Origin of the sequence: Nocardia sp. NPDC049526, assembly GCF_044465765.1 — a bacterium.
GTDB lineage: Bacteria > Actinomycetota > Actinomycetes > Mycobacteriales > Mycobacteriaceae > Nocardia.
In genome coordinates, this window is the sequence record NZ_JBITMA010000005.1 from 401,797 (window position 1) to 458,968 (window position 57,172).

55 protein-coding genes (1 of these 55 cut by a window edge) are annotated in these 57,172 nt (G+C 66.0%); 28 read left to right on the plus strand and 27 right to left on the minus strand.

Annotated features, from left to right (window positions below):
- Positions 1–6 precede the first annotated feature (6 nt).
- From ACIBW7_RS18360 to ACIBW7_RS18370, 3 genes are all read right to left on the minus strand, one after another.
- Positions 7–399 carry a hypothetical protein gene (locus tag ACIBW7_RS18360; RefSeq protein WP_397047607.1) on the minus strand — a complete coding sequence of 131 codons (393 nt, stop codon included), beginning with the start codon at positions 397–399 and terminating at the stop codon, positions 7–9.
- Positions 400–558: 159 nt separating this feature from the next.
- The gene (gene mdlC, locus ACIBW7_RS18365) at positions 559–2,169 is read right to left on the minus strand and encodes a benzoylformate decarboxylase (RefSeq protein WP_397047609.1); all 1,611 of its coding nucleotides are present in this window, start codon (positions 2,167–2,169) and stop codon (positions 559–561) included.
- A 250-nt stretch (positions 2,170–2,419) separates the two neighbouring features.
- A complete protein-coding gene (locus ACIBW7_RS18370) occupies positions 2,420–3,907 on the minus strand; it encodes an FAD-dependent oxidoreductase (protein ID WP_397048176.1) in 1,488 nt (495 codons plus the stop codon).
- A 169-nt stretch (positions 3,908–4,076) separates the two neighbouring features.
- Here ACIBW7_RS18370 and ACIBW7_RS18375 point away from each other — a divergent pair, with 169 nt between their 5' ends.
- Together ACIBW7_RS18375 and ACIBW7_RS18380 are read left to right on the plus strand one after the other, a co-directional pair.
- Positions 4,077–6,494 carry a PEP-utilizing enzyme gene (locus tag ACIBW7_RS18375; protein WP_397047610.1) on the plus strand — a complete coding sequence of 806 codons (2,418 nt, stop codon included), beginning with the start codon at positions 4,077–4,079 and terminating at the stop codon, positions 6,492–6,494.
- 48 nt (positions 6,495–6,542) lie between these two features.
- A complete protein-coding gene (locus ACIBW7_RS18380) occupies positions 6,543–7,481 on the plus strand; it encodes a tyrosine-protein phosphatase (protein ID WP_397047612.1) in 939 nt (312 codons plus the stop codon).
- Between the two features lie 13 nt (positions 7,482–7,494).
- Here the strand turns inward: ACIBW7_RS18380 and ACIBW7_RS18385 are convergent, their stop codons facing one another.
- Positions 7,495–8,136, minus strand: coding sequence for a maleylpyruvate isomerase family mycothiol-dependent enzyme (locus ACIBW7_RS18385; protein WP_397047614.1), 642 nt, complete (start codon positions 8,134–8,136; stop codon positions 7,495–7,497).
- A gap of 280 nt (positions 8,137–8,416) precedes the next feature.
- On the opposite strand from ACIBW7_RS18385, the gene ACIBW7_RS18390 reads away from it, so the two are divergent.
- From ACIBW7_RS18390 to ACIBW7_RS18405, 4 genes are all read left to right on the plus strand, one after another.
- On the plus strand, positions 8,417–9,121 hold the full coding sequence (locus ACIBW7_RS18390) for a response regulator transcription factor (protein ID WP_397047616.1): 705 nt from the start codon (positions 8,417–8,419) through the stop codon (positions 9,119–9,121).
- 123 nt (positions 9,122–9,244) lie between these two features.
- On the plus strand, positions 9,245–10,411 hold the full coding sequence (gene hsaA, locus ACIBW7_RS18395) for a 3-hydroxy-9,10-secoandrosta-1,3,5(10)-triene-9,17-dione monooxygenase oxygenase subunit (protein ID WP_397047618.1): 1,167 nt from the start codon (positions 9,245–9,247) through the stop codon (positions 10,409–10,411).
- Positions 10,411–11,259, plus strand: a complete 849-nt coding sequence (locus ACIBW7_RS18400) for an alpha/beta fold hydrolase (RefSeq protein ID WP_397047620.1) — start codon at positions 10,411–10,413, stop codon at positions 11,257–11,259. The genes hsaA and ACIBW7_RS18400 overlap by 1 nt, the downstream gene beginning before the upstream one ends.
- Positions 11,260–11,352: 93 nt before the next feature.
- A complete protein-coding gene (locus ACIBW7_RS18405) occupies positions 11,353–11,868 on the plus strand; it encodes a DinB family protein (protein ID WP_397047622.1) in 516 nt (171 codons plus the stop codon).
- 4 nt (positions 11,869–11,872) lie between these two features.
- Here ACIBW7_RS18405 and ACIBW7_RS18410 read toward each other — a convergent pair whose 3' ends face one another.
- Entirely contained in the window at positions 11,873–14,146 is a 2,274-nt protein-coding gene (locus tag ACIBW7_RS18410; protein WP_397047624.1) for a LuxR C-terminal-related transcriptional regulator, read from the minus strand.
- 79 nt (positions 14,147–14,225) lie between these two features.
- The gene (locus tag ACIBW7_RS18415; RefSeq protein WP_397047626.1) at positions 14,226–15,965 is read right to left on the minus strand and encodes a 2-isopropylmalate synthase; all 1,740 of its coding nucleotides are present in this window, start codon (positions 15,963–15,965) and stop codon (positions 14,226–14,228) included.
- Positions 15,966–16,134: 169 nt separating this feature from the next.
- Between ACIBW7_RS18415 and ACIBW7_RS18420 the strand changes: the two genes are divergently transcribed.
- From ACIBW7_RS18420 to ACIBW7_RS18435, 4 genes are all read left to right on the plus strand, one after another.
- A complete protein-coding gene (locus ACIBW7_RS18420) occupies positions 16,135–16,806 on the plus strand; it encodes a FadR/GntR family transcriptional regulator (protein ID WP_397047628.1) in 672 nt (223 codons plus the stop codon).
- Positions 16,807–16,832: 26 nt separating this feature from the next.
- Complete coding sequence (locus ACIBW7_RS18425) at positions 16,833–17,636, plus strand: ABC transporter ATP-binding protein (RefSeq protein WP_397047630.1); 804 nt, start codon at positions 16,833–16,835, stop codon at positions 17,634–17,636.
- A 109-nt stretch (positions 17,637–17,745) separates the two neighbouring features.
- The gene (locus ACIBW7_RS18430; RefSeq protein WP_387292548.1) at positions 17,746–18,093 is read left to right on the plus strand and encodes a YciI family protein; all 348 of its coding nucleotides are present in this window, start codon (positions 17,746–17,748) and stop codon (positions 18,091–18,093) included.
- Between the two features lie 8 nt (positions 18,094–18,101).
- Positions 18,102–19,358 carry an RNA polymerase sigma factor gene (locus tag ACIBW7_RS18435; protein WP_397047633.1) on the plus strand — a complete coding sequence of 419 codons (1,257 nt, stop codon included), beginning with the start codon at positions 18,102–18,104 and terminating at the stop codon, positions 19,356–19,358.
- A 213-nt stretch (positions 19,359–19,571) separates the two neighbouring features.
- Here ACIBW7_RS18435 and ACIBW7_RS18440 read toward each other — a convergent pair whose 3' ends face one another.
- Positions 19,572–20,075 (minus strand): hypothetical protein, encoded by a 504-nt coding sequence (locus ACIBW7_RS18440; RefSeq protein WP_397047635.1) that lies wholly within the window; start codon positions 20,073–20,075, stop codon positions 19,572–19,574.
- Positions 20,072–20,440 (minus strand): hypothetical protein, encoded by a 369-nt coding sequence (locus ACIBW7_RS18445; RefSeq protein ID WP_397047637.1) that lies wholly within the window; start codon positions 20,438–20,440, stop codon positions 20,072–20,074. Before ACIBW7_RS18445 ends, ACIBW7_RS18440 begins: the two co-directional genes overlap by 4 nt.
- 21 nt (positions 20,441–20,461) lie before the next feature.
- Here ACIBW7_RS18445 and ACIBW7_RS18450 point away from each other — a divergent pair, with 21 nt between their 5' ends.
- Positions 20,462–21,055: a TetR/AcrR family transcriptional regulator gene (locus ACIBW7_RS18450; RefSeq protein WP_397047639.1), complete on the plus strand. Its 594-nt coding sequence runs from the start codon at positions 20,462–20,464 to the stop codon at positions 21,053–21,055.
- Between the two features lie 62 nt (positions 21,056–21,117).
- Here ACIBW7_RS18450 and ACIBW7_RS18455 read toward each other — a convergent pair whose 3' ends face one another.
- Positions 21,118–21,771 carry an HAD family hydrolase gene (locus ACIBW7_RS18455; protein ID WP_397047641.1) on the minus strand — a complete coding sequence of 218 codons (654 nt, stop codon included), beginning with the start codon at positions 21,769–21,771 and terminating at the stop codon, positions 21,118–21,120.
- A gap of 238 nt (positions 21,772–22,009) precedes the next feature.
- Here ACIBW7_RS18455 and ACIBW7_RS18460 point away from each other — a divergent pair, with 238 nt between their 5' ends.
- Positions 22,010–22,333 carry an alpha/beta hydrolase fold domain-containing protein gene (locus ACIBW7_RS18460; protein WP_397048178.1) on the plus strand — a complete coding sequence of 108 codons (324 nt, stop codon included), beginning with the start codon at positions 22,010–22,012 and terminating at the stop codon, positions 22,331–22,333.
- 289 nt (positions 22,334–22,622) lie between these two features.
- The gene (locus tag ACIBW7_RS18465) at positions 22,623–23,294 is read left to right on the plus strand and encodes a PaaI family thioesterase (protein ID WP_397047643.1); all 672 of its coding nucleotides are present in this window, start codon (positions 22,623–22,625) and stop codon (positions 23,292–23,294) included.
- Positions 23,295–23,381: 87 nt separating this feature from the next.
- Here ACIBW7_RS18465 and ACIBW7_RS18470 read toward each other — a convergent pair whose 3' ends face one another.
- From ACIBW7_RS18470 to ACIBW7_RS18480, 3 genes are read right to left on the minus strand one after another with little or no spacing between them, the layout of a single operon-like run.
- Complete coding sequence (locus tag ACIBW7_RS18470) at positions 23,382–24,545, minus strand: sulfotransferase family protein (protein WP_397047645.1); 1,164 nt, start codon at positions 24,543–24,545, stop codon at positions 23,382–23,384.
- Between the two features lie 9 nt (positions 24,546–24,554).
- Positions 24,555–25,331, minus strand: coding sequence for an SDR family oxidoreductase (locus tag ACIBW7_RS18475; protein WP_397047647.1), 777 nt, complete (start codon positions 25,329–25,331; stop codon positions 24,555–24,557).
- On the minus strand, positions 25,331–26,494 hold the full coding sequence (locus tag ACIBW7_RS18480; RefSeq protein ID WP_397047649.1) for a hypothetical protein: 1,164 nt from the start codon (positions 26,492–26,494) through the stop codon (positions 25,331–25,333). The genes ACIBW7_RS18475 and ACIBW7_RS18480 overlap by 1 nt, the downstream gene beginning before the upstream one ends.
- Positions 26,495–26,583: 89 nt before the next feature.
- Between ACIBW7_RS18480 and ACIBW7_RS18485 the strand changes: the two genes are divergently transcribed.
- From ACIBW7_RS18485 to cysC, 3 genes are read left to right on the plus strand one after another with little or no spacing between them, the layout of a single operon-like run.
- Positions 26,584–27,471, plus strand: coding sequence for a helix-turn-helix domain-containing protein (locus tag ACIBW7_RS18485; RefSeq protein WP_397047651.1), 888 nt, complete (start codon positions 26,584–26,586; stop codon positions 27,469–27,471).
- Between the two features lie 32 nt (positions 27,472–27,503).
- Complete coding sequence (gene cysD, locus ACIBW7_RS18490) at positions 27,504–28,436, plus strand: sulfate adenylyltransferase subunit CysD (RefSeq protein WP_397047653.1); 933 nt, start codon at positions 27,504–27,506, stop codon at positions 28,434–28,436.
- Positions 28,436–30,274: an adenylyl-sulfate kinase gene (cysC, locus tag ACIBW7_RS18495; protein WP_397047655.1), complete on the plus strand. Its 1,839-nt coding sequence runs from the start codon at positions 28,436–28,438 to the stop codon at positions 30,272–30,274. The genes cysD and cysC overlap by 1 nt, the downstream gene beginning before the upstream one ends.
- 4 nt (positions 30,275–30,278) lie before the next feature.
- Here the strand turns inward: cysC and ACIBW7_RS18500 are convergent, their stop codons facing one another.
- Positions 30,279–31,211, minus strand: a complete 933-nt coding sequence (locus ACIBW7_RS18500; RefSeq protein WP_397047657.1) for a MerR family transcriptional regulator — start codon at positions 31,209–31,211, stop codon at positions 30,279–30,281.
- 68 nt (positions 31,212–31,279) lie between these two features.
- The gene (locus tag ACIBW7_RS18505) at positions 31,280–32,437 is read right to left on the minus strand and encodes an epoxide hydrolase family protein (protein WP_397047659.1); all 1,158 of its coding nucleotides are present in this window, start codon (positions 32,435–32,437) and stop codon (positions 31,280–31,282) included.
- 112 nt (positions 32,438–32,549) lie between these two features.
- Between ACIBW7_RS18505 and ACIBW7_RS18510 the strand changes: the two genes are divergently transcribed.
- On the plus strand, positions 32,550–35,357 hold the full coding sequence (locus ACIBW7_RS18510) for an ATP-binding protein (protein ID WP_397047661.1): 2,808 nt from the start codon (positions 32,550–32,552) through the stop codon (positions 35,355–35,357).
- Positions 35,358–35,451: 94 nt separating this feature from the next.
- On the opposite strand, the gene ACIBW7_RS18515 is transcribed toward ACIBW7_RS18510, so the two are convergent.
- The 4 genes from ACIBW7_RS18515 to ACIBW7_RS18530 form a co-directional block, all read right to left on the minus strand.
- Positions 35,452–35,646, minus strand: coding sequence for a hypothetical protein (locus tag ACIBW7_RS18515; protein WP_327098226.1), 195 nt, complete (start codon positions 35,644–35,646; stop codon positions 35,452–35,454).
- 13 nt (positions 35,647–35,659) lie between these two features.
- Positions 35,660–36,118, minus strand: a complete 459-nt coding sequence (locus ACIBW7_RS18520) for a hypothetical protein (RefSeq protein ID WP_397047664.1) — start codon at positions 36,116–36,118, stop codon at positions 35,660–35,662.
- A gap of 172 nt (positions 36,119–36,290) precedes the next feature.
- Entirely contained in the window at positions 36,291–36,560 is a 270-nt protein-coding gene (locus ACIBW7_RS18525) for a hypothetical protein (RefSeq protein WP_397047666.1), read from the minus strand.
- A gap of 50 nt (positions 36,561–36,610) precedes the next feature.
- Positions 36,611–36,934, minus strand: coding sequence for a hypothetical protein (locus ACIBW7_RS18530; RefSeq protein ID WP_397047668.1), 324 nt, complete (start codon positions 36,932–36,934; stop codon positions 36,611–36,613).
- A gap of 454 nt (positions 36,935–37,388) precedes the next feature.
- Between ACIBW7_RS18530 and ACIBW7_RS18535 the strand changes: the two genes are divergently transcribed.
- Positions 37,389–38,750, plus strand: coding sequence for a hypothetical protein (locus ACIBW7_RS18535; RefSeq protein ID WP_397047670.1), 1,362 nt, complete (start codon positions 37,389–37,391; stop codon positions 38,748–38,750).
- On the opposite strand, the gene ACIBW7_RS18540 is transcribed toward ACIBW7_RS18535, so the two are convergent.
- On the minus strand, positions 38,734–39,270 hold the full coding sequence (locus ACIBW7_RS18540) for an NUDIX hydrolase (protein WP_357482175.1): 537 nt from the start codon (positions 39,268–39,270) through the stop codon (positions 38,734–38,736). The genes ACIBW7_RS18535 and ACIBW7_RS18540 overlap by 17 nt on opposite strands.
- A gap of 431 nt (positions 39,271–39,701) precedes the next feature.
- Here ACIBW7_RS18540 and ACIBW7_RS18545 point away from each other — a divergent pair, with 431 nt between their 5' ends.
- The gene (locus ACIBW7_RS18545) at positions 39,702–40,694 is read left to right on the plus strand and encodes a 1-aminocyclopropane-1-carboxylate deaminase/D-cysteine desulfhydrase (RefSeq protein ID WP_397047672.1); all 993 of its coding nucleotides are present in this window, start codon (positions 39,702–39,704) and stop codon (positions 40,692–40,694) included.
- Here ACIBW7_RS18545 and ACIBW7_RS18550 read toward each other — a convergent pair.
- The gene (locus ACIBW7_RS18550) at positions 40,679–41,287 is read right to left on the minus strand and encodes a QsdR family transcriptional regulator (protein ID WP_397047674.1); all 609 of its coding nucleotides are present in this window, start codon (positions 41,285–41,287) and stop codon (positions 40,679–40,681) included. The two genes, ACIBW7_RS18545 and ACIBW7_RS18550, sit on opposite strands and share 16 nt — an antisense overlap.
- 110 nt (positions 41,288–41,397) lie before the next feature.
- Here ACIBW7_RS18550 and ACIBW7_RS18555 point away from each other — a divergent pair, with 110 nt between their 5' ends.
- Entirely contained in the window at positions 41,398–43,194 is a 1,797-nt protein-coding gene (locus ACIBW7_RS18555; RefSeq protein ID WP_397047676.1) for an acyl-CoA dehydrogenase, read from the plus strand.
- Positions 43,195–43,198: 4 nt separating this feature from the next.
- On the opposite strand, the gene ACIBW7_RS18560 is transcribed toward ACIBW7_RS18555, so the two are convergent.
- From ACIBW7_RS18560 to ACIBW7_RS18575, 4 genes are read right to left on the minus strand one after another with little or no spacing between them, the layout of a single operon-like run.
- Entirely contained in the window at positions 43,199–43,744 is a 546-nt protein-coding gene (locus tag ACIBW7_RS18560) for a hypothetical protein (RefSeq protein WP_397047678.1), read from the minus strand.
- Positions 43,744–44,862, minus strand: coding sequence for a hypothetical protein (locus tag ACIBW7_RS18565; RefSeq protein WP_397047680.1), 1,119 nt, complete (start codon positions 44,860–44,862; stop codon positions 43,744–43,746). The genes ACIBW7_RS18560 and ACIBW7_RS18565 overlap by 1 nt, the downstream gene beginning before the upstream one ends.
- A 31-nt stretch (positions 44,863–44,893) precedes the next feature.
- Positions 44,894–45,313: a FixH family protein gene (locus ACIBW7_RS18570; RefSeq protein ID WP_397047682.1), complete on the minus strand. Its 420-nt coding sequence runs from the start codon at positions 45,311–45,313 to the stop codon at positions 44,894–44,896.
- Positions 45,310–46,905: a hypothetical protein gene (locus tag ACIBW7_RS18575; protein WP_397047684.1), complete on the minus strand. Its 1,596-nt coding sequence runs from the start codon at positions 46,903–46,905 to the stop codon at positions 45,310–45,312. Before ACIBW7_RS18575 ends, ACIBW7_RS18570 begins: the two co-directional genes overlap by 4 nt.
- A 326-nt stretch (positions 46,906–47,231) precedes the next feature.
- On the opposite strand from ACIBW7_RS18575, the gene ACIBW7_RS18580 reads away from it, so the two are divergent.
- Genes ACIBW7_RS18580 through ACIBW7_RS18605 form a run of 6 tightly spaced genes read left to right on the plus strand, consistent with a single transcriptional unit; the run spans position 47,232 to position 54,002 of the window.
- Positions 47,232–48,017, plus strand: a complete 786-nt coding sequence (locus ACIBW7_RS18580) for a GntR family transcriptional regulator (RefSeq protein ID WP_062985440.1) — start codon at positions 47,232–47,234, stop codon at positions 48,015–48,017.
- Positions 48,017–48,244 (plus strand): ferredoxin family protein, encoded by a 228-nt coding sequence (locus tag ACIBW7_RS18585; protein ID WP_040689749.1) that lies wholly within the window; start codon positions 48,017–48,019, stop codon positions 48,242–48,244. The genes ACIBW7_RS18580 and ACIBW7_RS18585 overlap by 1 nt, the downstream gene beginning before the upstream one ends.
- Before the next feature lie 16 nt (positions 48,245–48,260).
- Positions 48,261–49,688, plus strand: coding sequence for an ABC transporter substrate-binding protein (locus ACIBW7_RS18590; protein WP_397047687.1), 1,428 nt, complete (start codon positions 48,261–48,263; stop codon positions 49,686–49,688).
- Positions 49,685–50,575, plus strand: coding sequence for an ABC transporter permease (locus ACIBW7_RS18595; protein WP_397047689.1), 891 nt, complete (start codon positions 49,685–49,687; stop codon positions 50,573–50,575). Before ACIBW7_RS18590 ends, ACIBW7_RS18595 begins: the two co-directional genes overlap by 4 nt.
- Positions 50,572–51,318, plus strand: coding sequence for an ABC transporter ATP-binding protein (locus tag ACIBW7_RS18600; RefSeq protein ID WP_397047691.1), 747 nt, complete (start codon positions 50,572–50,574; stop codon positions 51,316–51,318). The genes ACIBW7_RS18595 and ACIBW7_RS18600 overlap by 4 nt, the downstream gene beginning before the upstream one ends.
- Positions 51,315–54,002, plus strand: a complete 2,688-nt coding sequence (locus ACIBW7_RS18605; protein ID WP_397047693.1) for a fumarate reductase/succinate dehydrogenase flavoprotein subunit — start codon at positions 51,315–51,317, stop codon at positions 54,000–54,002. Before ACIBW7_RS18600 ends, ACIBW7_RS18605 begins: the two co-directional genes overlap by 4 nt.
- Before the next feature lie 158 nt (positions 54,003–54,160).
- On the opposite strand, the gene ACIBW7_RS18610 is transcribed toward ACIBW7_RS18605, so the two are convergent.
- Together ACIBW7_RS18610 and ACIBW7_RS18615 are read right to left on the minus strand one after the other, a co-directional pair.
- Positions 54,161–54,526 carry a hypothetical protein gene (locus ACIBW7_RS18610; protein ID WP_397047695.1) on the minus strand — a complete coding sequence of 122 codons (366 nt, stop codon included), beginning with the start codon at positions 54,524–54,526 and terminating at the stop codon, positions 54,161–54,163.
- A gap of 107 nt (positions 54,527–54,633) precedes the next feature.
- On the minus strand, positions 54,634–55,218 hold the full coding sequence (locus ACIBW7_RS18615) for an NAD(P)H-binding protein (protein ID WP_397047697.1): 585 nt from the start codon (positions 55,216–55,218) through the stop codon (positions 54,634–54,636).
- 97 nt (positions 55,219–55,315) lie between these two features.
- Between ACIBW7_RS18615 and ACIBW7_RS18620 the strand changes: the two genes are divergently transcribed.
- On the plus strand, positions 55,316–55,810 hold the full coding sequence (locus ACIBW7_RS18620; RefSeq protein WP_397047699.1) for a phosphoribosyltransferase: 495 nt from the start codon (positions 55,316–55,318) through the stop codon (positions 55,808–55,810).
- Between the two features lie 24 nt (positions 55,811–55,834).
- Here ACIBW7_RS18620 and ACIBW7_RS18625 read toward each other — a convergent pair whose 3' ends face one another.
- Positions 55,835–56,374, minus strand: a complete 540-nt coding sequence (locus ACIBW7_RS18625) for a MarR family winged helix-turn-helix transcriptional regulator (RefSeq protein WP_397047701.1) — start codon at positions 56,372–56,374, stop codon at positions 55,835–55,837.
- Between the two features lie 396 nt (positions 56,375–56,770).
- Between ACIBW7_RS18625 and ACIBW7_RS18630 the strand changes: the two genes are divergently transcribed.
- Positions 56,771–57,172, plus strand: the 5' portion of a protein-coding gene (locus ACIBW7_RS18630) for a CAP domain-containing protein (protein WP_397047703.1). The gene runs 288 nt beyond the window's last position; only the first 402 of its 690 coding nucleotides appear in the window; the start codon lies at positions 56,771–56,773; its stop codon lies off the right edge, out of view.

Genomic DNA, 57,172 nt, shown 5'->3' on the forward strand with positions numbered 1-57,172 from the left:
CGCGATCTACTCGGCGGCGGGAGTCTCGTGCACCGAACGCCAAAGATAACCATGGTCGGCAATGATCAGTATCGCGGTCACCAGACGACGGGTCCGTGCATCGCCCAGCTGGTTTTCCGCCGTGAACCGCACGCCGACAACCGTCCCGCCGCGAGCCAGCTCCTCGATATCAGAGACCTCGATCTCCAACCCCGGCTGAGTATTCCGAGCCGACCACACCCCGGCCAACAACGTATCGCGATCGACGACCTGCCCGACAGTGGTCACCGCCGCGAACTGCTCATCCAGCGCATTGGCGAACCGATCGAAAACCTTCGGCGGCGCATCCGCCCCCATCCACTCGGCCAGATCCCAGTGCAACGCCGCAACCACATCCGCCAAGTCTGGATCTACAGCCATCTCGATCTCCACAGGCCCGTACCCCACCCAAGATCATATCCACCCCTACCGCTGAATCGCCGCGACTCCGCTGTCGGACAAACGAGAGATCGACCAGTGCGGCCTTGGTTTCAGCTGTCAGCGTTTCTTGTGCAGTGATGCGGGGTGTAGCCGGGCATGTCAAAGCATGGCCTTCTCCGGTTGGGTGGTTACCACGATCACCGTGGTGATGCCGGATTCCAGTGCGAGCTTGAACTCCTTTTCGAGGTCTCCGGTGGAATTGACGTCAATGGCTTGGCAGCCCAACCCCCGTGCCACGGAGGCAATGTCCAGGCCGGGTAGGTCGAGCCCGGGCACACCCGGCGTCTGTTCCAGGTCGGCGAAGGATTTGAGGATGGAGTACTCGTGATTGCGCATCACGACATACACGATCGGCAGGTTGTGCTGTGCCGCGGTCCACAGGCCCTGGACCGAGTAATGGAACGACCCGTCCCCGATCAGACCGATCACCGGACGCTTGACACCACGGTCCCGGTCGCCGAGCGCGACACCGACGGCAGCCGGTACAGCCCAGCCGATACCACCACTGGCAGTGGCGAAGAAGGAGTCGGGCTCGACGGTGGGCAGCCACTCGGCATGCTGGGCCATGGTCGAGGTGGACTCGTTGACGAAGACGGCGTGCTCCGGACGGACCATACTGAGAGCCGCGTAGACCTCGGCCGGCGTCAGCGGACTGCTCGGGTTTTCCGGCAGCTCCCTTGGACGCGGCATGGGCTTCGGCTGCACGCGGCCGCTGCCGTCACCCACCAACTCGGTGAGGAGTTCGATCGACAGCCGGGCATCGCCGAGGAGGCTGTCACCGGCACGGGCAGCTGCGGCAATCGCCGGGTCGTCGGTGATCTGCAGCAGTTTCGTCCCAGCGGGGAGGATGTCGCCGGGCACGTAGGGGTAGTAGCGGAAGACCTCGGCCCCGATGACCACGACGAGATCGTGTCCGGCGAGCCGCTCGCCGACCGCCTTGACCGACATGCCGACCGAACCCTGGTACTGGGGGTGGTCCTCGGGGAACGAGGCGCGGTCCGGAAGTGGCGGGCTGTAGACCGCGGCCTTCAATTTCTCGGCCAGCGCGATGCCCGCCTGCCATGCACGGGCGCGATCGACGTCGGGTCCGAGGATCAGCGCAGGCCGGTGACTCGCGGTGATGCGAGCGGCGAATCGCCGAATGCGCTCGGGATCGGGCGCATAGGCCCGGCTGACATCGCGCAGCACAGCGGGCCCTTCCAGATGGTGATCCCAGTCGTCGAGCGGAATGGACAGAAACACCGGTCCCGCAGGCGGCTGCACGGCCATCGCGTACGCACGCATGAACGCTTCGGGCACTGACTCGGCGCGCGCGGGCTCGTAGGACCATTTCACCCATGGCCTTGGCATATTCGCCGCGTCGCGGTTGCCGAGGTATGGCTCGCCGATCAACAGCTCGCGGTGTTGCTGGCCGGCCGTGACGATAAGAGGCGTGTGCCCGTGGTAGGCCGCGACCAGGTTGCCGATGCTGTTGCCGAGCCCCGCGGAAGAGTGCAGGTTCACCAGTGCCGGGCGCCGGGTGGTCTGGGCGAAGGCATCCGCCATGGCGATGACGGATGCTTCTTGCAGACCCAGCACATAGGTGAAGTCATCCGGGAAGTTCTTGAGAAAGGTCTCCTCGGTGGATCCCGGATTACCGAAGACGGTCTTCATACCCAGCGACCTCAACAAATCGTAGGTAACGCTGTGCACGGTCGATTTCTCGGTCATGGTACTCAGCAGGTCCCTTCGCCAGGAGGCGCCAGCAAACCGGGCGAGCTGTCATCGTGTGCGCGTAGGAATCCGGCCGATGGCCGTTTCTCCAGCCGTATGCCACACAATCCACAACAGGCTGCTGGCGGCGGGTGTAAGCGCAATGACGAAAAGAGACGCTACGCACCGCCGCATAGTGATGTCAAACACACCAATAGCGCCCACCAGAAGCGACTCGGAGCCGTCTACCCGACACTCCCTGATCGGGTCAGCGCTTCGGCGGTAGGGCGGCGGTGGCGCCGGATTTACGGCCGAAGAAGGTGGCGTCGCCTAGGGAGGTACCGCTGATGTAGCCCTCGCCGTGGAGGCCGGACGTGGCGCGGCCGGCCGCGAAGAGGCCGGGGATGGGGAGCCCGTCGAGGTCGAGGACGTGGCCGTCCAGGGTGGTGTGGAGGCCGCCGAGGGTGAAGACGGAGGCGCCGGTGCCGCGGCGGTTGCCGGATTCCGAGGGCGGGCGGACGCCCGCTTTCACGTCGATGGCGGCCAGCGGAGGTGTCAGTGGGCGCAGCCAGCGCGGTGCTTTGTGGAAATCGGGATCGGTTCCGCACGAGGCGAATTCGTTGTAGCGGTTGATGGTAGCGGTGAGTGCGCCGGGCGGCAGGGCGAGTAGTTCGTCGAGTTCGCCGATGGATTCGGCGACGTGGGTCGGGCGCACACCCCAGCGTTCGCGTTCGGGCACCTCCTCGTAGCCCTGTTCGTCGAGCACCACCCAGACGTTCATATCGTGACCGAAGAGCGCGGCCTGGCCGATGCGGCCGGGATAAGTGTCCTCGTTGACGAAGCGCTGGCCGCGATGGTTGACGATCATCCCGCGCGCGGCGAACCCCGGAATCAGCGAGGCGCCGACCTGACCGGCCGACATATGCCGCACGGCGGCGCCGGCGGCCTGTGCGATGCGGATGCCGCTGCCGTCGTCGGTGCCCGCGCTCACCTTGGTATGGCCGAGCAGCCGCGGCGCGTGGGCGGTGAGCATATCGTCGTTGTCGACGAAACCTCCAGTAGTGAGCACACATCCGCGTCGTGCTCGAATATTGAGTTCCGTGCCGTAGTGCCGGGCCACCACGCCGACCACCGAGCCATTTTCGCCCAGGATCAGATTCGTCGCGTAGGTGTCGTATTGCGCTGTCACACCGGCGGATTCGGCCGCGGACACCAGACAGTCCAGCAGTAGCCGTCCGCCGAAGTCATTCGCGGTAGGCCGATGACCGCGCGGGGCGGGGATAGCGATTTCGGTGAACGGCCAACTGTTTTCGCCGAGCCACATGAGCCCGTCATCGGTTGGCGGTACCCAGGCGGGAGCATCCCAGAGACTGGGTTTGAACGGCACACCGCGATCGACGAGCCAGTGGAAATGCGCCACGCTGTGCTCGCTGTAATGCACGATCTTCGCCACATCCGCGCCCGGCCCGAGCGCCGCCACCAGGAATGCCGCCATCTGCTCGGGACTGTCGTCGAACCCGCACGCCCGCTGAATCGGCGTACCGCCGCCGAGGTAGATCTCGCCGCCCGACAACGCCGACGCACCACCCGGCCCACCGGCCCGATCCAGCACCAAAACCTCGGCACCGACCGTCGCGGCCTCGAATGCGGCGCAAGCGCCCGCACTGCCGTACCCGACGACCAGCACGTCGGTCTCGATGTCATAGGACTTCACCTCGGCGGCGGCACGCGGCGCGACCGATTTGCGGACCGTCATGGCATCGAGGCTGCGCGCGTCCACCGGATGACGGAATCGCTCATCTCGGTGGTCGAGCCGGGTACTCCCGTTCAGTGGGACTGGCACCGATCGCGGCGTTCCGCACTCGCGATGGTGTGTGAACGGCGTCACGTTCGCGTATCCCGGCGCCAGTGAGGAGAGGAAATCGATGCGGGTCCTGGTCACCGGAATCACCGAGCCGAGCGGTCGCGCGGTGGCGCGGATGTTGTTGGCCGCCGGGCACGAAGTGGTCGGGCTGGACCAGCGGTGGCATCGCTACATCGATCCACGGGTGCGGTTCACGACCGACCACACCGACGCTGTCGACGGCTGCGCGAGCGTCGTACATCTGGCAGCAAGCGGGCTCGCCGAAATCGCAGCCGCCGCACGCAAAGTCGGCGCGCGGGTGGTGGTTCCAGTCAGTCCTGGCTCGACGCGGCCTTCGGATGCCGAGGCGATGGCGGTGCTGCGCGCGTCGGGCGCGGATAGCGTGCTGGTGCGCACCGCGCCGATCGCCGGTCGCCGGATCGGACACGAAACCCGCCGTGCGCTCGAGCCGATTCTCGGCTCGAAGTCCGATGACGGATGCCAGCTGCTGCACAGCGACGACCTGGACCGCTTCCTGGTCCTGGCCGCCACCGCGCTGCCGTCCGGTCACAGCGAAGATGGGCTCGAGATCGTCGAACTCGCGGCTTCCGGCGTGGTGACCACCGACGAGGTACGCCGCATGATGCGCGAAGCGGGTGTACGGTACCCGGCCAGGGTGCCCGGCTGGTCCGGCCGCCGTGCTCTCCTGGATCCCACTGTCGCACAGCAGAAGTGGGGCTTCCGCTGCGGCTGGACGGCACGCGAGGTCATCGCCGATCTGGTGCGCGGGATGATCGGCCGCAAGCCCGATGGCGGCGGCTTCCGCACGCGCAGGGGCGCAATCCCGTTGCCGTCACACGTGATTCCATCCCGCGCCGCCACGTCGGACAACCATCCACTCACCGATGTCGCCCCGGAAGGTCTCGAAGGCGAATTCGACGATCGGGTCGACGAGCGCTACCCGGTACACACCGCGACCAATACTTCCGAGGCGCTCCCCGGCCCGATGACACCGCTGACCATCGACCTGCAGGCCGGTGCCATCCGCCTCAGCAACGAGGCGATGGGTGCGATGATCGCACTCGACGGAATCGCCGTGGAACACTGGACGAGTCGGGTCACCACCGTGCTCGGCCACCACATCTACATCAATGCCTCGATCGGCGTGCTCGCGGCCGAGAATATGCCGGGCTGGGATGAGGAGAGCATCCGCCGCGACGCCTATGGCAATATCCCGGCCGAAATCGCCCTGCAGCCGCACGGCAAGCCGCCGATGCCGACCGGGCTCGCCAGCACGCTGGCGACGGGGCGAGCGACCTCCCGCGTCATCGCCACAGCCCGCCGTTTCGGCAAGACGGCCGAGCTGATCAATGCCGCATCTCATGCGGAAGCATTGACCGCGAACGAGATTCGCGAACTGTCCGATGAGCAACTGCACGTCCGTGCCCTGCTCTGGCGCGATCGTCTGCACCAGGCGTGGCAGGGCGCGGCGATCGGTGTGATGATGACCGGGGCCGCCACCGCCATCCACGCACGCGGCAAGGATGCGGGCGAGGTTCCGATCGACTTGACTCGGTTGGAATCGGCGAAACCGATGCTCGCGGTGGAACGCCTGGCCGAATTCTGCCGCGCGGACGCCGAGCTCGCCGAGCTTGCGCACGCCGGTGATATCGATGCGGCCCGGGCAAAATCCCCCGCCTTCGCCGCCGCACTCGACGAGGAGCTGGCGAAGGTCGGGCACCGAGGTCCTGGTGAATGCGAGCTGATCAACCCGACATTCGGTGACCGGCCCGCCCTGTTGGTGAGCGCTGCCGCCCGCGCCGCGCAAATGCCGGCACCCAAGCGCGACACCGTGGATTCGTCGCCGAGTCGCACGGCCCGGATGGCGGCCGGAGCCACCGTGGCCCGGGAGCGCGCACGCGACGGCGTCGTCCGGATCACCCACTGCCTGCGACTTGCCGTGCGCGAGCGGGCCGATCGACTCGTTCGCGCCGGTCGGCTGCGCGAGGTCGACGAAGCCTGCTATCTCACGCTGGACGAAATCTTCTGTCTCCCAGCGGATGCGGCCGAAAAGGTGGCCCGCAGGCGCGCGGAACGCACTCGATTGCAAACCATCAGGATGCCCGATGTCATTGCCGGACAATGGGAACCGGTCCCCGATGCGGCGGCGCTTACTGCCGGCGAGAGCCTGACCGGTATCGGTGTCTGCGCCGGTGTGGTGGAGGGCCGGGTGAAGCTGGTGCTGTCGCTGGATGACGATATCGAGCCCGGCGACATCCTGGTCGCCGCGGTGACCGACACCGGCCACACCGCGATGTTCGCCTACGCCGCCGCCGTGATCACCGATATCGGTGGGTCCGCTTCCCATGCCGCGATCGTCGCCCGTGAATTCGGCATTCCCTGTGTCGTCGACACGAAGACCGCGACCACCAGCCTGGCCGACGGCCAGCGCGTGCGCGTGGACGGCGCGGCCGGGACAGTCACGCTGCTCGCCGACTGAGCGCGGCCCGAACTCGGGTCGCAGACTTTGATGAAAGGAACACCCCTCGTGAAGAATTCGCGCGCTTTCCGCGGCACGATCGCGGCCGCGGCCGCAGTGCTGGTCGGCGTCCTCCCGGCGCTGGCCGGACCAGCGTCGGCGGGTCCGGCGCTCTCGGGGCCGGCCGTGCCGGTGCTGCGGTCACCCGGCCAGGCCGATCGGCCGCTGGGTCTGGCGCATGCGCCGAATGCCCGCGATATCGGCGGGTATCCGGCCAAGGGCGCCAGCTTCCTCGCGACCGGCGTCGTGTACCGCTCCGACGCGCTGGCCAAACTCGACCCGAGCGAACAGCAGAAGCTGGTGTCGCTCAACATTACTCAGGTCATCGACTTCCGCAGCCCCACCGAAACCGGCCGCGATCCCGATAAGCTCCCGGCATCGATCCGCCGCACCGAACAGCCGGTCTACGATCCGGCCAACGACTTCTACCTCATGGTGGCGCGACTGATCCAGGCCGGACCGGCCGCCCAGCAGGAGGCGCTCGGCGACGGCAAGGCCGCCAAGATCATGCGTGACTACTACGCGTGGTTCGTTTCGAACCCCACCGCGCGCGCCCAGTTCGCCCAGGCATTCAAGGACATCGCTACCGCGCAGGGTGCGGTGCTGTACCACTGCACGGCGGGTAAGGACCGCACCGGCTGGATGACCGCGATCTTGATGAGCGCGCTGGATGTGCCGAAGGGGCAGATCTACAACGACTTCTCGGACTCCAACGACAACTTGGCGGCCGGGAACAAGGCGCTGCTGGACGGGCTCGTCGCCCAGGGCTTGGTGACCGATCGTGCGCTCTGGGAGCCGATCCTCGGTGTGCAGCGCGAATTCCTGGACGCGGCGTTCGACCAGGTCCAGGCATCTTACGGCTCGTTCGACAGCTTCCTCGGCGATGGTCTCGGGATCGATGGCACGACGCTGGCGGCGCTGAAGGCGAAGATGCTGACCAAACACTGAGCTTGTGCCGGTGTCACTGTGCAGGTGGCACCGGCCCCGTGAATCTCTCGGCCGCATCGCCGCGCACACTTCCCGCGGGCAGCGTCCGGCCGCACAACACCAGCAGCAGATCCTGGGCCGAACCCGCGAGCATCGAACCCGAGCCGTAAGTGAAATCGAGATCATCGGCCCGCAGCTCGATCCCGTCCAGGTCGACGCCGAAGAAGTTGACACTTTTCGGCGAGAGCGCGCCGAGCACCATTCGCATGCGATCGGCCGGGACGACGCGGTCCAGCCCGAGCGCGACGGTGATATCCAAACCGTGGATGACATCGTGACTCAGTGCACCCGCGTACCCGCCACCCGGCGGCTTCCACGGGTGATTCACATTGTCCCGCACCGCGGCGACCAACCCCTCGGCTGTCAGCACTGCCGCATCCGACCGCGCACTCCTATCCGCCATCTTGTTGAAATTCCCACGCGCCTTGAGCATTTCGAGTGCGAACCGCGGCGTGGACATCCGGAACGGCATGGTGATATGCGCGACTACCTCCCGCACCCGCCATCCGGCACACAACGTCGGCGCATCCCACCGCTCGGCCGCCAGCCCGGCCAGCATTTCCGCCAACTCACCCCGCTCCGCCTCGATCGCCGCCCGCACCTCGGTCTCCGTCATCGCATCTCCTCGATCCCATAGCCACCCCCCTCCATCACCTGAGACGGACCGCCACCCTCGAACTCATCGGTCGCCACGGAATCGCTCGAGATCAGGTGGCAATGGTGGTGGGGACTTCTCGCGTTTTGCCGCCATGGTTTCCCCGTGATCACTTGTCCAGCCAGGGGCGCGGACCGGCGTTTCCCAAGGGTGGCAAGGGAATCACTTTGCGTGTGGGGGCGTCGGCGGCGACCATGCAGGTTCGCTGCTCTTCGGCGGATCGTGCGGGAAGGTGAGACGGATGCGGCTGATCATGATCGATGGTGAAGCCGCTGGCGGCGATGCCCTGGCGCAAGGGCTCGAACTGCACGGTCATCAGGTGGAGCGCAAGCATCGCGGGGCCGATCTGCTCTTGGCGCATCAGGGCTATCACGCCGTTATCCTCGACATGGGCCTGCCGGATATGGACGGGTTGCAGGTGTTGCGCAAGTTGCGCGAGGTCAGCTCGGTGCCGGTGGTCATTCTCGGCGAGCACGCCGATGAGCGTTCGATTGTGCTCGGGCTGCACAGCGGCGCCGACGACTATCTGGTCAAACCCGCGCGCATCGGCGAGTTGGCCGCACGGCTGGAGGCGGTCACGCGCCGGGTCGGCGTTGCCAGCGTTGCCCGAGGTAAAACGGTGACCAGCGAAGACGTTCGCGTAGATCTCGCGGCGCGGCGGGTGGAGGTGGCCGGGGAACTGGTTCCGCTCACCCGGCTCGAGTTCGAGTTGCTGCGGGTCCTGGCCGAGCGGCCCGGAATAGCGGTCAGCCGTGAGCAATTGATGGACTGCGTCTGGGGCGACTCGATGCTTGCGGTATCGCGGAAACTGTATGTGCATATGGCCTCGTTGCGCGCGAAGTTGGACCGCCCAGGGCTGATCACGAATATCCGCGGCTACGGCTATCGGTGGGGTCCGGACCCGTACGAGACGACCGCCGAATCGAGTTTGCTGCACGCGGTGTAGGCACCACCTCCGAGCGTTCCGATCACCGGGACTTCCTCCCGACGTGCCGCCACGACCGCCATAGCGTCACAACTATGGCGTCGTCCGGCACACCGGTCGCGAGAACAGAGGAGGACTCCCGTCATGGCCAATAAGGTGCTCGATCGGGTTCGGGATCTGCTCCCGGCAATCCGGGAGCGAGCCGCGGAGACCGATCTGCAGCGGCGGGTTCCGGTGGCGAGCATCCGGGAACTGACCGAGGCGGGGGTGTTCCGCATGCTGCAGCCGTCGCGTTTCGGCGGCGACGAAACCTCCCCGGTGGCGTTCTACGAGGTCATTCGGACCATCGCTTCGGCCTGCCCGTCCACCGGCTGGGTGTCGTCGGTGCTCGGCGTGCACCCTTGGCAGCTGGCGCTGTTCCCATTACAAGCGCAGGAAGAGGTGTGGGGCGAGGATTCCGACACGCTCATCTCCTCCTCGTACGCCCCGACCGGTCGGCTCACGCCGGTCGAAGGCGGTTACGAGGTCAGCGGACGGTGGAGTTTCTCCTCCGGCTGCGACCATGCCCAGTGGGCATTCCTGGGCGCACTGGCCCCGGACGAACACGGCAATCCCAAGGACTATCTGACAATCCTGGTGCCGCGCAACGACTATCGCATCGATGATGTCTGGCACGTGGTCGGCCTGTCCGGCACCGGCAGCAACGATATCGTCATCGAGAAGGCCTTCGTACCGCATCACCGCGCCTACAGCGCCACCGAGCAATCACAGCTGCGCGGTCCGGGCCAGGAAGCCAATCCCGCTGCCCTGTACAAGATTCCGTTCGCCGGCGTCTTCTCCAACACCATCACCGCGCCCATCATCGGTGCCGCACAGGGCGCGTACGAGGCGCATATCGAGCGGATGCGCGAGCGGGTCCGGCTGTCCTACGGCGGACAGAAGGTGGCCGAGGACGCATTCGCCCATGTGCGGGTCGCGCGCGCGGGCTCCGAAATCGACGCGGCCATCCTGCAGATGGAACACAATATCTCCGAGCAACTGCGTTATGCCGAAGCGGGCGAAGAGATTCCGTACGAAACCCGGCTGCGCACCCGCCGCGATCAGGTGCGCGGCACCGAGCGCGCGATCCAGGCGATCGAGCTGCTGTTCGACAACTCCGGTGGCCACTCGATCCGCAAACCCAATCCGATCGAACGACATTGGCGCGACGCACACGCGGGCAGTGTGCACGTCATCAACGATGTCGAGCGCGCCCTCGCCATGTTCGGCCGCGGGGAATTCGGGCTGCCGGTCGAAGATCGGATGGTCTGATGGACGCGGCGGATACCAGTCGCCACATCACCGTCGACGGGCTGAAACTTCGCTACCACGAGGCGGGTTCGGGTCCGCCGCTGGTGCTGCTGCACGGATCCGGCCCTGGTGTGTCGGGCTGGGCCAATTTCGGCGCGAACCTGCCGGTACTCGCCGAACATTTCCGCTGCCTGATCTTGGATCAGCCGGGCTTCGGCGCGAGCGAGCGCCCCGAGGTGTACCAGCGCAACTATCTGCGCATCGCCGCCGACGCGGTGCTCGGTCTGCTGGATCGACTCGAACTTCCCACCGTGCACCTGCTCGGCAACTCCATGGGTGGTGCGGTGGCGACGCTGGTGGCGCTCGAACACGGCCGGCGTATCGATCGACTGGTGCTCATGGCGCCGGGCGGTGTCGGCGTCAATGTGCTGGGACCAGAACCGTCCGAAGGGATTCGGCGGCTGCTCGACTTCACCGGCGAGCCGACCCGGGAGCGCGTGCTCGCCTGGCTGCGGACCATGGTGTTCGACGAGGCGGTACTCACCGACGAACTCGTCGAGAACCGCTGGGCCGCGGCCGCGGATCCGGCCGCGATCGCGGCGATCCGCGACGCCTACGCGACCTTCGCGAATCCCGCCTTCGCGGAACCGATTCCGCTGTGGGCACGGCTGCGCGCGTTGCGCAACGAGGTGCTGCTGCTGTGGGGCCGGGATGATCGGGTCACTCCAGCCGAGGGTGCGCTGCTGCCGTCCCGTCAGCTGCCGAATGCCGATCTGCGGCTGTTCGGGCGCTGCGGGCACTGGGTGCAGATCGAGCGCAAGGACGCCTTCGAGCGGGCGGTCATCGACTTCCTGAACTCCGGCCTGTAGCGCCGATGCCGAGGCGACATAGGCATCACTATGTCCGGCCGATGTCGCATTAATTCGCGAGCTCCATTCGCGGTTCGGAGTTACAGTCGGCCGGTGACGTGGACCGCACCCGAGATCACCAGAACCAAGCCGCCGCTGGTCGCCGACGAGCGGACCATGCTGCAGACCTGGCTGGACCTGCACCGCCGCACGCTGCTGTGGAAGTGCGCCGGGCTCGAGGCCGAACAGCTGAAGCGGCGCTGTGTCGCACCCTCGACGCTGTCGCTGCTGGGCCTGGTCCGCCACCTCGCCGAATGCGAACGCGGCTGGTTCCGCATCGCTACCTGCGGCGAACCGCTGGATTACCTCTACTGCAGCCAAGACAACCCGAACGGCGATTTCGACGATATCGCCAATGCCGACGCCGCCGCGGATCTGGCGACGCTACACGCCGAGATCAAGTCGGCCGACGCCGCCGTCGCGGACCTATCCCTCGACCACGTCTTCACTCATCGCAGCACCGAATACAGCCTGCGCTGGGTCTATGTGCACATGATCGAGGAATACGCGCGGCACAACGGCCACGCGGACTTCCTGCGCGAACGCATCGACGGCGCGACCGGCGACTGACGCCTCAGATCTGATTCCGGCTGACCCACGCGGCGATCTGCGTCCGCGAGGTGAAGCCCAACTTGGTGAGAATGTGGTCGACATGGCTCTCGACGGTCCGGATCGAAATCACCAACTCACTCGCGATGCTCTTATTGCTGTAACCCGCCCCGATCAACCGGGCGACTTCACGTTCGCGCCGGGTGAGCACATCCGCCGCGACGGTTTTCACCGGCGCAGCACGCAACGGGGTGCCGAGCGCGAAAGCGACCGCCTCCTCCAACCCCAAGGCCGCACCCCCATCGAAGGCGGCCTGAAACTCCCTCTCGCCCATCGCATCGCGCACCTGTAGGCGCACCTTGTCACCGACGAATTCGGTCATCTCATGGGCGAGCCGCTGGGTACTGCCGCGCCGCACCGTAGACGCCGCCCCCATCAGCCGTGCCGCACGGTTCAGATCGCCATCGGCCGTCGCCACCCACGCGAGTCCGTCGAAACCGGACGCCGTCCACACGCACCGATCGAACAGACTGAACAGTTCAACCGCCTTGCGTAACTCCGCAATCGCCGCGTCCTGCTCGCCGTTACGCCAGCGGTCGGTGCCCACCGCCCAATGTCCCAGCCCGCCCAACAGGTGCGAGCCGTAGTCCTTGGTCTTGGCGAGGAAGCGATCCGCGACCGCGCCGGCCCGGTCGTCGTCCAACACCAGCGCACACACATACGCGAAGGCCAAACTCTCCATCTCGACGCCGTGGTGGGCGCAGGCACGCGCACGGTCCGAGGCCGCCTCGGCGATATCGAGTGCCCGCCTCGGTTCGTCGTTGGCGAATGCCAGTAGCGCGGCGAGCAGTGCATGTTCGACGAGCACGTCTTCGGCGTCGAGTTCCGTTGCGATGTGCAGACATTCGTCCGCGAAGCGCGTCGCGGTCTCCGGATCGGACAGCATGGCGGCGATCACCGAGGCGGCGGCCAGTGCCCGCGCTCGATCCTTCGTGTGGTCGAGATCCTTCTCCAGCGCCTCCAAGAGCCAGCGATAGCCCTCCAGCAGGAAGCGGTAGTGCTCCCAGAACGGCCGCAGTTCCGTCGCGATTTCCAGTGCGCGATGGGCGCTTTCCGGATCGGCGAGCGAGAACTGCAGCGCCGCACGCAGATTCGGATGTTCGCGGGTGACGTCACGGAACCAGGCGACATCCTCGCTGCCCCAGTACGCGGTGCGTCCCTGCGCGGCGATCCCGTGGTAGTAATCGCGATGACGCAGCCGCACCGCCCGCTCACCACCGCGGGCGACCAATCGCGCCAACGCGAACTGTCGCAACGGTTCGAGCATGGTGTAGCGCCCGGTACCGTCGCTGTTCTGCCGGTGACCGAGCACCGACTTGTCCACCAACCCGGTCAACGCGTCCAACAGCGCGTCCGGGACCGTGCAGACCGCCTCCGCGGCCTCCAGATCGAAACCACCCGCGAAGACCGACAGCTGCTCCCACAGGCGCTGTTCATCCGGCGTGCACAGGTCGTAGCTCCACCGGATGGCGGCCTCCAGGGTCTGCTGCCGCTCCGGCGCGGTGCGCAACCCGGCGGTGAGCAGCCGTATCGCATCGTCCAGGCGTGCCAGCACCTGATCCGGTGTGAACATCCGCAACCGCAATGCCGCCAGTTCCAGCGCCAGTGGTATGCCGTCCAGGCGACGGCAGATCGCCGCGAGCGCGCCGCGATTGGCATCGGTGACCTGGAAATCGGGGTTCGCGGCGACGGCACGATCGATCAGCAGCCGCAGTGCATCGCTGTCGACGTGCGCCGGGCGTGCCTCCTCCTCGTCCACCTCCGGCACCGTGAGCGGCAGCACCGGCATGACTTGTTCCCCGGCGACCCCGAGCGACTCACGGCTGGTCGCGAGGATCCGCACGTCGGCGGTCGTCGGAATCAGTCGGTCCACGAGTTCGGCACATGCGCCGATCAAGTGCTCGCAGTTGTCCAGGATCAACAGCAGGCTCTTGTCGGCCAGGAATTCGGTCAGGCCGACGACGGGTGAAGTGGTGTCATCACGCAGACCGAGCGCCTGCGCGACGCTCAACGCCACCAGATCCCCGTCGTGCACATGCGCGATCTCGACCAGCCAGACACCGTCGGGAAAGGCGCGGCGCACCGTCTCCCCCACCCGCCGGCTGAGCCGGGTCTTCCCGACGCCGCCCGGCCCGGTCAGGGTGAGCAGCCGTGTGCTGGACAGCAGCTTGCGCGCCGTGGCGACCTCGGCGTCACGACCTACGAAGCTCGTCACCTCAGCGGGGAGGTTCCCTGTCACGTGCCGCACCACGCTGCATACCTTTTCATGCGCGGCCGCCGTCCCGGGCATTTTGACCGAGATGTCGTATTGGTACCCGTTAGGAGACTATCGCGTTCGCGGCTCGGATAACGGCGGCCAGCGATGCGGTGAGGACCGAATCGCCGGCTCCGCAGGCCCACCCGGTCCGCGCACCGATGCGGTATTCGAGATAAGTGATCGCGGTCCCGTCGTTGCCCGCCCCGGTCGATTGCTGGGTCGATCCGAGCACCTCGACCGGACAACCCACCCGGGCCAGTGCCGCGGTGAGCGCCTCGATGGGACCGATATCGCGATGTTCGGTGCGCTCGGCGACACCACCGATGCTCAACGTGACCTCGGTGTATCCGTCGGTCGTCCGCCATTCGGTCAACTCGACCGACGCCGCCTCGGTGTGCAGATACGTCACCTCGAACAGCTCGCGCAGTTCGGCGGCGGTGATCTCCAGACCGGTGTCGTCGGTACGCGCCTGCACGTGTCGCGCGAAGTCGATCTGCAGTCGACGCGGCAGTTCCAGGCCGTATTCGGACTCCAGCAGGTACGCTATCCCGCCCTTGCCGGACTGGGAATTCACCCGGATCACCGCGTCATAGCTGCGCCCGATATCGGCCGGATCGATCGGCAGATACGGGACATGCCAATCGAGTTCGCGTTCGTCGATACCCGTCGCAGCCGCCCGTTCGCGATGTTCGGCCATCCCCTTCTTGATCGCGTCCTGATGTGTGCCGGAGAACGCGGTGTGCACGAGATCGCCTACATACGGATGCCTTTCGTGGATCGGCAGGCGCGTGCAGTACTCGACGGTCCTGCGGATCTCGTCGATATCGGAGAAGTCGATCATCGGATCGACGCCCTGCGCGTGCAGGTTCAGCGCCATGGTCGCGATATCGACATTGCCGGTGCGTTCGCCATTGCCGAAGACACAGCCCTCCACGCGTTGCGCTCCGGCGAGTACGGCCAGCTCCGCGCATGCGATACCGGTACCCCGGTCATTGTGCGGGTGCACCGACAGGATGACGCTGTCGCGGCGGGCCAGGTTCTTGTGCATGTATTCGATCTGGTCGGCGTAGACATTCGGTGTCGCAACCTCCACCGTGGCAGGCAGATTCAGGATCACCGGCCGCTGCGGGGTGGCGTCCCACAGGGTCGTCATGCGGTCGCAGATATCGAGTACGAAATCCGGTTCGGTCAGATTGAACACCTCGGGCGAGAATTCGAATCGCACATTCGGCAGCTCACCGGCGAATTCGAGGACGTCGCGGCCACCGGACGTGATCAGCTCGCGCAGCTCGCCGGTGTCCTTGCCCAGCACCACATTTCGCCACATGGGCGCGGTCGCGGTGTACATGTGGATGACGACCTGGTTGCGGATACCGCGCACCGATTTCACCGTGCGCTCGATGAGATCGCGTCGGGCCGGGGTGAAAACCACGATCGTGACATCCTCCGGCGCAATATCGGTGCGCGCGATCAGCCGGACGAAATCGAAATCGGTCTGCGATGCGGACGGGTAGCCGACCTCGATCTCCTTGTAGCCCATGGCAACCAGCAGTTCGAAGAACCGCTGCTTGCGCACCGGATCCATGGGTTCGGCCAGCGCCTGGTTGCCATCGCGCAGATCGACCGGCACCCACAGCGGCGCGTGGGTGAGCCGGGCATTCGGCCAACTACGTTCGGCGAGTGGCACTTCCACGCGATCGTAGACACTGCGGTAGCGATGCGACGGCATCTGCGAATGCCGCTGGCTGTTCCACGCCGAGACGGCACCGGCGGGCGTGGCAATGGTGGGGAACATGGTCATGATTGCTGCTTTCCGGCCTTCGCGGCCGTCACAGGGAACGGTGACCGGCCATGACGAAGCCCCACGGCGGGCGGCCGGTCGTTAGGCCCCGCCGTGGCGGCTGAGGAAAAGCATGGTGCGCATGATTGCTAGACTATACACAACTCCTCAGACAAGTAGAGAGGTTCGGATGGTCTCGCAGGTTCGGCGGCATCCCCTCGCGGCACAGGCGGCGGAACTGCTGCTCACCCGCATCCGCAACGGGGAATGGCCACTGGGACATCGCCTTCCGGGTGAAACGACCCTCGCCGTGCAACTCGGTGTCGGGCGCTCGACGCTGCGCGAGGCGATCCGCGAATTGGCGGGTAGGGGCGTGCTCGACAGTCGTCAGGGCGCCGGTGTCTTCGTGACCGCGCTCGATGTCACCGAGGACTGGGATGTGGTGCTGCGCCGCGCCACCATCGCCGCGGTCATCGAGGCGCGCATCGCGATCGAGGCCGAGGCCGCCGCTCTGGCCGCGCAGCGCCGCACCCCGGCCGACCTGCGCGCCATTCGCCGGGCGCTGGCCGCGCGGGAGGCGCACGGCGAATCGATCGCCGACCACGTCGATGCCGATATGGCATTCCACCGCGCCGTCATCGTCGCCGCCCACAACGATGTGCTCACCCAACTCTTCGACAGCTTCCTCCCCAGGCTGCGGGTGGCCATGATCGATATGCTCAGGATCCGTCCGGTCCCCTCCGAGCCCGCCGACCACGACGCGCACATTCGGCTCACGGATGCGATCGCACATCGAAATTCCAGTGCCGCAGCGGAATTCAGCCGAAGGCATCTGACGGCCTTGAAAGACGCGTTCAGCTGACCCGCCGAACCGAACGGAGACATCTCGTGCCCGAAACCCCAGTGCTGCAACTGAGCGACGTCACCTTCCGTCGCGAAGGCAAACAGATCATCGACGGCATCTCGCTGACCGTCCACGCGGGCGAACACTGGGCGCTGCTCGGACCCAACGGCGCGGGCAAGAGCACCCTGCTCGGCTTCTGCGCCGCGGTCACCTTCCCGACCTCGGGCACCGTCGATATCCTCGGCCGGCGGATGGGCCGGGTCGATCTGGCCCCGCTGCGCCAGTCGATCGGGCATGTGAATCCGCGCCATCCACTGCGGTATCCGCTGACCGTCCGCGAGGTCGTGCTCACCGGCATCACTGCCACCATCGACACCCCGATGCGCTGGACGCCCACGCCGGAGGATCTGCGCCGGGCGGACGCCATGATCGACACCGTCGGCCTCAAAGGTAAGGCCGAGGAGATCTGGCCGACGCTGTCGCAGGGTGAACGCGGCCGAACCCTGATCGCGCGTGCCCTCATCGCCGAGCCGCGCCTGCTGCTGTTCGACGAGCCGTCCACCGGACTCGATGTGGCGGCTCGCGAACAACTCCTCGAGACCATCGACGCACTCGGCGAAACCCATCCCGATGTCGCCTCGATCCTGGTCACCCATCATCTGGAGGAACTGCCGAGCACCACGACCCACGCGCTGCTCATCGCCGACGGCCGGACAGTTGCCGCTGGTCCCGCCGCCGAAACGGTCACGACGGACACCGTGAGCGCGGCCTTCGACCACCCGGTGGCGGTCCGCTATGACGACGGCCGCTGGACCGCGCGGGCCGCCGTGCGGGCCTGGCCCGCGTAACGAATGTGCCTTCCGGAAAAATATTCGGGAGAATGTCGATTCGAGCCGATGCCGTTCGATGCGTTGAGTGAGGGTCGGACAAGCCGACCACCGAACCGAGGATGGCCAGATGCGACACATGATGCTGATCCGAGTCGATCCGACGAATGCGCCGGTTCCCGACGAGGCGCTGATCGAGCAGGTCAACAAGGTGATCGAGGAAATGACCAAGGCCGGGGTGCTGTTGGATACCGCCGGTCTGCATTCGATCACCGAGGCCACGAAGATCACCCAGACCGGTGGCAAGCAGACCGTGCTCGATGGTCCGTTCACCGAGTCGAAGGAGGTCGTCGGCGGGTACTGCCTGCTGCAGACGAAAACGAAGCAGGAGGCAGTGGAATGGACCTCGCGCTTCCTGAGCGTGCACGGGCCGGAGTGGGATATCGAGATCGAGATTCGCCAGGTCGTCGAGGGCTGATCCGATAGATGAGCCGGTCGCCCGAGCAGATCCGCGATGCCGTCGAAACTGTGTGGCGAATGGAATGGCCGCGCCTGATAGCCGGGCTGACCCGGATCGTCGGCGATATCGACGCCGCCGAGGAACTCGCCCAGGACGCGCTGGTCGCCGCCTTGGAACAGTGGCCGCACGACGGTGTGCCGCCGAATCCGGGCGGCTGGCTCATGCTCACCGCGAAACATCGAGCGATCGATCGGGTGCGCCGCAATCAGAACCTCGCTCGCAAGCTGACGCTGGTCGGTCATGAACTCCGGAGCGGTCCGGAGCCCGAGGCGGCGGAGGATATCGAAGACGACCTGCTGCGCATGATCTTCACGGCCTGTCACCCGGTGCTGTCGCAACCGGCCCGGGTGGCATTGACGCTGCGGTTGCTCGGCGGATTGACCACCGAGGAGATCGCCCGGGCCTTCGTCGTACCGGAATCGACTGTCGCCCAACGCATTGTTCGGGCCAAACGCACCATCGCCGCCAGGCGCGTGCCATATGCGGTGCCGCACGGTGACGAGCTGGCCAGGCGCCTGGATTCGGTGCTGGAGGTCGTCTACCTGATCTTCAACGAAGGCTATTCGGCGACGGCGGGCGATGATTGGATCCGGGTCGAATTGTGCGAGGACGCCTTGCGCTTGGCGCGGATGCTGGCGAATCTGCTGCCCGACGAACCGGAAACACACGGCCTGGCCGCACTGCTGGAATTACAGGCATCACGCTCGGCGGCACGGATGAACCCCACGAAAACCGTTGTCCTGCTGGCGGATCAGGAGCGTTCCCGGTGGGATCAACTGCTGATCCGACGTGGTTTCGCCGCACTCGGCCGCTCCCATACGGCCAGCCGCAATCGCGGGTTACGACCGGGCCGCTACGCGCTGCAAGCCGCGATCGCCACATTGCACGCCATGGCTCCGAGCACCGAGGAGACCGATTGGCGGCGCGTCGCGGGCCTGTATGCGGTTCTCGCCGAACGCTTTCCGTCGCCGATCGTCGAATTGAATCGGGCCGTCGCGGTCAGCATGGTGCACGGGCCCGCCGCGGGTCTCGAACTCGTCGACGCGCTCGTCGCCACCGGTACGTTGGACAACTATCACCTGCTCCCCGCTGTCCGCGGCGATCTGCTCGACCGACTCGGTCGACCCGACGAAGCGCGTGCCGAATTCGCCCGTGCGGCGGAGCTGACCGGCAATAATGCCGAACAGGCGCTGCTACTGGACCGGATGGCCGGATGTGAATAACCCGCATGGTGTTCGACCACCAGCAGATGTGAGGCCCTGGGAATGACGGCGAGTTCGGAATCCGCGATCGCGCGGTAGAGGGCGATCGTGTGCTCGATGGGCACGGCATCAGCAGCACCGGCTCGCCGTCTCCGGTTTCGTCCTACCAGGTTCGGACGGGTCCGAGCTGAACATAATTCGACATGTGCGCACCCTGCCCCGCGCCGCGCTCGGCTATCGCTGTACCTCGGTGGCGCGCGCCTCGGCCTCGGCCAGTTCCTTCAGCGTCAGCAACTGTTTGCGCATCATGAGCACATCGCCGAGGGCCAGCACACGGGCGATGAGCCACGGTGCCCCGCAATGCATTCGGACCGTCAGCCGGGTGCCATGTCCTTCGGGTCGCACCGCATAGGTGACGCAGATCTTGCCGGAGACCAGGGTGATATGGCGGCACAGCACGAAGGAGACGAGAGTGAACGCGGACATGAACCGCTGTCCCACTTCGAGTTCGGTGAGCACCGGATCGCGGTGGCGCGGGCTGTGCCTGCCGAAGTTGTCGAGCAGGTCGTAACTGTACGGCGCGACCCGCAATTGGCACAGCCAGCCGTACACAACATTGGGTGGCGCAACGATGCTGATAGCCCGATCCGCCTGCACCCCGCCGGGTTGCACCTCGTCACAGGGCAGGGGAAGCTCGCATTCGGCCTCGGTCGCACCCCAGACCAACCCCGGGATCATGCCGCGGCCGCGATTCGGCGGAGCATATCGCGCACCACGATCTTGTGGCCGCCGGTGCCGATGACCAACGCGCGGTATATCTTTCCGTGCAGACCGGGGAATTCGGCCCAGCTCTGTGCTCGCACCAGGGTCCGGCTCGGTCCCTGCTCGTCGAGTTCGAAGACCAGCGCATAGCGCGAGAACCAGTGCCGCCCCCGTAGTGCCAGCCGAGCGGGCTCGTCGGCGGCGTCGAGCACGAACCCGGTCGGTGCCTTCGACGGATCGTTCGGATCCTTGCAGACAACTTTCAGCAAGGCTTTCCACGCCCGATCGCGATTCGCGTCCACCGATCTGGCATGCTCATCTATGTAGGGCAATCGCTCCATATAGAAGGAACGTACTAGTACATGGCGCCTCCCCGCAAGCACAACACCGACGTGATCCTCGACGCAGCGCGCACCCTCGTGCTCACCGACGGTCCCCGCGCCGCCAGCGTCGCGGCGATCGCGGCGGCAAGTGGTGCACCCGTCGGCACGCTCTATCACCGCTTCGGCAACCGCAACGGTGTGCTGACCGCGGCCTGGCTGCGTGCGCTCGGACGCTTCCAGGACCGGGTCAAGGCCGCCGCCGACGAACCGGACCCGGTGGAAGCCGGTGTCGCGATGGCCGTGGCGAGCATTCACTTCGCTCGCGAATTACCCGACGACGCAAAGCTTTTGCTGAACCTGCGCCCCAGCGATCTGCTCGACGGCGGACCGGACGCGGAATTCCGTGCCCGCCTCGACCAGATGAACGCACCGCTCATCGACTACCTGCGCCGCATCGCCGCCGCCCGCTTCGGCCGCGACGGCGACCGCGAAATCGACGCCGTCAGCCGCGCCGTGGTGGACCTCCCCTACGCCGCTCTGCGCCGCCATGCCCAGGCCCCCGCCCTCCCCGACTGGCTGGAGGCCGACCTCACCGCCGCCGCGCGCGCCCTGCTCGAGTCCTACCACCCCTGACCGCTGTCTCGGGAGCCGCACCGCTCGTCAAAGCTGCTACGCCGGCGGCTGCGGCGATGGATTCACTCCCCGGCGACGAGTTCGGGGGTGAGTTTGTCGAGGGTCTCGATCACCTCGGCGGCCAGGGCGAGGGCGTCCGGGGCGGGCGGGTATTCCGGACGCGGCGCGGCGATGACGCGCATCCCCGCGGCGTGTGCCGCGCGCAGTCCGTTGCTCGAATCCTCGACGGCCGCGCATTCGGTGGACTTGTGCCGCAGGAAGGCGGCGGCCGCCACGTAGACATCGGGTGCAGGCTTACCCCGATCGACCTCCTCGGTCGAGAAGGTGACGCCGAAGAATTCGATCAGCCCGGTGCGGCCGAGCACGGTGTCGATCAAGCTCCGCGGCGACGAACTGGCCACCGCGAGTGGCCAGTGTTCGCTGATGCGCTGCACTGCCTCGACCGCCCCCGGCAACAGCGGCACCGACTTCTCGTAGTGCTGGGCCATCCGATCGATCACATCATTGGCCACGGTCTCCGGCGTCGCACCGACACCGAGTTCGGTACTGAGATAGTCCGACCATTCCCCCGTACTCATCCCCATCAGCCGCTGCTGGGTATCGGGTAGCCAGCGCCCGCCGCGCTCCGCCACATACTCGCGGCGCACCTGCTCCCACACCGGCTCCGAGTCGATCAGTACGCCGTCCATATCGAAGACAACAGCAGCAATGTGCATACGGGACAAAGCCTTTCGCCGGCAACACCATTCGGCAACGACCCGATGGCCAGCCCATCGACCCGCCCCACGGTGAGGGTTTTCGGAGGACCTGATGAACAACGATTACCCACACTAGGCCAGTCCACCCCGCACCCGCATTCGGCCATCATGTCGACGCGCGCAACCAGCCACGACTCGGCCGCAAGAGCGGCGTACGGCCGATGCGAGTGCACTATCACCGTGCCGATGTACCCCGCTGGCACCCGAACACACCGCCCGAGAGGTCTTCGATTGGCTGGTGCCACTCTACGAAGACCTCGCCGACTGCGTCCCCGACGGTGATCTGACGGTCATGGGCGACTCGACCGGTGGCAATCCGGCACTCTCGCTGGTTGTCCGAGCCACCGCCGACGGGGTGCCTCGGCCGACCGGTCTGGTACTGCTCTCGCCATGCCTGGACGCGTCTCTCAGCGATCCTGCGACTACCGCCCTCGACCACATCGACCCGATCGTCCCCGCGCACGGGGTCGCCGAGCTGGCCCGCATGTACGCGGGGCCCTCGACACTTACGACCCGGTAGTCAGCCCGCTGTTCGCGGACCTGAACGGACTCCCGCCCATCGCCCTGTTCACCGGTACCCAAGAGATCCTCAACTCCGACGCACGCCGCTTCCGGCACACTCCGGAGTGCCGCTCTCCTGGCACGAATACCCTGCCATGCTGCACGTGTGGCCGCTGTTCCCCGATCCCGGAGGCTCAGCGCGCACTGGACGAGATCGCCGCCTTCGTGGCGAAGGTCTGCAGACGGTAGCCACGCTGCTCCAGCCCCACCGAACGAGCATTCGACCGGCAACCGATAACGTGTTCTATATGAATGAAGAGCAGGTCGGTAACTCGCTGCCGAGCGAAGAGCACCACGAGGGCGGGTTCCGGCCGATGTCGGCGCTGATCAATGCACAGCTGGACGAGCTCGATATTTCGCGCGGCGGGCCGCACTACGGCGCGTTCGTCGAGCAGGTGCGCAGCCTGATGGATCGGGCCAGGCTGGCGTGCCCGACCGATGAGCTCGCGCTGGAGACGATCGGCATCCTCAAACAGCTCAACGACAAGTTGGACACGGCAATCGTCGACGAATGGTCCGCGCCGACCTGGACCAGGGTCGACCTGCCCTCCCGCGGCAACATCACGCTGCCGCCGTTCGTCGTCGACAAGGCGGGCAAGGACGGCATCGAAGCCCGCATCACCTTCCGCACCTTCCACCTCGGCGGCAATAATGCCGCCCACGGTGGACAGGTCGCGGTCGGCTTCGACGATCTGCTCGGTATGGCCGCCGCGGTGTACGCGGGCGAGGTGACCCGCACCGCATCGCTCACCATCGACTACCGCTCCATCACTCCCCTCGACACCGAACTGCGGGTGCACGCCTGGACCGAACGGCAGGAGGGCCGCAAGGTCTATGTCCGGGCCACCCTGCACGACGGCGAACGCCTCTGCGCCGAGGCGAACGGCCTGTTCATCGTGCTCAAACCCGGGCAGCAGTGAGCCGGTAGTTCGCGGGTACCGAGATCAGGTGAAACCGGTGGCGTCGACCGATACCGCCGTGGCTTCGACCTGATCTCGGTCCACCCGCTAGCTTGTGGGGAAGTGCCTGCTGCGGTACTCCGCGAAGCGCGCGTCGACCTGGGCCGCAGTAAGACCGAAGTCCTCCAGCGTGTAGCGGTGCACGGGACGCGCCGCTCCGGAGGTGCTTTCCGTATGCAATGCCGTCATCGCGGCTTCGGCCTCGGGACTCAGCTCGATATCGAAATGCCGGTAGATCGATCCGACGGTGCCGATCGGGTCGGCGACGAAATCGTCGTAGTACACATCGCAGAACTGAGCGGCATTGTGCCGCTTGCGATCCGCGAGGAATTTATCCGCTCCCCGGGCCCACAGATCCAACTGCGCGGCACCGACGACCGGACCGCGGAACTTCTCCGACCATCCCGCCGAGGCCTGCTCGTTCAGACTGCACACCGAGGCGATGATGGTGCGCGGATCCCGGTGCATCTGGATCACCAGCGCATCCGGATACACCTCGAAGATCGCGTCCAGCGCGAACAAATGACTCGGGTTCTTCAATACCCACCGCCGGTCGGCATCGGGCATCCCGATCAACTGCAGGTTGCGCCGATGCCTGCGATAGGCATCGGTCCAATCCTGTTCGCGCAACCACTCGGAATAGCCGGGCAGATAGCCGAGGCATTCGTAGGACACCGACATCAGCGACTGCCGCAGCAGCTGCCAGCACTCCTCCACCTGGTCCGCCGAAATATGGTGCACGCCCATGAATTCCGGATGTTCCACATGATGCTGCTCGAATGCCGCCTCGATCCGCTGATACACCGGATTGTCCGCCCAGGTCGCACGCGGTGGCCGCGGCTGCGGCATCTCGGTGAGCCACATTTCCAGGCCCTGATGCGCCGGATCCGCATTGAGCAGCCGATGCACCGCCGTGGTACCCGAACGCGGCAGCCCGGTCACGAAGATCGGGCGCGCTATTGTGACCTCGGCATGTTCCGGAAAGCGTTGCCACGCAGCCTCACTCAGCAACCGGGCGATCAGCGCACCGCGCAGGAAGGCCCGATTGACTTTATTGCCGAACGGCGTCAGCTCGGCTTCCTTGGCATAGGACTCGAGCAGCACTGCCAGCCCCTCGCGGTAGCCGTCGTCGCCGAAATCGCTCAATCCGACGACCTTGGTCGCCGAGGCGTGCAGATCGTCGATGGTGCCGACGTCGTCTCTGCCGATCACAGTCATCTCCTAGTGGTGGTATTCGCCGCCGTTGACATCCAGGCAGGCGCCGGTGATCGCACGCGCCAGATGCGAGGCGAAAAAGACCACGGCATCGGCGATCTCATCGGGTTCGGGCAGCTTGCGCAGATCGATGGTCTTGGCAGTTTCGGCATATACCTCTTCGGGGGTGATCCCGCGCTGCTCGGCCTGATAGTTGAAGTACCACTTCAGGTTGTCGGCCCAGATGTATCCGGGCGCAATGGTATTCACCCGAATGCCCTTCGGCCCGAGTTCGGTGGCCAGGCTCTGCGCCAGCGCGAGCAGGCTCGCCTTGGCCATCTTGTACGGCCCGAAGGTGCGCCGCGAATGCCGCAGCACCGCCGAATTGATCATGACCACCGAACCCTTGGACTCGGTGAGCGCGGGCACGAACAGACGCGTCAACCGCAGTGCGGCAAGCACATTCGTCTCGAAACCGGCGCGCACGTCATCGAGATCGACATCGGCCAGATCGGTGATCGGCGGAATCGCGAAGGCATTGTTCACCAGGGTGTCGACGTGGCCGAAGGCGCTCTGCGCCGTCTCGACCAGATTCGTCACCGCCGCTTCATCGTTGATATCGGTCGGCACCACCACCGCGCGCCTGCCGAGTTCGGTGATCTCCTTGGCCACCTCGGTCAGTCGCGATTCGGTCCGCGAGGCCAGCACCACATCGGCGCCGGCGCGTGCACTCTGTACCGCGATGGCCCGGCCCAACCCCGGACCGACCCCGGAGACGACAACCACCTTGTCTTGCAACAACATCAGCCGAGCATCCTCTCCGCGACGGCAACCTGACGCGCCGCGATCCGCGCCTTCCATTCCTCGGGCGTGACCCGGGATTCCTGGTAGTACGGCAGCCGCTCGGGTAATTCGGCGACCGATACCACCTCCACCCTCGGCCCGTCCTCGGGCTTCAGATCCCGCGACAGCTGTTGCCAGCGGAACTGCAGGTACCCGCGCGCATGCCCGGTGCGCTCGATCCAGTTGGTCAGTCCGGGATCTCGCTCGCTGATCACGAGCCGGATCATCCCGTCCGGATCCACGCGCGCCTGGTCGGCGGTAAGGCTGGTCTGGTGGTTGATGTAGTCCAGCGACAGGTACCACATGCTGCCGAGTTGGAAACCCTGGTACGGCGCATCCGATTTGGGCACCGTGAGGATCATGACCTGATCGTCGTCGAGTTCGTAGTGACCGACGGAGGAGAACTGCGTGGTCAGTCCGCCCGGGGTGGAGCGCGGTTCGGTCATCGTATTGACCGGCAGATTGAGATAGAACCACTTCGGGAACGCCAGGAAGGTATTCAGCCGCGATACCAGCATTTTCCCGGCGATGTCGTACCGCTTGCTCATCAGGTCCCTGGTCAGCGGCGGCGGTGCGTCGCCGATCCGGTCCACCCGCTGGATGCGGATCGTGCCGGACTTCTCGGTGGCCCAGTCGCTGTGTACCTCACGCACCACGAGCATGGCGGAGTCGGGCGCGAGATGAACATAGCCGGGGCGCGCCTCGCCGGGGCCGAGACGGAGTTCGTAGGACCCGTCGGCCGCGATATCGAGGGCGCGGGCATCGAAGGCGGTCTCGCTGTCGGGGACGTCCACCGGCGAGTAGTTGCCGTTGAGCACCTGGAAGCTGAGGTCACGGGTGGTGCCGCGAGTTCCGGTCACCACATACTCGGCGTCGGGGCGCAGATACGAGTGGAAGTAGAGGGTGTCCGGATTGTCCAGACCCATTTTCGTATACGGCCCGGTGGACATGACGAAGAACGGAAAGTCCCGCTCGAAGGCCCACGCCATCTGGATGGAGGCGCGAATACTGCCCGCGAGGTAGTCGTAACCCTCGACGAGGTCCTGTTCGGTCCGAATATGCGGTGCGCCGGTGATGATCTCCTCGGCGGCGGCGATGGCTTCCGCGAACGGCTGTGTCAGCAAGAGGCTTCTCCGAAGTAGCTGTTCCAAATATGTACCGCTCTGGTACATTTCGATATGAGCAAGATTAGAACCTGTTCTAGGAGTTGTCCATGGTTGCCCGCAGATCCGCCCCGACCGCACGGGTGGTCCAAGTGCTGGATTTCTTCGTCGAGCGGCGCGGCAAACGCTTCGGACTCTCCGAACTGGCCCGCGAACTCGACCTGGCCAAACCGACCTGCCTGGGCATCCTCACCGAGCTGACCGCCGGCGGCTATCTGATGCGCGACCCGAACACCCGCACCTATGGCCTCGGACCTGCGCTTATCGCCGCGGGCCGGGTCGCGCAGGACAGCTTCGCCATCGCCTCCATCGCGCGCGCCGAGCTGGAGAAACTCACCGCGCTCTACCGCACCACCTGTACCGCATCGGCCGTGGTCGGCGAGCAGATCATGGTGCTGGAGAGCACGGGTCCGGGCCTGGTCAAGGTGGGCGCGGCCTACCATTTCGCACCGCCGGTCGGCCTGATGTACGTGCTCTGGGATACCGACGCGGCCTTCGACGCCTGGTTGCGCAAGCCGCCGACGGTGCCGCTGCGCCAGGACGAGGCTCGGCTGCGCCGGATCGTCGTGGAGTGCCGCGAGCGCGGCTACCTGGTCGAAAGCCTGACCGCGGCCGGTCGGCGGCTGTACGCTTTGCTGGCCGGGGTCGCGGCCAGCGACCTGCCCAATGAGGTGCGCGAACTCGTCGGCGAACTGGTGACCAGCCTCGGGGAGCGGGTCTATCTCGGCACCGATCTGCGCCCACGCAAGGAACATCCGGTCAGCCTGCTCGCCGCACCCACCTACGGCGGCGACGGCAGACAGAACATGGTGCTGACGATGTACGTCGGCGCCTCCATCACCGGCGCCGAGATCGACCGTCGCGGAACCGCACTCGTGGCGGCCGCGGATCGGGTGACCGCCGAATCCGGGGGTCACAAGCCGGATTCCGACCATTGACCAATGACCGAAACGTGTTCTAGTTTTGGGGTGTGAGCCAGTACGCGAAGTCGACGGCGAGCACCTACGAGCTGCCTCATCTGGACGCGCTCGAGGCCGAGTCGGCATATATTTTCCGGGAAGTCGCCGCGACCTTCGAACGGCCGGTGCTGCTGTTCTCCGGCGGCAAGGATTCGGTGGTCATGCTGCACCTCGCGGCGAAGGCCTTCTGGCCGGCGCCGCTGCCGTTCCCGGTGCTGCACATCGATACCGGGCACAATTTCGACGAGGTCATCGAATACCGCGACCGCACGGTCGAGCGGCTCGGGCTGCGACTCGTGGTCGCCAGCGTGCAAGACGATATCGACGCCGGCCGGGTGACCGAGGAAACCGGACCACGCGCGTCCCGAAACCGTTTGCAGACAGCCACTTTGCTGCGCTCGATCCGTGCGGGCGGATATGACGCGGTATTCGGCGGCGCACGCCGCGACGAGGAGAAAGCACGCGCTAAGGAGCGCGTATTCAGCTTCCGCGACGAATACGGGCAGTGGGATCCGCGCAATCAGCGACCGGAACTGTGGAATCTCTACAACGGACGCCACAGCAAGGGCGAACACATCCGGGTGTTCCCGCTGTCGAATTGGACCGAGCTCGATATCTGGCACTACATCGCCGCCGAGGACATCGAACTGCCGCCGCTGTACTACGCGCACCGCCGAAAAGTGGTGCAGCGCGACGGAATGTTATTGGCACACACACGGTTTCTCACCCTGCTCGACGGCGAGCAGCCGTACGAGAGCACGGTCCGATTCCGCACCGTCGGCGACGCGACCTGCACCGGCTGTGTCGAATCGACCGCAGCCACCCCCGACGAGGTGGTCACCGAAGTCGCCGCCACCCGAATCACCGAGCGCGGCGCCACCCGCGCCGATGACCGTATTTCCGAGGCAGGCATGGAAGACCGTAAACGCGAAGGGTATTTCTGATGACCACCACCACCCTGTTGCGGCTGGCCACCGCCGGCAGCGTCGACGACGGTAAATCGACGCTGATCGGGCGTCTGCTGTTCGACTCCAAAACGATCTTCACCGATCAGCTCGCCGCGGTAGAGGCAACCAGCAAGGCGCGCGGTGACGACTATCCGGATCTGGCGCTGCTCACCGACGGGCTGCGCGCCGAACGCGAACAGGGCATCACCATCGACGTGGCGCACCGCTACTTCGCAACGCCCCGGCGCAAATTCATCATCGCCGACACCCCGGGCCACATCCAGTACACCCGCAATATGGTCACCGGCGCCTCCACCGCTGATCTCGCGCTGATCCTGGTGGACGCACGCAAGGGCATTGTGGAACAGACTCGGCGACATGCCTTCCTGGCCAGCCTGCTCGGCATCCCACACCTGGTGCTGTGCGTGAACAAGATGGATCTGGCCGGATGGTCGCGGGACCGGTTCGAAGAGATCCGGGAGGAATTCACCGGCTTCGCAACGAAACTCGATGTCGCCGATCTGTCCTTCATCCCGATGTCGGCACTGCACGGAGACAATATCGTGCACCGTGGTGCGAGCATGCCGTGGTACGAAGGCTCGCCCCTGCTGCACCACCTCGAAGAGGTGCATATCGCCTCCGACCGCAACCTCATCGACGCGCGATTCCCGGTGCAGTATGTGACCCGCAGGCACGCAACCGATTTCCGCGGGTACGCGGGCACTGTGTCCGGTGGTGTCTTCAAGCCGGGCGACGAAGTCGCGGTACTGCCTTCGGGATTCACCACCACGGTCGAGGCGATCTGGGGTCCGGGCGGCAAGCCCGTGGCCGAAGCCTTTCCGCCGCAAGCCGTCACCATCCAGCTCGCCGACCACCTCGACGTTTCCCGTGGCGATCTGATCTGCCGCCCCGCGAACCGACCGCATGTCGGACGCGATCTGGACGCGATGGTGTGCTGGTTCGCCGAGGATTGCGAACTCACCCCCGGCGCCACCTACACCATCCGGCACACCACCCGCACCGCGACGGCCGAGGTGCGCACCCTGGACTACCGCCTCGACGTGAATACCCTGCATCGCGACGAGAGCGCGAATTCGTTGTCGCTCAACGAGATAGGGCGCATCCAACTACGCACCCGCCAACCCCTGCTCTTCGATCCGTACCGCCGCAACCGCACCACCGGCAGCTTCATCCTGGTCGACGACACCACCAACAACACCGTCGCCGCGGGCATGATCACCGGACCCACCCTCCCCTCCTCCCGCGTCGTCTGGCATTCCACCGCCGTCGGCCGCGACGAGCGCCCCACCACCGGACTGACCGTCTGGCTGACGGGGCTGTCGGGATCCGGAAAGTCCTCTGTCGCAGTGGAACTGGAGCGTCGCCTGGTCGCGGCAGGCCGCCCCGCTTTCCTGCTCGACGGTGACAACCTGCGACACGGCCTCAATGCCGACCTCGGCTTCAGCGCCGCCGACCGTGTCGAGAACATCCGCCGCGTGGGCGAAGTGGCGCGGCTGTTCGCCGAAGCCGGTGTGGTCGCGGTAGTTTCCTTGATCAGTCCCTACGCCGCTGATCGCAACAAGGTCCGTGCCGTGCACGAGGCCGCAGGCATCCCCTTCGTCGAAATCTTCGTGGATACACCACTGGAGATCTGCGAAGCCCGCGACCCCAAGGGTATGTACGCCAAGGCCCGTGCCGGTGAGATCCGCGGTTTCACCGGCATCGACGACCCCTACGAGGCACCGACCCGAGCCGAGCTGGTGCTGCGGCCCGAGGACGGCGATCCGGCGGCCATGGCCGCGACCATCCTCGCCGAGCTGGCGGATCTGGACTGACCGGTCAGGAATTCGCTCGCAGCGCGGCACCGAACCAGTCGAATACCGGTCCCAAAGTCGGCGGGACGGGCCAGCCGTTGATGATCGAGAGAAGTTGCCAATAGCGTTCGGCGCGTGGGTCTCCCGCGACGTCGAGCCGGGTCAGCAGCCAGCTCCGTAGCTCGGCGTCATCGGGGTGGCCGAATGTCGTCGCATATGCGGCGGTCAGCTCGTCGACAATGGGTTGGGCCGCAGCCGACGACGGTGCTGTGCCGGCTGCGAGCGCCTGGCCGACTCGTTCGCGCACGAGTTCGGTCAGCTCGTGGTGCAGCCCGGTGGTATCGCCTTCGGCGCGCTGTGCGGCCTGGTATTCCGCCATGCGGCGCACCGATGCGCGGAAATCCGGATCTCGAGTCAGTTCGGCGAGTTCCACCCAGGCCTGCACCTGGACGGGTTCCGGGTCGTCGGGTAGTTCCGGCATTGCCGCGCGGATGAGATCGACGAATTCCGGGTTGGCATCGGCCCCACCGAAGGTGTCTTCGACGAATTCGGTAATGAGGCGGTGCTTTTCGGCGTCGGAGAGTTCGACGAGCTTGTGCATGAGTTCCATCTCCTCGGGAGTCGAGCCACGCTCGGCTATTGCTCGTAACACGGTGCGCCGCACCCGCAGTGTGCTGATCTGGAACTCCAGCGCGTCGGCATGTGCGGCCGCGACCTCGGGCACCGTCAGTTTGCGGTCGAGCACCTGTCGGATGGCGGGCAGATCAATGCCGAGTTCGCGCAGGGTTCGCACCAGTTGCAGGCGGGCGAGCGCATCGTCGTCGTAGAGCCGGTAACCGGCGGGGCTGTGGGTGGTCGGCGGCACGACACCGGTGTCGGCGTAGAAGCGGATGGTCTTGACCGAGAGACCGGTCCGTTCGGCCACCGTGCCGATCGGATAAAGCGTGTCGCCGTCCATACCCCTACCCTCGCGTCTCCCCCTGGTGGAGACGCAAATCCCCGCACGATGCTACGGGTCCGGCGGAGTCAGCCGATGGTGCGGAAGAACTCGCGGATATCGCCGATGAGCAGGTCGGGAACCTCGAGCGCCGGGAAATGGCCGCCGGAGTAGAACTCCGACCAGTGCGTGATGTTGTGCGCCTTCTCTGCGAAGCGGCGGATCGCGTAGTCACCGTCCTTGAAGACCGCGACACCGGTGGGCACGGTGCCCTTCGGCGTGGGCGCGAACATCGCGGCATCGTGGAACCGCTCGTAGTAGAAGTTGGCCACGCTGCGGGCGGTCTCGGTGAACCAATAGATACTCACATTCGCCAGCACTCGATCCCGGTCGATGCCCTGTTCCGGCAGATCGTGTGACTGGTCGATCCACTCCTTGTACTTCTCGACGATCCAGCCGAGCTGCCCGGTCGGGGAATCGGCCAGCAACTGCGCGATGGTATTCGGGCGCGAACCATTGAGGTTCATGTACGCCGAGCCGTCCTTCTGAAAGTTCTGCATACGCGCCAGCCGCTGCTGCTCGGCCTCGGTCAGCGCGGCCATATCGGCCGGATCGCCGGTCGGGAAGGTGACCAGCGCATTGACGTGCACACCGAGCACATGCGCAGCATCGAGCCGGGCCAGCCGCGGGGCCAGAAACGCCCCGTGGTCGCCGCCGTGCACCCCGTACCGGTCGTAGCCGAGGCGAGCCATCAGCTCTGCCAGCGCCGCCGCGACTCTGCCGTCGTGCCAGCCCGCCTCGGTGATCGGACCGGAGAAGCCGTGACCCGGCAACGACGGAATGACGAGGTGGAAGGCGGGCATATCGGCGTGACCGTGCGCCTTCGGATCGGTCAGCGGGCCGATCAGATCCAGGAAGTCGATCACCGAGCTGGGCCAGCCGTGCAGCAACAGCAGCGGGGTGGCATCGGCTTCGGCGGACCGCACATGCAGGAAGTGCACATCCTGTCCGTCAATAGTGGTGCTGAACTGCGGGTACTCGTTGAGCTCCGCCTCGACCGCGCGCCAGTCGAACTTCTCGGCCCAGTAACCGGCGAGCTCGCGCAGGTAGGCGGTGGGCACGCCGCGTTCCCAGCCGGTGCCGCGCAGATCGTCGATCCAGCGGGTGCGGGTCAGCCGCGCACGCAGATCGTCGATATCGGCCTGGGGGATCTCGATGCGGAAGGGGTGGATGTCGTTGTTCGTCATGCGATCGACTCTGCTGGTAACGAGGGTGCCGCCGAATCACGAGAATTCGTTATCTTCGGGTCCACGACTCTTTACGTTGGCACCGAGACCGTGATCCGGGCATGATCGCGTGGTGTTGAGCGTTCCCGACCGCGGTGCCTTCGTCGGGCGAGCAGCAGAGGTCTCCGCGCTCCAGCGTGCGTACCAGGACGAGTCGGTGCACACCGTGCTGATCGCCGGTGAGCCCGGTCTCGGCAAATCGCGGCTGGTCAGCGAGTTCGCCTCGCGGCTCGGCTCGGATGTGCTGGTGCTGACCGGCCGGTGTCCGGAGTTCGGCGTGAGCGGGGTGCCGTTCGCGCCGTTCGTCACGATCATGCGCGCTCTGGTGCGGCGGATCGGCGTCGACGAGCTGACCGTACTACTTCCGGTCGCGCGCCCCGCGCTCTCACGCTGGCTGCCCGAGCTTGCGAAGCGCACCGGCGCGGCCGAGCCCGAATCGGATCGGATCCGGCTGTTCGGCGAGATCCTCACGGTACTCGAGCAACTGGCGATCTCGCATCCGGTGGTGCTCGTCCTGGAGGACCTGCACTGGGCCGATGATTCGAGCCGCGAACTGCTGGCCTTCCTCATCGCGAATCTCACCCAGCGCGATCTTCTGCTGATCGGCACCCACCGGCCCACCGATTCGGAGCCGCTGCGTCGACTCGTCACCGGACTGCGCCGTGATCCCGGTGTGCGCGTACTGAATCCGGAGCCGCTGACCAAACACGAGGTCGGGCGTCAACTCGCCGCGGTGCTCAACCGCGAACCCGAACCCGGGGTTGCCACCCGAGTCTTCCAGCGCAGCAAGGGGATTCCGCTATTCGTCGAGGCGCTGGGGCGAGCACTGCAGGAGGATCCCGACCGTGTACCCGCGGACCTGACCGACCTTTTGCTCGGCTATCAGGCCGGACTGCCGGAGCATGCCAAGGCCCTCTTGCGACTCGCCGCTGCCGCGGGCTCGCCCGTGCGGGCAGCGTTATTGGAATCCGCGACGGACCTGTCCGACGACGCCCTGCATCTGGCCCTGCGCCAGCTGACCGACCAGCGGTTACTGCTCGCCACCGACACCGGCTACGAGTTCCGGCACAGCCTGATTCGCGATGCCGTCTACGACGATATGCTGCCGGTCGAGCGAAAGCGCCTGCACACCAGGCTCTCTCAGGTGCTACTCGGCGAAGACGCCCTCCGTGCCGGTGACCAGCGAATGGGCGAGCTGGCCTATCACGCGTATGCCGCGGGCGATCTGCCATACGCACTCGTGGCGTCCTGGGGTGCCGCTACGGAATCCGAAGGGGTGCAAGGTGAACGCGTGCGCCAGCTGGATCGAGTGCTGGAGCTGTGCGATCGGGTGCCCGACGCGGCGACGCTGATCGGGGCCGATCGGCTCGCCGTGCTGGAACGCATTGTCGAGGCATGCTTTCACGGCGGCATCGTCGAGCGCGGCGTCGCCGCGGCCGACGAGGCGCTGGAACTGCTGGATGCGGCGGCCGCACCGGAGCGGGCCGCACGCCTGTACTACTACCGGGCGGGTTTGGAGAACCAAAGCAGCGGCGGATCCGTCGATGATCTCACCCGGGCATTGGAATTATTGCCCGCGCGGCCGCCGAGCGTGCTGCGTGGCGAGGTGCTCGCATCACTGGCCGCATCCCGTGTCTTCAACGGTGATGCCGACGGGGCCGCGCGCGACGCCCGCGCAGCCGTGGAGATCGCCGAGCAGACCGGCACGCCAGCGCTCGCCGCGCGCGGCTACGCCTATCATGGTCTGGCGGCGGTCGCCGGAAATGGTTCCGCTGTTGCGTATTTCGAACAGGCGCATGCCGCGGCGAACGATCCGCAGACATTGTTGACCGTGGTGCTGTGGGAGTCGGCGGCGCTGGTCGCGGCGGGCGAATACCAGGCAGCCATCGAGGCGATCCAACAGGGATTGCGGGCCGCCCACGAAACCTTCCGTTTTGCCGATGCCGGGCCCATCCTGTTGGTGAAGTGGGCGCAGGCATTGGCCGCGCTCGGACGCTGGCCGGAGGCACTCGGTCTCATCGACGAATCGCTCACCGAGCAGCTGCCGCCGCTGAGCAAGGCCGCGCTGCTGCTATGTCACGCGAGAATCGTGCTGGCCCAGGGCTCTTCGCCGGCGGCAACGAGCAGTGCCGATGCCGCCGCGGAACTGTTGAGCGACGGACCGTGGGCACGCCAGTACCAGCTCCAATTGCATACGGTGCGAACCGATATCGCGATCGCGGACGGACGATCCCGACATGCGCACGAGCTCGTCGCCGAGACGCTCGCGGCCGACGACCTCGCCACCCACCACCATGAGGTGTGGCCGTTGCTCGCGACCGCTGCCCGGATTGCGGATTTCGCGTCCACCGCCGACCGATTGCCGGTGACCACCGCGGTCGACACGGCCTACCACGCCGTCTGCACCGCCACCATGGACAGCGATCCGGCCGCCTGGCACAGGGCGGTATCCGCATGGCGCACCATCGATCAACGCTACGACCTTGCTCGCAGCCTGCTCAGCGCCGCCGAAGCCGAACTGGCGGTCGGCAATCGCGCCGCCGCCCGCGAACCCCTACGCGAAGCCGCCGAACTCGCTGCGGATTTGGGGGCGACACCGTTGGCCAACGCGGTGGCGCAGGTGGCCGAACGTGCCAGGATCGCGCTCCAGGTAACGCGGTCGGAGCCGGCGAACGAACCGCTGCGCACTTTCGGTCTGACACCACGCGAGATCGACGTATTGCGTTTGGTCGCAGAGGGTTTCAGCAATCGCCGGATCGCAGCCGAGCTGTTCATCAGCGGCAATACCGCAGGCGTGCATGTATCGCGGATCCTCACCAAACTCGGTGCCGCGACACGGACCGAAGCCGCCGCCGTGGCCCGCAAGCACGGCCTCATCTGAGGCGACTTCAGGTGGCCTTGCAGATCAGGGTCAGCAGAGCGTTCGCCGTCCGAGCGCAGAAGGTTTCGGCATCATCCATCTTCCCTTGTCGTTCTCATGTGGTTGGGTGTTCCGTCTCATAGTCCCCATAGCGTCGAGGGCCGGGCGCGGCGGCGGCGAGTTCGGTTGCCGCCCGTTGCAGCGACACCGCCGCCGGATGCTCAGCACCGAGCAAAGCTGCTGCTTCCTCGTAAATCGGTTGGATCTTGTCCCGCAATTCCCGGGACTTGCTCACGTCAAGGTTCGGCACCAAAGACTTCCTCTCATCGGCTCGGGCATTGGCTGGTCGATACGTCGCGCGTTCCCGAGTGGTCGCTGAACACGAACGGGTTTCCTTGGATGCGGCCTGTCACGCTCATACTGACACGCCAGGTTCCCGCGTAACAGGCCGCGTTCACCTCGTACGACCTGGAATTCGGCGGGGACGGCGGGATCGCGGCATCAGTGATGTAGGCAGCGTTCACCCACCTGCCGCCCTGGAGGTATTCCAGTGCCAGGGTCAAGATGTGCTCTTCGGGCGGTCCGTCGCACTGGGCGACGCCGTTTCCCGTGATCTTCGGCGCGTACACCGATGGCCGGCTGTAGGTGAATTCGAAACCACAAGACTTGGCGGCGATGAACTCCGGGTGTGCAGCGGTCGTAGCCCCGGCCGGTGCGGTGCTGAGCGCGGCGGAGCCGAGGATTCCGACGAAAATGATTGTGTTACAGCGGGATAGCATCATTCACTTCCTTGTTGAGTTGGGAATGCACGCCGCCGCAGATTTCGCTGGCCAACTGGGGCGGCGCCAAGAACAGCTCGGGGAATGCGTTGTGCGCGGGTGGTGCTCGCGTCTGCTTATTCGGCGCTCCAAGTGACAAGCCCGACCCACACGTCCGGGCGGGCGAATCAGACGCCTACCACTCGACATATGCGCCGGGTCGGAGCACCCCCGCCTCGACCAGGGTCCAGAACGCTTCATGTTTTGCGCCGCATGAGCCGGCGTCGCAGTTGATTCGCTGACGGAATACGCGGCGCGCTTCATCGACGCTGTAGGGATGGTCTGGTGCATGGTGGCACTGGTCACGAGCGATGCGAGCCAGTATTTCCGCGCTCGGCCGCTCGCCGTCGACGTGCGCCGGGCGGTCGATGAGGTACGGCAGTATGTAGAAGAGCACGACGCCCAATGTCAAAACCCCGGCGACTGTGGCGCAAACAAGTCCAGTAGTCGACACAGCTAGTCGACCTCCGTGTCGTCGATCGAGATCGGCTCGACGGTGATCACAGCGTGCTCGTCGAACTCGTGGAGGTCATCCAATGCGAATGCGAACGCCTGTCCGGCATACCCGTGGTCATCAACTGGCGCCCATGATCCGTCGGCACGCTGCAACCAGCCCGCCGGGCGATCGGTTCTGGCATTGGCGTGGCGCAGCGCGACAACGATTGCACGGCTTGCGCGCTCGAGATCGGCCTCGCAGTAGCGGCAAATCCCGGTCTCCGGCTCGGCATCCTCACAGGTGCAGCGGGGGCAGAGCTTCGCTTGGGGCTCAGCAAGCGCCATCCGGCATCACCTCGGTTCGTTCGTGATCACCGGTGCCGGGGTACGCGACATCTCGGCACAAGGACGTTTCTTGGGGTGGGTCTCCCCATTGGCGGACGGCATCCGCGAATAGCTCGACCACATCGCCCGGTGCGCCGCTATAGGTACGGGTTGGGCCGACGAAGGGATCACGTTGCGGCAGTTTGGAATTAGGCATGGTTACCTCGCCCGTGACGCCGCGAATCTTACGGGTTGAACGGCATTTGGCTGTACCGCCTTGGGGTTCGTTGGGTTTGGCAGGCCGCCCGGCGCCGAGGGCTCTCAGGCATCACCCCGGCGCCGGGTGCCTAGATCAAGAACACGCTGAGCGGGTGCCTCGCCGTAAGGTGTGCAGCCTGGGTGGGTGTGTGCACAGGGGGTGTGCGCGGCAGCGAATTCATGGCGTGCAAGGCATTTCGCATGCCACACTTCTGAAATGGGACGGCAGCCCAAGCAACCCAACACGCAGCTCGCCGAACTGCTCGAGGAAACGGGCCTACCGAACAAGGCGCTCGCTCGCCGAGTCGTCGAGCGAGGCCGCGCGCTCGGTGTCGAGTTGCGCTACGACCACACCTCGGTGGGCCGGTGGCTGGCGGGCGAGCAACCGAATCTGCCTGGGCCCGAGCTGATCGCGGAGTGTCTCACCGAGGTGGCAGGGCGTCGGGTCACCGCTGCCGACTGCGGGATGACCGGCGGAGGAGAGGCTGCCGATCTCGGACTGAAGTTCTCATTGAGTCTCGCCGAGGCGACCGCTTCGGCGACTGCGTTGTGGAGGAGTGATGTGGAGCGCAGGCGGTTCCTGGTCGGCGCGTCATATGCGGTCGCGGTCTACCCGGCCGCATCAATGCGGTGGCTGACCCTGCCAGGACCCGAGCACCCGGTCTCGGCTGGGTATCGCCGGATCGGACAGAGCGACGTCGATGCAGCCCGGACAATGACAACCGCGTTCCGGGACCTCGACAACCGGGTGGGCGGCGGGAAGGTGCGGTCGACGATCGTCCATTACCTGCACAGCTCCGTCGCCCCGCTGCTGCGCGGCAGCTACAACGAGCGCATCGGGCGACAGCTTTTCGCCACCACTGCCGAACTCACCAAGCTCGCAGGTTGGGCCGCCTACGATCTCGAGGAACACGGCCTCGCGCAGCGCTATCTCATCCAGGCGCTGAGGATGTCGCGCGCCGCGGGCGATGCCGGCCTCGGTGCGGAGATCCTCGCGGCGATGAGCCACCAGGCGACCTACGTCGGCCGTCCCGGCGACGCCGTCGACCTTGCCCGGGCGGCGCAGATAGCAGCCCGCAACGCTGGCCTCGCCGCGCTGGAGTCGGAGTGCCTGATGGTCGAGGCGCACGGCCATGCCTCGAGGCTGGACGAATCGTCTTGCGCGACATCCTTGAACGCTGCCGAGCGCGCGTTCGGCCGCGGAGATTCCGGTCGGCCAGAATGGCTGGACTACTTTGATGGCGCGTACCTTTCGGCCAAGACCGCACACTGCTTCCGGGATCTGGGCGACCTCGCCCGGGCGGCCCGCTATGCCGAGCAATCCCTCGACATGTCCGAAGGCTACCTGCGCGGGCGGGCATTCAACCTGTGCCTGCTGGCATCAGCCGTCGCGGACGCGGATCCACATGAGGCGGTGCGCATCGGCAACGAGGCGCTCGATCTGGCGGGCAGCCTCGAGTCCCGGCGCAGCTACTCCTACCTTCGTGAGGTCCGGTTTCGGCTCGCACCGTACGACGAACTCGACGACGTCGCAAACTTCCGACGGCGCGTGCTCGCCGCGACTACGGGGACAGACTGACAGCGCGGTACAGGGCGACGACAGTCGCGGCGCCGACAATCTCTCCGCGATCGATCATCGCGACCGCATCCAGGAGCGGGATCCACTCGATCTGCTCGGCCTCGTTGACGTCCGGCTGCTTGTCGGTCAGGTCGGCGCCGTGCGCGAGGTAGATCAACTGCGGCTGATCGAGTGTGCCGATCGCTGGCTGGTAGGTGACCAGATGTTCCATTGTGCGCGGTCGCCAGCCGGTCTCCTCTTCGACTTCCCGGGCTGCCGCCAGCGCAACGTCCTCGGCACCGTCCACATAGCCTCCGGGCAGCTCCCAGACCCAACGATCGATGATGAACCGATGCCGGAACATCAACAACGCCTCGCGCTTGTCGTTCAATACCAGGGTCATCGCGCACCGCGGCATCCGCGCCACGTACTGGGTGAACCTGACGCCGTCGGGCAGTTCGACATCGACGGTAGACAGTCGGATGTGTCGATTCTCGTCGACGAGGTGCTCACCATGGATAGTCCACTGGGTTCGGCTCACAAGTCGAAGGTAGCAAGCATGCATTTGCTGAAGCCGCCCGGAATCCGTTACGGGGCGGATTTGTTCGTTCGGACGAAATCCTCTGCGCAGTCCTGCTTTCCGTACCGCTGCCGCGCATGTCCAGCCACCTCGGCATGGGTGATCTGTCCCAAGTCTGCGCGGCCCGCCTGGACCAATTCGCGCATCCTCACCAAACTCGGTGCCGCGACACGGACCGAAGCCGCCGCGGTGGCCCGCAAACACGGCCTCATCGAGCCTGACTGAAGCAGCCGTTCACTTCCCCACCGCGCGGATCAATTCTTTCGTTGTCGATCAAGCCATGAGCGGCACCGTGATTCGCCGTCCGTCGGCGGCACCTGCGACGAGCGTCAGCCGACACCGAATGCGGTGACTACTCACCGAAGGGAGCTGAACCCGATAATGGTCGGACTATGACCGAATCCCTACTCCACCAGCGCTTCCCCGAACTGGCCGGCACACTGCCGTTCGCCCGGCTCGGTATCGCACCGACGCCGGTCCGCCCGCTGGACCTCGGCACCAACAGCACCGTCTGGTGCAAGGACGAAAGCGGGTACGGCTCCGGCGGCTGGGGTGGCAATAAGGTCCGCAAGCTGGAGTGGCTATTGCCCGAGGCCCGGCGGCGCGGTGCCCGCACCATCCTCACCTTCGGCGGCACCGGAACCAACTGGGGTCTGGCCACGGCGCTCTACGCCCGGGAATTCGGCATCGACACCGGGCTGGCGCTGGTCGACCAACCGGTGGACGACCACGTCCGCGCGCAGCTGCGACGACTGGAAAACTCCGGCGCCACCCTACATTTCACGCACAGCAAGTTGCGCACCGTCCTGGCCGCACCGTGGCTGCTGCTGCGGCATATGCACGGGCGCACCCCACCGTATCTGCTGCCCGTCGGCGGATCGTCGCCGATCGGCGCACTCGGCTATGTCGAGGTCGCATTGGAACTGGCGGCGCAGATCGCCGCGGGCGAACTACCGCAACCGACACATCTGGTGACCGCCGTCGGATCCGGCGGCACAGCAGCGGGTTTGGCCCTCGGCCTACGGCTTGCCGGACTACGCACCCGCGTCGTCGGTGTCGTCGTCAACGACTCGCTCCCCCTCGACGCGCGACACATTGTCGGGCTGGCGAACCGCGCTGCGACGGTGCTGCGCGCACGCGGCGCGGAACTCACCACGCCCGAGCTGCGCCCGGACGACGTGACGATGGTGTGCGACTGGCTCGGTCCCGGCTACGGCCATGAAACCCCGGCCGCCATTGCCGCGAAGAAGCTCGCCGCGACCAACGGGCTGGAATTGGAAACCGTCTACACCGCAAAGGCTTTGGCCGGACTCCTGGCGATGGATGCCCGCGGCGACTTCGACAACGGACCCGTTCTGTTCCTCGATACCTACGGGCCGCGCTGATCCGGGTCCAGTCCCAGAATGACCGCCAGCACCGCGCGCAACCGCTCCACATCGCCGCGAAGGCCGGTCACCGCATCCTGATACAGGAAAGCCTCGATGAGCCGGACCAGCGCATAGGCGAAGGTCTGGGTATCGACCCGGTTCTGGTAGCCCTCCACCATCGCGGTATCCAGAATTTCGGCGACCACCCCGACCACCTTCGGCTGGACCGGCCCATCGCTGGTGGTGATGATGCGGCCCGCGGTGGCCTGTTCGGTCGCGATGAAATAGCGGTAGGCCTCGCTGCGCGTCATCCACTGCGCCACCCGGTCCAACAGGGCGAGTACCCGCGGCGCGCCGGTGCCGTCGGCGCGCGTCTGCGCCGCCACGACCATCCGCTCGAATTCCGACACCATGACCGCGCCGAGCAGACCGTCGCGCGAACCGAACCAGCGGTAGATGGTCGCGCGCGACAATCCGAGTTCCGCCGCGATCGCCTGCACATCGACCCGCTCGCAGGCCAGGAACTGAGCGCTGGCCGCGGCGAGCACCTGGTCCTGGGAGGCGGCGGCGGGACGGCCGACGGGTCGGGCGGCTCCGGAGGTTGTGGTCATCCCAGCCCTGGGATCGATTCGCGACACATGCGTAGTAACGTACCAAATCGACCCGAGCGAGTACCGCGCCCGTCTGGGCCAGTGCTCCGCCACTGCGAGAGGATGTGCCCGTGCGCTCGACCCTGATCTCCCGTAGGGACCTGGACTTCCTGCTCTACGAATGGCTGCGGGTCGAGGAACTCACGGCGCTGCCCCGGTTCACCGATCACTCCAGGGAGACATTCGACGGCTTTCTCGACCTCTGCGAGGAGCTGGCCACCCAGCACTTCGCCACCCACAACAAGCGCAACGACAGCAATGAGCCGACCTTCGACGGTGAGAAGGTCACCATCATCCCGGAGGTCAAGGCCGCGATCGAGGCCTTCACCAAGGCCGATCTCATCGGCGCCGCGATGGACGAGGAGATCGGCGGGCTGCAGTTGCCCGCAACCGTGGAGGCCGCCGGATTCTGCTGGTTCCAGGCCGCCAATGTCGGCACCGCCGGCTATCTGTTCCTGACCGTCGGCAATGCCAACCTCCTCGCCGCGCACGGCACTCCGGAGCAGATCGACCGCTTCGTCAAGCCCATGGTCGAGGGCCGGTTCACCGGAACGATGTGTCTGTCCGAACCGCAGGCGGGTTCATCGCTGGCCGATATCGTCACCCGCGCCGAACCGCAGGCCGATGGCACCTACCGGCTGTTCGGCTCGAAAATGTGGATCTCCGGCGGTGATCACGAGCTGACCGACAATATCGTGCACCTCGTGCTGGCCAAGATTCCGGGCGGACCGGCGGGAACCAAGGGCATCTCGCTGTTCGTCGTGCCGAAATTCCTGGTGGCCGAGGACGGTTCGCTCGGCGCGCGCAACGATGTGGTGCTGGCCGGGTTGAACCACAAGATGGGATATCGGGGCACCACCAATACGGTGCTGAATTTCGGCGAGGGCAAACACAATCCGGACGGCGCGCCCGGCGCGGTGGGTTACCTTGTCGGCGAACCACATCGCGGCCTGTCCTACATGTTCCACATGATGAACGAGGCGCGCCTCGGCGTCGGTCTTGGCGCAACGGCGTTGGGCTACACCGGATATCTGAAATCGCTCGACTACGCCCGGGAACGGCGCCAGGGTCGAGCGGTCACCGCCAAGGACCCGTCCGCACCGCAAACGCCGATCATCGAGCATGCCGATGTGCGGCGAATGTTGTTGGCGCAGAAGGCTTATGTCGAGGGTGCACTCGCTCTGCTGCTCTACTGCAACCGCCTGGTCGATCTGGAACGCACCACCACGGATCCGGCCGCCGAACGCGATCACACCCTGCTGCTGGAAATCCTCACCGGCGTGGCGAAGAGCTGGCCCTCGCAATGGTGTCTGGAGGCCAACAGCCTCGCCATCCAGGTGCACGGCGGCTACGGCTACACCCGCGAATACGATGTCGAACAGCACTATCGCGATAACCGCCTCAACCCCATCCACGAAGGCACCCACGGCATCCAGGGTCTGGACCTGTTGGGCCGCAAGGTGATCCAGAACGACGGCGCGAGCCTGCGGCTACTGGCCGCACAGATCGAGCGGACCGTACTCGCGGCCACCGAGGCGGGCGGCGAGTGGACCGAATTCGGTGGCCAGCTCGACGCGGTCTGGCAGCGCCTGCTCACCGTCACCGGCTGGATGTTCGCCTCCGGCGATATCGCCGCCGCCATGGCCAATTCCAGCATCTACCTCGAGGCCTTCGGGCACGTCGTGGTCGCCTGGATCTGGCTGGAGCAGGCTCTTGCCGCGCACGGCAAGGAGGGCGACTTCTACGACGGAAAGCGCGCGGCGGCCCGCTACTTCTTCCGCTACGAATTGCCCAAGACCACACCGCAATTGGATCTGCTGGAGCTGATGGACCGCACCACGCTGGATATGCGCGACTCCTGGTTCTGACCCGTCAGACGACCAGTGGTCGCCGCCCGGGTCGGGTGCGGCGCCAGGCCAGCACGAGAAAGACCAGCAGGCCGACCAGCGGCAGGGTGCCGATCGTCCAGCTCAGCGGCAACGGCGGTCCGGGCTGGTCGAGCACCATGACATTGCCGAGGGTTCCTTCGCCGTGCCCGAGTGGACCGTCGATCGCGAAGGTGAAGGTGTAGGTGCCGGGGTCGTCGAAGGCCTTGACGTCCAGGCCCCAGGAGTCGCGTTTGCGGGGATGGCGGACCAGCGGTGTGGCGCGGCGGCCGGGCCTGATCGCGGGTCCGGTCAAGCGCAGTGTCCCGGATTTGTCGGCGATGCCGCCATCGGGCATGAAGGTGAAGTCCAGCGACTTCATCGCGCGGATGGGCCAGGTGGAGAAGCCGACGGTCACGTTGTACGGGCCCACCTGGACGCGCTCGGTGTGCACGATCTCGACCGGCGCGTACGCGGAGGCGGGGGCGACGGCGACCAGCGACAGGGTGATCACTGCCAGCACGGTGACGGCGAGTCTGCGAAGTACGGACATCACGCGTCCTTCATTGCGGGCAGCATGGTGGTGAACCGGCCACCGAGGAATCCGGCCAGCAGGCCGATCGGAATGCCGAGCAGCGTGATCGTCACGATGTCGCCGACGGCGATATGCGACGTGGCGCGGACGAGGTTCAACTGCAGCGGGAACGTCACGCCGACGATCACGCCGGTCACCGCACCCGCCACCAATACGATCTTGCGCGCATCGAAACCACGGGCCCGTGCCGACCAGAACAGTCCCTCGACCGCGACCGCCGCGACGATCAGGAACATCGGCATCATGACGGGCAGATCCGGCGGCCGTCCCGTGAGACCGTCACGCAGCGGCAGTCCGATCGCCGACGCGTAGGTTTCCGCGGCCCAGGGCGAGAACCACCACAGGATCGCCTGCATGGCACCGAGCGAAACCGCGATGGCAACAGCCGCGCCCGCACGCGCCAATAGTGCCGCGCCCAGTACGAGCAGCATCGGCCCGAACAGGACGATGCCGAGGATGGTCGGGTCGACGGGCAGATGCAGGTTGTTCAATGCATTGGTGGGAATCGGGGCGAAGGTGATCAGGATCGGAATCGCGACGACGATGCCGATCCGGCCCCAGCGGTGGTCGCGGTGAGCCGCGAAGACGATGATGCTGCCGATCATGGTGAGCGAGATGGACAGGAACAGCGCCACATGTGACGGGGTATTGAGCACCGCGTCGAAACCGTAGATCGAATGCCACTCCAGATCGAGCAGGCCGTAGAGCAGGAATAGCGCCGCACCGGCTCCGGCGACCATATAGCCGAGCGGTGCGGTCAGATTGCTGCCGAAGACTCGGATGGGGGTGCCGCCGAGGCGGGGCACGAGCCGACCGGCGCGTTGGGCCGAGGTGGCGATGAGAACCATGGCCAGGCTGGCGAATCCGGAGATCGCGCTGCCGGAGTACAGGAACAGATGCGGCAGGGTGAAGAAGGTGTCCGGACCGACTTCGTTGTGCCACTGGATATCCCAGCTGAGACCGACCAATGTCACTGCGGTGCCGAGCAATACACCCCAGGCACCGATTCGGGCCGCGATGGTGTCATCGGAGATCTCAGGTCCGGTGTCGGCTTCGACCGGTGCTGCCGTGGTCATGGTGGTCATTCCTCCTGATCTGTGCATGTTTTCAGCCGCCGACCCAGATCGGCACCGCGAGTTCGTCGAGACTGTCGTGTTCGTCGATCGATAGTCGAAGCTCCCACTGTCCGGTCATCATCAGTGGTACCGATGTCGCATGGAAGTGTCCCGGCCCGGTGGCCGTCGCCGTGATGGGCTGTCCCGCGTGACCCATCAGCGGCTGGTTGGCCTGAATACGCACCGCGGCATGGTCTTTCGTTGCGCCCGCACGGTCGGTGACTGTGATATCGATAGCAGTGCTGCCGATTCGAAGGCTGTCGATGGAGACCGTGACGAGGTGCTGCGGGGTACCGGCTTTCAATACCAGAAGGCCGGATGGGCGCGGCCAGACGAACCAGGCGATGGCGGCGAGCACGATAACGATCACCGCCGCCCCGGTGCGGAGAACGCTTTTCCGGGTTGCGCTCATGACCGCGCTCCCGCCGCGACATCGAGAACGACCGGGACCGTGAGCACGGTGTAGCGCCTTTCGACCTGGATCCAGAGGCGATAGCGGCCCGCGAGCGGGAAGGTGTAGGTGAACGGCACGTCGGGTCCATAGGCGGCGACCGTCTCGTCGGGCGCGCTTTCGCCATTGGCGGGTGGCATGAGCATGGTGCCCCGGCTCGCGGCGGGCCCGGCCATTTCCATGCCGGGCATATCCATCCCCGGCATATCGGACATCCCCTGCATCGATGTCGCGCCCATCGAGTGGCCATGACCCCAGATGGGTGAGTTCTGTACGGCCGCCGCGATATCCGGGTCGCTTGGTAGTGGACCCGCCATGATCAGGTGGCCGACCATGCCGAGCCACGGTTGCAGATCGGCGGCATCGCCGAATTCGGCGGTGATGGTGATCGGTGCCCCAGCAATCGGCGTAGTCGTCCTGACGGTGACCGGGTTACCGTCGACAACGGTCGACGCGGTCTTGGCACCAGCACCGAGATGCACTGCGGCGCTGGAGGATTCCGGTGCAACGACACCGGCCGAGACGGTGAACCCGCTTGCCGCGCGAACCATCTGCACACCACCGCCGCGCCGAGCCAACTCCGCGGACAACGCATACCGCCCGGCCTCGGGCGCGGCCAGATGAACCTGATACCGGCCGGGCGCGACCCGGATCGGATGCAGATGCGACAGGCGGCCGGTCGGGCCGACCATCAGCAGATGCATGAGCGCACTGTCGTGTACGACCAGATCGTCGACGGGTGCACCGGTGGCGGCATCGATCAGAACGAGGTCGAGATCGCCTGGCTGCCCGGCATTCACCAGACCGCCCGTGACCGTGAGCAGTACCGGCGGCCGCGAAAAGTCCGAAATCAACGGCTGATGCACGGCGTAGGGATCGGTGACATTGTCGAGCGTGGGATCGAGCTGACCGCCGGGTTGCGGCGGCAGCGGCAGCGATGCCGAAAGCAGTGCGGCGGTCACCGAAACCGCCACCCCGGCCACCATCCCGGCGGCCGGAACCAGCGCCCATACACTGCGACGAGCACGAATCGCGAGCACCACCGCGACAGGCAGCAGTACGCCCGCCACCAGAAATCCGCCGTACACCAGACGCTCGGGCGGCGAGGTCACCTGCGCGGGCACGATGAACGGAATCCGCGCCACTCGCGTACCGTCGCCGACCGCCAGTTCCCATGGCCCCGCGCGGTCCATTCGGACAGTCGCCGAGTACATCCCGGGAGTGCCGCCGAGTTCGACAACCGCCTCGGCGGTGGGCGCGCCCGGTGCGGGCTGCATCGACTTCGTCGAGACCCCTGTCGGCATCACCGCGAGCGTGAGTTGCCCGGGCGCGGTACCGGCATGGGTGACCACATCCACCCGCAACGGACCCGGCACGCTGGTCACCCGGCGCAAGATGATCGTGAGCTCCCGGTCACCGAGCGACTGCGCGACCGAAATATCCGAACCAGAGGAAGCCGAATCCGCCGATACGGAACCCGCCCCGATCGACACCAACAACGCGCACACCCCCGCAACCAGCAGAGCGCGACCAACACCGGCGACAACAGCCACGCCCGCCATGGTAGGGATGCGTACCCGCGAGAACATCACCCCCAGCGGGGATTTCGCCTCCCCCGCGGGAGTGATGCCGCCCTATCCCGGCATCCGGATACTCCCCCAGCTCACCGCCGGAACCACCGCCGCAGTGAGGTGCGGTGCCCGGCATTCGAATCTGTGTGATCAAAACTCATCGGCTGCGAACAGGGTGGCGCAATGGCCGCTCCGAGACGAATCCGACCAGGTCAGAGCAGGTAGGGAGCGGCGGAATAACATCCGCTGAATTGCGGAGCACGAATGCTGGCATTCGGGCGCTCCCGCGCCAACTATCGTCGCTATCCATGCAGGTCAGCGAGAGAAAGGTGGCGGAGGTGGGAGCCGAGGCAACGCCCGTGCGACGGTTGCGGGCCGACCAGGCGCGCCGGATAGCCGACGTGCTGCGTCATCAGATACATGCGGGTGCCTTCGACGATGTGCTGCCGAGTGAGCAGGAGTTGGTCGCGGAATACGACGCGTCGCGCAATACTGTGCGCGACGCACTCGCACTGCTCAAGGACGAAGGGCTGATCGATCGGGTGCCGAAGGTGGGCACCCGGGTCGCCCGGCGCAAATACGACCACGGGCTGGACGCACTGCTCGGGCTGCAGGAAACCCTCAAGGGCCACGGCACGGTGCGCAACGAGGTGCGCGCGGCAATGCATATCACCGCACCACCCGCCGTCGCACGCAAGCTCGGGCTGAATCCCGGTGAGCGCGTGGTCTATATCGAACGACTGCGCTATCTCGCCGACCTACCACTGAGCCTGGATCTGACCTATCTCGCACCCGATATCGGCACCGAGGTCCTCGGCCACGATCTCGAGACCAACGACATCTTCGTACTCATCGAACAGATCAGCGGCGGACCGCTCGGCTCGGCCGATCTCGCGCTGGAAGCGATTACCGCCGATGCGCACACCGCCGCCACCTTGGAAGCACCCGAGGGCGCGGCGTTGCTGATGCTCGAGCGGCTGACCCGGCTCGACGACGGCAGACCGGTGGATCTGGAGTACATCCGGATGCGCGGGGACCGAATCACCATGCGCGGCAGTCTTATCCGCAGCACATCCGAATGGAAGGTCATCTGATGGCACTGGCGAACCAACGCACCGACATCCCGGTGACCATCGACGAATCACTATGCATCCAGGGCTGCACGCTGTGCGTGGAGATCTGCCCGCTCGACTCGCTGGCCATCAATCCGGAAAACGGTAAGGCCTTCATGCACGTGGACGAGTGCTGGTACTGCGGCCCCTGTGCCGCCCGGTGTCCCACGGGCGCCGTCACCGTCAATATGCCCTATCTGCTGCGCTGAACGATCCGGAAGTCCCATGAAGAAACGCCTCGCTCCCCTGCTCCTCGCCGTCGCACTCGCCGCGGCGGGCTGCTCCCTGCAGAGTTCGGACAAAACCCCCGAAGGCACTGTCAAGGTCGTCGTCGGCTACCAGTCCAAGACCATCAATACCGTCACCGCGGGCACCTTGCTGCGCGCCCAGGGCTATCTGGAGCAGCGGCTACAGAAGATCACCGACAGCGGCGGCGCCAAGTATCAGGTGGAGTGGCAGGACTACGACACCGGTGCGCCGATCACCGCGCAGATGCTGGCCGAGAAGATCGATATCGGGTCGATGGGCGATTATCCGCTGCTGATCAACGGATCTCGCACCCAGGCCAATGAGCGGGCGAAGACGGCGCTGGTATCGGTGACCGGCTACAACCCCAAGGGTGCGCTCAATATGGTTGTGGTGCCTCAGGATTCGACGGTGACCGGGATCGGTGGCCTGGCCGGGCAGAAGATTTCAGCCAGCGTCGGCTCGGCCGGGCACGGCACCCTGGTGCAGGCGCTCTCGCGGGCGGGCGTCGATCCGGCCAAGGGCGTCGAGGTGCTCAACCAGCAGCCGCAGGTCGGGGCGACCGCATTGGAATCGCATCAGGTCGGCGCGCTCGCGCAGTTCGTGGCCTGGCCCGGACTGCTGGTGTTTCAGAACAAGGCGAAATTGCTCTACGACGGTGCGGAATTGGGTGTGCCCACCTTCCACGGCGTGGTCGCGCGACGCTCCTACACCGCCGATCATCCCGAGGTACTGCAGGCTTTCCTCGCGGCCCAGCTCGATGCCACGAAGTTCTTGAACGAGAAACCGTTCGAAGCCGCCAAGATCGTCGCCGACGGTTCCGGATTGCCGCAGGAGGTCGTCTACCTCTACAACGGGCCCGGCGGAACGTCTTTCGACACCACGCTCAAGCCCAGTCTGATCGACGCGTTCAAGGGCGATGTGCAGTACCTGAAGTCGATCGGCGACTTCGCCGAACTCGATATCGATAAGTTCGTCGATCCCGCGCCGCTGCGCAAGGCCTTCGCCGACAACGGCGTGGGCGATTACGACCAGGCGGTGGCGGCCACCGTCAACCCCAGCCGCGTCACCGGCACCGACCCGGTTTGCGCGCGTCCGGTGAGCGATGCCGCGCAGGCCGGCGAGCTGTGGCTCGACGGCACGGATCGTCCGCAGCCCGCCGCGGATCCGACCTGCCTGTTGCGCGCTGTTCAGGCGGCCAAGGCGCAGGGCAAGCTGATCCGCGCCGCCTATGTGCCCGATGCCGAACTCGGTACGCGCTGGTTCGCCGATAAGGCGGTGTGGCTGCGCGATGGCGACAACTTCCTGCCGTTCACGACACCCGCGGCCGCGCAGCGCTATCGGCAGGCACACCCGGCCGCCACGGCGATCTCCTACGACCAGGCCGTCACGGAAGTCCGACGATGACAGCATTGCGCAGCGATACGTTGAGGAATGGTGGCCGGGAGACGGGCGGGCCTACCGCGGCCCTCGTCAGCCCTACCGCGGCCGACGACGAAACCGCCGAGGTGCGCGGGAGTTCGGTATGGCGCACCCGAGTGCTCCAGGTGGCGTCGGTCGCGACCGCGATCGGACTGTGGCAGCTGCTCACCGCCAATAATGTGCGGTGGTGGCTGCGCTTCGACACACTGCCGACGGTCACCGAGATCATCCGTGAATTCGGCAAGCAGCTGCAGTCGGACCAGTTCTATGTCGATGTCGCGCAATCGCTGATCCGTATTCTGACCGGATTCGGGCTCGCGGCCGTGGTCGGGGTGGTCGCGGGCATCGGTCTAGGCCGCTCCGGGCTTTTCGCCGCGGTGCTCGGACCGCTCACCGAATTGGCGCGGCCGATTCCGGCCATCGCGCTGGTGCCGGTGGCGATTCTGCTGTTCCCGAGCGACGAATCGGGCATCGTCTTCATCACCTTCATGGCATCGCTGTTCCCGGTGCTGGTCAGCACCAGGCATGCGGTACGCGCCCTGCCGACCATCTGGGAGGACGCACTGCGCACCCTGGGCGCTTCGCGCGCCGATGTCCTTGTGCGAGTGGTATTTCCGGGCATCCTGCCGGGCGTATTCAGCGGCCTGTCGGTCGGGATGGGCGTGGCATGGATCTGCCTCATCTCGGCCGAGATGATCTCCGGGCGGCTCGGTATCGGCTACCGGACCTGGCAGGCCTACACCATCGTCGATTACCCGGCGGTATTCGTCGGCATGATCACCATCGGCATTCTCGGCTTCGGCACCTCCGGAATCGTGGAACTGGCCGGACGTCGGATCACCCGCTGGCTGCCGAGGGAGGTCGCCGAATGACCACGACAACCGCACCCGCCACCCCGACCACAACCGGAATGCGGTTGAGCCTGGACGGAATTCGCATCGCGTACGGCGGCAAAACGGTGCTCGAAAACCTCGAGCTGGCCATCACACCCGGCGAAATCCTGGTCGTGGTCGGCAAATCCGGCTGCGGCAAGTCGACGCTGCTGCGGGCGATCGCCGGACTGCGCAAGCCGGACCACGGCGTGATCCGCGCCGACGGCATTGCGGTGACCGGACCGTCCGCCGACCGCGCCCTGGTCTTCCAGGACGACGCGCTGCTGCCGTGGCGCACCGTGCGCCAGAACATCGAGCTCGCACTCCAATTGCGCAAGGTGCCGCGCGCCGAACGCAAGGCAAGCGCCCGGCATTGGGTGGAAGAGGTCGGACTCACCGGCTACGCCGATTATCTCCCGCGCGATCTCTCCGGCGGCATGCGGCAGCGAGTCCAGTTGGCACGCAGTCTCGCCGGATCACCGCGCGCGGTACTGATGGACGAACCGTTCGGCGCACTCGACACCCAGACCCGAACAACCATGCAGCGCTTGCTGATCGACACCTGGCGCGCCCACCCCACCACCGTCGTTTTCGTCACCCATGACCTGGACGAGGCGCTACTGCTCGGCGACCGCATCGCGGTACTCGGTGACGGCGCGCTGCACACCCTGGTCGATGTGCCCGAGCCCCGCACACCGGCGGATCGCCGATCGGTGAAGGCCGAAATCCTGGAGAAGTTGTGAATATTCCCGAGCTATCCGATCGGATCCGGCTCGACTGCGATGTGCTCGTCATCGGCGGCGGCACCGCGGGGACCATGGCCGCACTGACCGCCGCCGAGGCCGGCGCCGATGTGTTGCTGCTGGAGAAAGCGCATGTGCGGCACTCCGGTGCATTGGCCATGGGCATGGACGGGGTCAACAATGCGGTGATTCCCGGCAAGGCCGAGCCCGAGGACTACGTCGCCGAAATCACCAGGGCCAATGACGGAATCGTCAACCAGCGCACCGTATATCAGACCGCAACCCGCGGCTTCGCCATGGTGCAGCGACTCGAACGCTACGGCGTGAAATTCGAGAAGGACGAGTACGGCGAGTACGCGGTGCGCCGGGTGCACCGGTCCGGATCGTATGTGCTGCCCATGCCCGAGGGCAAGGATGTGAAGAAGGCGCTGTATCGCGTACTGCGCCAACGCAAGATGCGCGAGAAGATCCGCATCGAGAACCGGCTCATGCCGGTGCGGGTACTCACCGATGCGGGCCGCGCGGTGGGTGCCGCCGCATTGAATACGCGCACCGGCGAATTCGTGGCGGTGGGTGCCAAGGCGGTGATCCTGGCGACAGGTCCGTCCGGCCGCCTGGGGCTGCCCGCATCGGGTTATCTGTATGGCACCTACGAGAATCCGACCAATGCGGGCGACGGGTACTCGATGGCCTATCACGCCGGCGCGGAACTCAGCGGTATCGAATGCTTCCAGATCAATCCGCTCATCAAGGATTACAACGGTCCGGCCTGCGCCTATGTGGCCAATCCGTTCGGCGGGTACCAGGTGAACGCGAAGGGCGAACGCTTCGTCGACTCCGATTACTGGTCCGGACAGATGATGTCGGAGGTCAAGCGCGAGATCGAATCCGCACGCGGGCCCATCTATCTCAAGGTGTCACATCTGCCCGACGAGACCCTCACGACGCTCGAAGGCATTCTGCACACCACCGAACGCCCGACTCGCGGAACTTTCCACGCCAACCGTGGCCATGACTATCGCACCCACGATATCGAGATGCATATTTCCGAAATCGGTTTGTGCGGTGGACATTCCGCGTCGGGCGTATGGGTCGACGAAAACGCCCGCACGACCCTGCCCGGGCTCTACGCGGCCGGTGATCTCGCGTGCGTGCCGCACAACTACATGATCGGTGCTTTCGTCTTCGGTGATCTGGCGGGTGGTCACGCCGCATCGACACTGTCCGAAGTCGCTGCGCCCATCGAACTTCCGGAAGACCAGTTGGCCGCGGCACACGAACTGATCTACCGGCCGCTGCGGCAGCCGGACGGCCCACCGCAGCCGCAGGTCGAGTACAAGCTTCGGCGATTCGTGAACGACTATGTGGCGCCGCCCAAGACAGCCGCGAAACTGTCGATCGCGGTCGAGACCTTCGAGCGGATGCGCGGCGAAATCGCCGAAATCGGCGCCCGCACACCACATGAGCTCATGCGCTCGGTCGAGGTCTCCTTCATCCGCGACTGCGCCGAAATGGCGGCGCGCAGTTCGCTGACCCGCACCGAATCACGGTGGGGGCTCTATCACGAACGCGCCGATCTGCCGCAGCGCGACGACAACGAGTGGCGCTATCACCTGAACCTGCGCAAGAACTCCGATGGCGCGATGGAATTCCTGAAGCGGCCGGTTGCCCCGTATCTGGTACCGGTGCCCGGTCTCGACGACCTGCCCTCGACCGACACCACTGTGGTCCCGGTCACGCAGCCGGAACTCATCGGTGGGCGCGCACCGGCCGATGCACCGCGCACCGTCCGCACATCGACGACCCCGCCGTCACCACGACTGGTCAGTCTGCTTGCCCTGGATTCGCCTACGGTGCAGGATCTTTCGACCTATCTGTCCGATGCCGATGCCGGTGTTCGAGTGGCGGCGCTGTCGGTGCTGACCGAGAACACCCCCGAGGGATTCACATCGGTATTGATCGGCGCGCTCGACGACGACGCGGCCTCCGTTCGTGCGGCGGCCGCGGCGAGCCTGCGCGAACTCGTGGAGGTGCTTCCCGATTCGACCGGCCTCGCCGATCGACTCGACTCCCCCGACCCGGTCGTCCGGGCGACCGTCGTGGATCTGCTGCGCGCGCTGCGAGCCGGAACCGCGACGCAATTCGTTGCGGCACTGACCGATTCGGACCACCGGGTGCGCATCGAGGCCGTACGGGCTCTGGTATCGCTCGACGACTGGCAGGCGGTCTCGTCGGCGGCGACCGATGAGAACCGTGAGGTGCGCATTGCCGTCGCGCACGGGTTGTCAGCGATCGGCGGACAGGGTACCGAAACCGCGCGCGCCCTCGCCGATGATCCGGATCCGCTCGTGCGTGCCGCCGCCCTCGCTGCCTTCGCGAATCTCGGTGTCGCACAAGATGACACGGCGCTACTTGTCGGCGCGCTCGCACACTCTGCCTGGCAGGTCCGGGTGGGTGCCGCGCGCGGTCTCGCGGGCGCGGACCCCGATTTCGGCGTCACCCCACTTTCCGAAGCCCTGCACGATCCACACCTCGACGTGCGCAAGGCAGCGGTATTGTCGCTGGCAACCTGGCCGCACAGCGGGGCGGCGCACGATGCGCTGAAGCCGGCGATCGATGACACCGATGCGGACGTGCGCGCCTACGCACGCCGCGCGTTGGACAGTGCACACCCGCTGTCGTAGCCGCACACCGTTTATGCGGGATGCGCCACCGCGACACGGGTGCGGCAATGGGCGGCTGGCCGATGGAACTTCTCGGCAGCCTCCCCAGGCCGCATCTGCACGGAGTTCGGACTGCTGCGGCCGTCGACCGCGCCCACGGGATTGAGCCGGAATCGGTTTTATGCGCAGCGGAATTGGAAGCCGGCGACCGGTGTGGTGCCGGGTGCCACGTCGACCTGGACGTAGGCGATGCTCGCCAGCTCGCAGCCGGACGGGACGGAGGTGACCTGCGCCTGGTAGCAGCCATTGGGGAAGGGCTGCGTCACGGTTCCGTCGCGGCCGGTCGTCAAAGTGGTGAGCACTGGACCGGCGGCGCACGTGGTGATCCCGACCGCGACACCCGTCACCGGCAGTTGATCGGTGCCGGTGGTCGCCTGCACCTTCAGCGGACCGTCGCCGGGTCCCTGAGCACCGGCCGAACCAGCGGGCAGCATCACCACCAGTGCGGCACCGAGTACGGATGTGACGAGCAGCGTGTTGCGCAAACGGGTCTCCTTCGGCGGATGGGAGCGATCCGAACGATCGGCCCCCGCCACCGTATTCCAAACCGACCGGCACGGCCATGACCCGAGCCAGCCAGTCGCACCGAGGCTCACGCGGGATCCGCGACAACCACCACACCACTCGGCGCATCGACCAGCGAAACCGTGCGCGCGGCAGCATCATCCACGTGCACGCGCGGATGATCGGGCAGCTCGGATTCGTAGTACGTACCCGGACCATAGAATTGGCCGTACTTCACGACCACGCCGCCGATATCGAGTACCGCGGCCTCATGTTCCTGGATGACGGCACCGCGACCGGCCGGCGGCTCCCAAGCAATACTCTGGGCGAGAAACCGTTTCGCGCCCGCGGCCTGTGCGGCGGCGATCAGATTACGGGTGCCCTCGGAACGGATGCGCGCATTCGCACCAACCAGTTCCGGGAGCAACGCGGCATCGTCGGGAAGATCGGTGAGCTGATGCATCACCAGATCGGGCCGGAAGGCGACGACTGCCGCGGTCAGCGCGTCGAGGTCGTACACATCGCAGACCACCGGTTCCGCACCGGCGGAGCGCACTTGGTCGGCCTTGGCCGCAGACCTGGTCATCCCCGCAACCTCGTGCCGGGCCTCGATCAGCAAGGGCAACAACCGGGTTCCGATGACGCCGGTCGCACCGGCCAGATAGATCCGCACCCGGCCCACCCTAATTCCCGGATAGATAGTGCGGAACGCCGCCGCATAGCTGGTCGTATGCTCTATGCCCAGCGGTATCGAGGGAGATGGAGGATCCATGGCGGATCGGGAAGTGCTGACCTGGGAATTGTTCGGGACGGCGAGTCGCGAGCTCGCCACCGAAATCGCCAAGGACGGGTTCGAACCGGATCTGATCCTCTCGATCGCACGCGGTGGCCTGTTCGTCGCGGGGGCGCTCGGTTACGCACTGGACGTGAAGAACCTGCACGTGATGAACGTCGAGTTCTACACCGGCATCGATCAGCGCCTCGATCTCCCGGTCATGCTGCCGCCGGTCCCGCAGGCGGTCGATCTGGCCGGTGCGACGGTCCTGATCGCCGACGATGTGGCCGATACCGGCGCCACCCTCAAACTCGTGCGCGACTTCTGCATCGATCACGTCGCCGAGGTGCGCTGCGCGGTCGTGTATCAGAAGCCGCATTCCGAGGTCGATTGCGAATACGTCTGGCGACGCACCGACCGCTGGATCAACTTCCCCTGGTCCACCGAAGCACCCGTCGTCGATCGGCAGTCCCGAGTGCTCGACGCCTGAACGCCACACTCGACGCGCCGGTTCCTACCGGCGAGACCGCTCGGCAACAGCGGCATCCAGGCGCGCGCCCAGCGCGTTGACCTGGTCACGCACCAGGACGAGATGCTCGATCGGATAGCCGACCTCCGCCATGACCGCCTCGATCATCTGCCGGGCCTGCGGTTGCAACGCACGTCCGGCTTCGGTCGCGCGCAGCTCGACGGCGCGGCGATCGTTGCTACTCCGCACACTCTCGACCAGACCATGCGCCTGGAGTCGCTGGATGAGCGGTGAGACCGTGCCGTAGTCCAGCTGCAGCTGTTCGCCGAGTTCCTTCATGGTCATCGCGGGCCGCCCCCACAACGCCAGCAGGGCCAGATACTGCGGATAGGTAACACCCATCCCCTCGAGAAACGGCCGGTACGCCGCGGTCATCGATCGGGATGTGGAGTACAGGGCAAAACACAGCTGTGATGCGAGCGAGAGCAGGTCGGCATCGGTTCCCCCGACGGTTGCGGTAGCACCATCGGACCCCGCGGCCGCTCCGACACGCACCACTGGCGTGGGATGCGCTTCTTCGGGCATTAGAACACTGTATCCCAGCGAATTCGCTGTCTTTTCTGTGGCGTTATGGCGTCCCGACCGCCCATTGCGGTTCGGGGTCGTCCCCCTTCCGGCCCCTGCTTTGTTGCGACCAACCTGGATATACCCCCGAGGGGTGGTCGATTCCCGCGCAGCGCACTCCGGTTATCGCGCTGTTGACGCCGCGTTCCATAACGACCGATATGCGGCTATGAGCGGATGCCAGTCTGCGACCGCCGTCTTGGCGGCGCTGATCTGCTTCCTCAGCTCGGGTTCACTCGCGCCGGCGGCAGTAGCGAACTTCTCGGCGCCGATTGGTATTCCGTTGGTGGACTGTTGGTCTCGGCGCCGATGCTCGAGGAGCCCATTGGTTCCTCGAGCGTACGGAGTTGAAAGACCATGAGCCGCAAGATCATCGGCGGCGCCTTCCTGGCGCTGGCCATCACCACCACCGCCGTCACCGGTCTCCCGCGCACTGCCGCGCCCGCAGCCGCGGCCCCCACCTGCGAAAACGCCGACGACCCGGTACACGGCTACCAGTACTTCGCGAACAAGTACCCCAACAACGGCCTCGGCGCCATGTTCGCCCTCAACGACCAGTTCGACAAGATCGAGCGCGCCGTCTTCTGCCTCACCAACATCGAACGCGCCAATGCCGGTGTCCCCGAACTGAAATGGAGCGACGACTTACGCAACAGCGCAGCTGATTTCGCCCGCCACGCCGAGGGGCGCCAATGGTGGACCGACGGGGCGAACTCTCACGACGATCCCGACCTCGCCGGTGTCCCGGTGGTCACCCAG

Coding starts and splice junctions, on each gene's coding strand:
- ACIBW7_RS18455 (WP_397047641.1), bottom strand. CDS start 21,771: ATGCACATTGCTGCTGTTGTCTTCGATATGGACGGCGTACTGATCGAC.
- ACIBW7_RS18545 (WP_397047672.1), top strand. CDS start 39,702: ATGACCGAATCCCTACTCCACCAGCGCTTCCCCGAACTGGCCGGCACA.
- ACIBW7_RS18430 (WP_387292548.1), top strand. CDS start 17,746: ATGCGACACATGATGCTGATCCGAGTCGATCCGACGAATGCGCCGGTT.
- ACIBW7_RS18485 (WP_397047651.1), top strand. CDS start 26,584: ATGGTTGCCCGCAGATCCGCCCCGACCGCACGGGTGGTCCAAGTGCTG.
- ACIBW7_RS18415 (WP_397047626.1), bottom strand. CDS start 15,965: ATGACCATGTTCCCCACCATTGCCACGCCCGCCGGTGCCGTCTCGGCG.
- ACIBW7_RS18360 (WP_397047607.1), bottom strand. CDS start 399: ATGGCTGTAGATCCAGACTTGGCGGATGTGGTTGCGGCGTTGCACTGG.
- ACIBW7_RS18570 (WP_397047682.1), bottom strand. CDS start 45,313: ATGAGCGCAACCCGGAAAAGCGTTCTCCGCACCGGGGCGGCGGTGATC.
- ACIBW7_RS18375 (WP_397047610.1), top strand. CDS start 4,077: ATGCGGGTCCTGGTCACCGGAATCACCGAGCCGAGCGGTCGCGCGGTG.
- ACIBW7_RS18450 (WP_397047639.1), top strand. CDS start 20,462: ATGGCGCCTCCCCGCAAGCACAACACCGACGTGATCCTCGACGCAGCG.
- ACIBW7_RS18505 (WP_397047659.1), bottom strand. CDS start 32,437: ATGACGAACAACGACATCCACCCCTTCCGCATCGAGATCCCCCAGGCC.
- ACIBW7_RS18565 (WP_397047680.1), bottom strand. CDS start 44,862: ATGACCACGGCAGCACCGGTCGAAGCCGACACCGGACCTGAGATCTCC.
- ACIBW7_RS18400 (WP_397047620.1), top strand. CDS start 10,411: ATGGACGCGGCGGATACCAGTCGCCACATCACCGTCGACGGGCTGAAA.
- ACIBW7_RS18590 (WP_397047687.1), top strand. CDS start 48,261: ATGAAGAAACGCCTCGCTCCCCTGCTCCTCGCCGTCGCACTCGCCGCG.
- ACIBW7_RS18625 (WP_397047701.1), bottom strand. CDS start 56,374: ATGCCCGAAGAAGCGCATCCCACGCCAGTGGTGCGTGTCGGAGCGGCC.
- ACIBW7_RS18520 (WP_397047664.1), bottom strand. CDS start 36,118: ATGATGCTATCCCGCTGTAACACAATCATTTTCGTCGGAATCCTCGGC.
- ACIBW7_RS18600 (WP_397047691.1), top strand. CDS start 50,572: ATGACCACGACAACCGCACCCGCCACCCCGACCACAACCGGAATGCGG.
- ACIBW7_RS18465 (WP_397047643.1), top strand. CDS start 22,623: ATGAATGAAGAGCAGGTCGGTAACTCGCTGCCGAGCGAAGAGCACCAC.
- ACIBW7_RS18550 (WP_397047674.1), bottom strand. CDS start 41,287: ATGACCACAACCTCCGGAGCCGCCCGACCCGTCGGCCGTCCCGCCGCC.
- ACIBW7_RS18440 (WP_397047635.1), bottom strand. CDS start 20,075: ATGATCCCGGGGTTGGTCTGGGGTGCGACCGAGGCCGAATGCGAGCTT.
- ACIBW7_RS18595 (WP_397047689.1), top strand. CDS start 49,685: ATGACAGCATTGCGCAGCGATACGTTGAGGAATGGTGGCCGGGAGACG.
- cysC (WP_397047655.1), top strand. CDS start 28,436: ATGACCACCACCACCCTGTTGCGGCTGGCCACCGCCGGCAGCGTCGAC.
- ACIBW7_RS18500 (WP_397047657.1), bottom strand. CDS start 31,211: ATGGACGGCGACACGCTTTATCCGATCGGCACGGTGGCCGAACGGACC.
- ACIBW7_RS18420 (WP_397047628.1), top strand. CDS start 16,135: ATGGTCTCGCAGGTTCGGCGGCATCCCCTCGCGGCACAGGCGGCGGAA.
- mdlC (WP_397047609.1), bottom strand. CDS start 2,169: ATGACCGAGAAATCGACCGTGCACAGCGTTACCTACGATTTGTTGAGG.
- ACIBW7_RS18585 (WP_040689749.1), top strand. CDS start 48,017: ATGGCACTGGCGAACCAACGCACCGACATCCCGGTGACCATCGACGAA.
- ACIBW7_RS18620 (WP_397047699.1), top strand. CDS start 55,316: ATGGCGGATCGGGAAGTGCTGACCTGGGAATTGTTCGGGACGGCGAGT.
- ACIBW7_RS18535 (WP_397047670.1), top strand. CDS start 37,389: ATGGGACGGCAGCCCAAGCAACCCAACACGCAGCTCGCCGAACTGCTC.
- ACIBW7_RS18445 (WP_397047637.1), bottom strand. CDS start 20,440: ATGGAGCGATTGCCCTACATAGATGAGCATGCCAGATCGGTGGACGCG.
- ACIBW7_RS18475 (WP_397047647.1), bottom strand. CDS start 25,331: ATGTTGTTGCAAGACAAGGTGGTTGTCGTCTCCGGGGTCGGTCCGGGG.
- ACIBW7_RS18385 (WP_397047614.1), bottom strand. CDS start 8,136: ATGACGGAGACCGAGGTGCGGGCGGCGATCGAGGCGGAGCGGGGTGAG.
- ACIBW7_RS18580 (WP_062985440.1), top strand. CDS start 47,232: ATGCAGGTCAGCGAGAGAAAGGTGGCGGAGGTGGGAGCCGAGGCAACG.
- hsaA (WP_397047618.1), top strand. CDS start 9,245: ATGGCCAATAAGGTGCTCGATCGGGTTCGGGATCTGCTCCCGGCAATC.
- ACIBW7_RS18390 (WP_397047616.1), top strand. CDS start 8,417: ATGCGGCTGATCATGATCGATGGTGAAGCCGCTGGCGGCGATGCCCTG.
- ACIBW7_RS18560 (WP_397047678.1), bottom strand. CDS start 43,744: ATGTCCGTACTTCGCAGACTCGCCGTCACCGTGCTGGCAGTGATCACC.
- ACIBW7_RS18435 (WP_397047633.1), top strand. CDS start 18,102: ATGAGCCGGTCGCCCGAGCAGATCCGCGATGCCGTCGAAACTGTGTGG.
- ACIBW7_RS18530 (WP_397047668.1), bottom strand. CDS start 36,934: ATGGCGCTTGCTGAGCCCCAAGCGAAGCTCTGCCCCCGCTGCACCTGT.
- ACIBW7_RS18370 (WP_397048176.1), bottom strand. CDS start 3,907: ATGACGGTCCGCAAATCGGTCGCGCCGCGTGCCGCCGCCGAGGTGAAG.